This window comes from Streptomyces sp. NPDC006602 (assembly GCF_042870385.1).
GTDB lineage: Bacteria > Actinomycetota > Actinomycetes > Streptomycetales > Streptomycetaceae > Streptomyces.
The window spans coordinates 1-54,855 of sequence record NZ_JBIAHG010000001.1; the positions used below are offsets into that span (position 1 = coordinate 1).

Here is a 54,855-nt window from a genome sequence, read left to right on the forward strand (position 1 = left end):
CTGGCGTTGACTTTTGGCACGCTGTTGAGTTCTCAAGGAACGGACGCTTCCTTCGTACTCACCCTCTCGGGCTTTCCTCCGGGCGCTTCCCTTCGGTCTTGCGTTTCCGACTCTACCAGATCCTTTCGGGCCCGATTCCCTGTCGGCGGGATTTGCCGTGAGGCTTCGGCTTTCGCCTGTCGGCCTTTCGACATTCACTACGTTAGCCGATTCCCGAGCCAACTCATAATCGAGTTCCGCGAGTTCCGAATTCAGGCGTGCGGACACGTCGAACTCACCCTCGCTGGAGGGAGTCGTAGGTAGTGGTTTGGCCGCTCCGGCTGCTGGCGAACGCCGTACCCGGTTCAGCGGCTCGGGCCACGTTACGCGCCTCCCCCTCGGCGCGTCAACTTCGGCGCCGCCTCGGGGCATGAGCCCGATAGGGGCTCACTGTCGGGTCGTTGGCGATCCAGAAGCGCCACGGATGGGCGTCCCCGTCGCCGCCGTCGCCGGCGACCCCGGTGCGGGGACCGTTGCGTACCTGGTCGGAGGCCACCGGCGTTCCGGCGAGGATCCTCAGCGGCGTCTCCCCGGAGGTACACGCGTCCGTGCCGTCCAGCGCGCGGTCCACCGCCAGGGCAGTGGCGAGGCGGGCCGGGCCTTTGGCCAGTTCCTTGTCACTTCGGGCCGAGAGTCGACGTGTGCGGGCCAGTTCGGCCCCTTCGACGATCTCGCCCGCGCGGAGGAGGACGGCGCTCGACTGTCCCTCCGGCCCACACACCAGGTTCATGCAGAACCACATGCCGTAAGTGAAGTAGACATACACATGGCCGGGCGGACCGAACATCACGCCGTTGCGGGCCGTGCGGCCGCGGTAGGCGTGGGAGCCGGGATCGTTCGGGCCGTCGTAGGCCTCGACCTCCGTGAGACGCAGGCAGATCGGACCGTCCGGGGTGGTGCGTACGAGCATGCGGCCCAGGAGGTCGGGGGCGACCTCCAGTACGGGTCGGTCGAAGAACTCTCTGGGCAGAGGCGTACGGTCGGGGGTCGCGATCATGCCGTCCGAGGGTAGTGCAGACGGGTGGGTGCGACGGGGTGGTCAGGGGGCGTTCGCCTTGCCGGGGTGAGACCCGGAACCGGGCGCGGTCGGATCGCGTTTGTACGGGTCAAGGACCCGCGCGCGTGAAGGGGCCGGAAACGCAAGAAGCAGGACGACGGAACCGATGGAAACAGGTTGTGCCCGAAGGGCCTTCCTGGAGAGGGAGAGACATGGCGTTCAAGAAGCTGCTCGCGAGCCTGGGTGCCGGCGGGGCTTCGGTGGAAACGGTGCTGACCGAGGTCAACGTCGTGCCGGGTGGTGTCGTCCAGGGGGAGGTTCGGATCCAGGGCGGGTCCGTCGACCAGCAGATCGAGGCGCTGTCGGTCGGGCTGCAGGCCAAGGTCGAGGTCGAGAGCGGCGACCAGGAGTACAAGCAGGACATCGAGTTCACGAAGCATCGGCTCGGCGGTGCCTTCGAGCTGAAGGCACAGGCCGTGCACGTTGTTCCCTTCGGGCTGGAGATCCCGTGGGAGACACCGATCACGATGATCGACGGGCGTGCGCTGCCCTCGATGCACATCGGTGTGACCACGGAGCTGGAGATCGCGCGTGCGGTGGACTCCGGTGACCTGGACCCGGTCAACGTGCACCCGCTGCCGGCGCAGAAGGCGATCCTGGACGCCTTCCTCCAGCTCGGCTTCCGGTTCAAGAACGCGGACATGGAGCGCGGTCACATCCGGGGTACGCGCCAGAAGCTGCCGTTCTACCAGGAGATCGAGTTCCTGCCGCCGCAGCAGTACCGGGGGCTGAACCAGGTGGAGTTGAGCTTCGTCGCGGACCAGAGCGCGATGGACGTCATCCTGGAGATGGACAAGAAGCCGGGCCTGTTCAGCGAGGGCAGCGACACGTTCCGCTCGTTCCAGGTGGGTCTGAACGACTTTCAGGGCACGGACTGGGCGGCGTACCTCAACCAGTGGCTGTCCGAGGTCGGCAGCAAGCGCAACTGGTTCTAGGCTCGGAACCACTGACTCCAGTAACCGATTCAGGAGGTACCGAGGTGACCGAGCTCAAGCGGCGGCCGCTCCCCCATGACTTCCACCCGCCCGTCCCGTCGTTCACGGTGACGAGCGGGGATGTCGAGGAAGGCGCGACGCTCAAGGACGCTCAGGTCTACGCGGCCGGCAACACCTCGCCGCAGTTGCGGTGGGAGGGCTTTCCGCCCGAGACCAAGAGCTTCGCCGTGACCTGCTACGACCCCGACGCCCCTACGGGCAGCGGCTTCTGGCACTGGGTCGTGTTCGACATCCCGGCCTCGGTCACCGAGTTGCCGGTGGGCGCGGGCAGCGGCAAGTTCGAAGGGCTGCCGGAGGGCGCCGTACAGGTGCGCAACGACTACGGGACGAAGGACTTCGGTGGTGCCGCGCCGCCGCCCGGGGACGGGCCACACCGGTACGTGTTCACGGTGTACGCCGTGGACCAGGAGGAGCTGGGTCCGGACTCGGATGCCACTCCCGCCTTCGTGGGCTTCAATCTGCGGTTCCACACGATCGGGCGTGCGCAGCTGATCGGTGAGTACGAGGTGCCCGCCGAAGCCTGACGTTCATGGAACGTTTGCCCGCCCCTGGTCTTGGAAGTGATCAGGGGCGGGCACTTTTTATTTCGTTGTCCATCTCGGCGTGCCCGGCCAGAGTTGATCCCAGTCCGCCGAGGGGTGGGCGGGTGCACACGGGAGGTGGGCTGGTCATGCGGGACACGTTGGTGCTGAACGCGAGCTTCGAGCCGCTGTCGACGGTGACGTTGAACCGAGCCGTCGTTCTGGTGCTTCAGGACAAGGCCGTCGTCGAGCAGTCCCACCCCGAACTGCGCATGCGCGGAGCCGCGGTCGACATACCGGCGCCCCGGGTGATCAGGCTGTGCAGGTATGTGCGGGTGCCCTTCCGAAGACAAGCCCCGTGGTCGAGGCGGGGTGTCCTGGTGCGGGACCGGCACAGGTGCGCGTACTGCGGCCGGCGGGCGACGACCGTGGACCACGTGGTGCCGCGGTCGCAGGGGGGTCAGGACACCTGGCTGAACACAGTGGCCTCGTGCGCGCAGGACAACCACCGCAAGGCGAACCGGACTCCGGACGAGGCGGGCATGCCGCTGCTACGGCTGCCGTTCGAGCCGAGTCCGGCGGACGCGATGCTGCTGTCACTGGGCAACGAGGACTTCGGGGCGCTGCCGGAGTGGTTGGCCCAGCCCGCGGCCTAGGCCGCGCCCTTACGTGGATCCGGGGTCCACCTCCGTTGGGAGGTGGACCCCGGATCTCGTAGGACAGTCGTCAGTCGATCGACGGCTTCTCGCGGCGTTCCGTGCCCCCACCGCCGTTGCCGGAGTTGCCTCCGCCGCCCGAACCGCCCCCGAAGGGCCCGAAGTTGCCCATGGCGCCGGACAGGCCCTTGAGGGCGTCGCCGATTTCGCTGGGGACGATCCAGAGCTTGTTGGCGTCACCCTCGGCGATCTTCGGGAGCATCTGGAGGTACTGGTAGGAGAGGAGCTTCTGGTCCGGGTCGCCGGCGTGGATGGCCTCGAAGACCGTACGGACGGCCTGGGCCTCGCCCTCGGCGCGCAGCGCGGCTGCCTTGGCCTCACCTTCGGCGCGCAGGATCTGGGACTGCTTCTCACCTTCGGCGGTGAGGATGGCGGCTTGGCGCGTACCTTCGGCGGTGAGGATCGCGGCGCGCTTGTCACGGTCGGCGCGCATCTGCTTCTCCATCGAGTCCTGGATGGAGGTCGGCGGCTCGATGGCCTTCAGTTCCACGCGGTTGACGCGGATGCCCCACTTGCCGGTGGCCTCGTCGAGGACGCCGCGCAGGGCCGCGTTGATCTCCTCGCGGGAGGTCAGGGTCCGCTCCAGGTCCATGCCGCCGATGATGTTGCGGAGCGTGGTGACGGTGAGCTGCTCGATCGCCTGGATGTAGCTGGCGACCTCGTAGGTCGCGGCCCGGGCGTCGGTCACCTGGTAGTAGATGACGGTGTCGATGTTGACGACCAGGTTGTCCTGGGTGATCACCGGCTGGGGCGGGAACGGCACGACCTGTTCACGCAGGTCGATGCGGTTGCGGATGGTGTCGATGAACGGGACGACGATGTTGAGGCCCGCGTTGAGCGTCCGCGTGTAACGGCCGAAGCGCTCCACGATCGCGGCGCTCGCCTGCGGGATGACCTGGATCGTCTTGATGAGGGCGATGAAGACCAACACCACCAGGATGATCAAGACGATGATGACCGGTTCCATCGTGCTCCCCGTGCCCTTCTCTGCCTCGGCGCTTTCGGAAGATCTTATGTCTGTTGAAGATCTTGCTGGTCGAGTGTGACAGACCGTCGTGTGCCTCGTGAGGCGTTCGGTTCAGTTACGTCATGCCCGCGTCCTGCGAGGTCACATGACGATCGCCGTTGCACCTTCGATCTCCACGACGTCCACTTCCTCGCCCACTTCGTAGGCGCGGTCGGTGGCGAGGGAGCGGGCGGACCAGACTTCTCCGGCGAGCTTGATACGGCCGCCGGAGCCGTCGACCCGTTCCAGTACTACGGCCTGTCTTCCCTTCAACGCATCCACGCCGGTGGCGAGTCGGGGTCGCTGTGCGCCCTGCCGGGCGGCGATGGGCCGTACGACGGCGATCAGGGCGACCGATACGGCGGCGAAGACGAGTACTTGGATGGTGACGCCGCCGCCGACTCCGGCCGTGACCGCCGCGGCAGCGGCGCCCACGGCGAGCATGCCGAGCTCCGGCATCGCGGTCACCACGAGCGGGATTCCGAGCGCTACCGCGCCGACGAGCCACCACACCCATGCGTCGATGTCGTTCACATGGTCATGGTAGGTCCGGGAGACCTGCCACCGACAGGGCGCCGGAGCTCGGAACGCCCCCTTCTTGTCCGGGGAGTTCGGAGGGTCAGGCCATCGGGAGGCCCTGTGCGGTCCAGCGCTCGCCGACCTGTTCGACGACAAGCGGAAGGCCGAAGCAGAGGGAGAGGTTGCGGGAGGTGAGTTCGAGCTCCAGCGGTCCGGCGGCGAGGACCTTGCCCTGGCGGATCATCAGGACGTGGGTGAAGCCGGGGGCGATCTCCTCGACATGGTGGGTGACCATGAGCATCGAGGGGGCGATCGGGTCGCGCGCGAGGCGGCCGAGGCGGCGTACGAGGTCCTCGCGGCCGCCGAGGTCGAGGCCCGCGGCGGGCTCGTCGAGGAGCAGCAGCTCGGGGTCGGTCATCAGGGCGCGGGCGATGAGGGTGCGCTTGCGCTCGCCCTCGGAGAGCGTGCCGAACTTGCGCTCCAGGTAGTCGCTCATGCCGAGGCGGTCGAGGAAGGCGCGGGCGCGCTGCTCGTCGATCTCCTCGTACTCCTCCTGCCAGCCGGCGGTCATGCCGTAGGCGGCGGTGAGCACGGTCTGCAGGACGGTCTGGCGCTTGGGCAGCTTGTCTGCCATGGCGATGCCGGCCATGCCGATGCGGGGGCGCAGTTCGAAGACGTCGGTGCCGGGCTTGCCGAGGGTCTCACCGAGGATGGTGGCGGTGCCCTGGCTGGGGTAGAGGTAGCTGGACGCGACGTTCAGGAGGGTGGTCTTGCCGGCGCCGTTCGGACCGAGGATGACCCAGCGCTCGCCCTCCTTCACCGACCAGGAGACCTGGTCCACCAGAGCCCGGCCCTCGCGGACCACGGATACGTCCTGAAGCTCCAGAACATCGCTCATGAGCGCGTTGTCTCCCCTTGCAGTGTGGCCGGTCTCGGCTGTCGCGTTCGCCTGTGGCACGGTCCGCCGCGCCGGTGGGCGCAGCCCTCGAAGAAATCTACGCCACCGGTCGCCCGCTCCATTCCATCGGTCCGGTCCTTAGGGTGGAGGCATGCTTTCGGAACCACGCTCTGGACGCCTTGCCGCTTGGGGAAATGCCCTGTTGGCCGGACTTGTCTCGCCCGATGACGCCGTGCTCTCGATCGTCGGGGAGGACGCGGTCCACCGGGTGGAGGGGCTGCCGGGTGAGTCGGCGCCCGTCGGTCTCACGCTCGCGCTGGGACGGCTGCGGTCGCTCGGCGTGACGGGACTACGGCTCGCTCTGCCCGCGCCCGGGCATCCGTTGGGGCTGAGCGGGCCGCCGGAGTTCAACGCACGGGCGCTGGAGGCCGAGGAGGCCGTCGTCTGTCACGGCGCCGCACTCGGGTTGGTGCCCGAGGTGTACGAGGCGGGGCCCGAGGGTGATGTCCATGTCGAGGTCGTGTGGCACTGCCTTGCCGTCCGGGAGGCGCCGCCGGCCGATGTTCCGTCGCTCGGGGAGGCCGAGCGGGAGCTGGCGGAGGCGCTGCGGGATGCGACCGAGGTGCTGACGCGGCTGGACGTGGCCGGGTCGGGGCCGGTGGCGGAGGCCGCGATCAATGCGTATCGGGCGCGGGCCGAGCGGGGGCGGGAGGTGTTGGCGCCGGGGTATCCGCCGCGGGCGGTGCGGGTGCTGGAGCTGGCGCAGCGGGTGGGGTTGCTGGTGTCGCTGGCGTACGAGAACGGGCACGGGGGTGCGGTGAGCGCGTCCGAGATGACGGCGCGGGGTGTCGCGCTGCGTCCGGTGGAGCGGACGGCTCGGCGGGCGACTGTGGCGGCGTACAACGCGTATGTGGAGGAGCGGGAGCGGGGGGTGCGGTGAGCCGTCGGATGACTGGTGGCCGGGGTTGGTGCGGGGCGAGGGTGGTCCAGCACTGAAGGGGGTGCCGGCCTGCCCGCGGCCTGGCGGCGGCATACGAAAAGCCCCGCGCGTCGTCGTCGACTCGTGGGGCTCCTCGTCGGCCGGGTGGCGTCAGTCGTTCACGCCCTGGCTGCCGAAGGCCGGGTTCAGCAGAGCGATGACGTTGGCGGTGTTGCCGACCGCGTTCACCGGGATGTGGACGGGGGCCTGGACGAGGTTGCCCGAGACGACGCCCGGCGACTCCACGGCCGCGGCATTGGCACCCACGTCGGCGACAGCCGCGCCGGCCGAGGCGCCGGCGGCGATGCCGGCGACGGTCATGGCTACGGCAGCCTTCTTGGCGATGTTCATGAAAAGCGTTCCTCCTGCGTTTGCGTGTCCGACCCGGCCGCGGGTCGTGCGCTGATCAACGCGGAAGAGATCCGGAACGGCACGGGAACGCAAGGCCAACGGCCCGTTCGGATTATTCGAGCGAAAAGCTGACCGGCCTCCCGGGGAAACCCCCGGGAGGCCGAAGTCATGACCTGCTCGGCGACTGGCGTCAGTGGTTGATGCCCAGGTTGCCGAAGGCGGGGTTCAGCACACCGATGACGTTCACGCTGTTGCCGACCGCGTTCACCGGGACGTGCACCGGGGCCTGGACGACGTTGCCCGAGACGACGCCCGGCGAGCCCACGGCCTGGCCGTCGGCGTGCGCGCCGTTAGTGGCGGAGGCCATACCGGCACCGGCGGCCATCAGCCCACCGGCCACCATCGTCACGGCCGCTGCCTTCTTCAGGTTCTTCACTTCTGAGCCCTCCCTAGCGATTGCCGCGGCAGTCGCCGCAGCACGCACTGGAGAACGGCGGAGATCCGCAAAGGATGCGCCATCCGGGGGACATTCCCACGACGGTATGAATCTCAGTCGGGAGCGGAACGCTCCGTATTGCCGTGCGGAGCGCACGCCGGGCGCGTTTCAGCCGGTCACACCATGGCGTACGGCCCACAAAGCGGCCTGTGTGCGGTCCGACAGGTCGAGCTTCATCAGGATGTTCGACACGTGCGTCTTGACTGTCTTCTCGGAGAGCACCAGCGCGCGGGCGATCTCCCGGTTGGAGCGGCCGTCCGCTATCAGCCCGAGCACCTCGCGCTCCCGGTCGGTGAGTGAACCGCCCCTGCCCTGGCCGGAGTTGTTCCCCTCCTGGGACAACAGCGCCCCCGCGACCTCCGGCTGGAGCAGGATGTGTCCCGCGTGGACGGAGCGGATGGCCCCGGCCAGGGCGTCGGGATCGACGTCCTTGTAGACGTACCCCGCGGCGCCCGCGCGCAGGGCCGGGACGACCGTGCGCTGTTCGGTGAAGCTGGTCACGATCAGCACGCGCGCGGGGTTGTTCAGTTCGCGGAGCTTGCGCAGCGCATCGACGCCGTCCATGCCCGGCATCTTGACGTCCATGAGGACGATGTCGGGTTTCAGCTCCTCGGCGCGGGCGACCCCTTCGGCGCCGTCGGCCGCCTCGCCCACGACCTCGATGTCGTCCTGCACTTCGAGAAACGTGCGCAGGCCCCGGCGGACCACTTGGTGGTCGTCGACGAGCAGCACCTTGATTGGGTCAGCCACCGGGGACCTCCAGCTCGATCGTGGTGCCCTTGCCGGGCACCGAATCCACAATCAGTGCGCCGCCGACCCCGCTCGCCCGGTCCCGCATGGAGACGAGGCCCAGGTGGCGACCCGCACGGCGTATCCCCTGGGGGTCGAAACCGCTGCCGTCGTCCGTCACCCGCAGGACGGCTCCGCCGCCGCGCCGGTCCAGGGTCACGTCGACGTGTTCGGCGCCCGAGTGCCGCAGGGCGTTGTGCAGGGCCTCCTGGGCGACGCGCAGCACGGCCTCCTCCTGGGTGGCGGGCAGGGCGCGTACGCCGAGGCTCGTGAAGGTCACCCGCGCGGCGTGGGCGCGGTCCAGGACCTGGATGTGGGTGCGGAGGGTTGCGACCAGGCCGTCCTCGTCCAGTGCCGCGGGGCGCAGCTCGACCACCGCCGCGCGCAGTTCGTCGGCGGCCTCCGCGGCGAGCGCGGCCACCTGGTGCAGCTCGCCCTTGGCGCGGGCCGGGTCCCGGTCGACGAGGGCGGCGGCTGCCTGGGCGGTCAGGCGCAGCGAGAACAGCTTCTGGCTGACCGCGTCGTGCAGTTCGTGGGCGAGCCGCGAGCGCTCCTCGGCGATCGTGAGCTCGCGGCTGCGTTCGTACAGGCGGGCGTTGGTGAGGGCGATCGCGGCGTGCTGGGCGAGGATCGACAGGAGTTCCTCATCCTCCTCGGTGAAGCCGCAGCTGCCTTCCGGCTTCGTACAGTTCTTGTTCGCCAGGAACAGCGCGCCGATGACCTCGTCGCCGTCGCGGATCGGCAGGCCCAGGAAGTCGGACATCTCGGGGTGGGCGGACGGCCAGCCCTCGAAGCGGGGGTCCTTGCGCACGTCGGCGAGGCGCTCGGGCCGCGCCTCGTGCAGCATCGCGGCGAGGATGCCGTGCTGGCGCGGCAGCGGGCCGATGGCCCGCCACTGCTGTTCGCTGACGCCGTCGACCACGAACTGGGCGAAGCCGCCGTGGTCGTCCGGCACACCCAGGGCGGCGTACTGCGCGTCGAGCAGCTCGCGGGCCGAGGCCACGATCGTCTTGAGGACGTCGCGCACCTCGAGGTGCCTGCTCATGGCCAGCAGCGCGGAGCTGACCGCGGCGAGGCCGGACCGGGGGCCTTGACTCATGCCCTCACGGTACCGGCGGGGTGTGACAGTCCGTATCCGACCTGTGGCGGCCGCCTCCTGGGCCGGGAGACCTAGGGCGAAGGGCCTCACCGCTTTGCGGCCCGCGTCCGAGGCGGGTACGACGGCACGGTTCCTACGTTGGGGGCACACCGATCAGAGGCGTCGAGGACGAGGGGACGTGTGTCATGCCTGTAGCGATCATCACGGGGGCCTCGAAGGGACTGGGGCGGGCGCTGGCCGACGCTCTGGCCGCCCGGGGCTGGGATCTGGTGCTCGATGCCAGAGGCGCGGAGGCTCTCACGGAGGCGGCGCAGGCCGTCTCCGGGCACGGGACGCGGGTGACCGCCCTGCCCGGGGACGTCACGGACGCCGGGCACCGGAGCGAGCTGGTGGCAGCCGCGTGGAAGCTGGGCGGGGTGGACCTGCTGGTGAACAACGCGAGCGCGCTGGGCGCCGAGCCGCTGGTACGGCTGGAGAAGCTGCCCCTGGAGGGGCTGCGGCGGGCGTTGGAGGTGAATGTGGTGGCCGCGCTGGGGCTCGTCCAGGAGGCGCTGCCGCTGTTGCGGGCGTCCGAGGCGGGCACGGTGATCGTGGTCAGCTCGGACGCGGCCGCCGAGGCGTACGAGACGTGGGGCGGCTACGGGGCGTCCAAGGCGGCTCTGGACCATCTCGCGGCGGTATTGAGCGAGGAGGAGCCGGAACTGCGGGTGTGGGCGGTCGACCCGGGCGACATGGCGACGGACCTGTACGCGGCCGCCGTACCGGACGACAAGGATCCACGGCCGGAGCCGGTCGGTGTGGTGCCGGCGTTCCTGCGGTTGCTGGACGAGCGGCCCGTGAGCGGGCGCTACGGGGCTGCCGCTCTGCTGGAGGCGCGATGACCCTGGCGGTGCACGTCCCGGAGGAGCTGTCGGCCCGGGTGCCGGTCGAGCAGCGGGGGCCCGGGCTCGACCGGGATGCCGTACGGCTGCTCGTGTCGCGCGGCATCGAGGTGTCGCACCACGCGTTCGTGGAGCTGCCCCGGCTGCTGCGGGCCGGGGACCTGCTCGTCGTGAACACCTCGCCCACACTGGCCGCCGCCGTCGACGGGCGGATCGGGCACGCGCGCGTGGTGGTGCACGTCTCCACCCGCGGGGACGACGGGCGGTGGGCGGTCGAGGTGCGGGATCCCGACGAGAAGGGCACCACACGCGCGCGTGCGGGCGGGCCGGCGGGGACGGAGGTGCGGCTGCCCGGAGGCGGGCGGCTGGTCCTGGAGGAGCCGCTGAGCGCGCACAGCGAGCGGTTGTGGTGGGCGCGGGTGGCAGGGGCGGAGATCCTCGGTTTGCTGCGGGAGCACGGGCGGCCCATTCGCTACTCCTATACGGAGCGGGACCAGCCGCTGTCCGTGTACCAGACGGTGTTCGCGCTGCCGTCGCCCGACGGGGCGGGCAGTGCGGAGATGCCGAGTGCGGCGCGGCCCTTCACCGCGCGGCTGGTGGCGGAGCTGGTGAGCCGGGGGGTGCAGTTCGCGCCGGTCACGCTGCACACCGGGGTGGCTTCGGCTGAGGCGCACGAGCCGCCGTATCCGGAGCGGTTCGCGGTGCCGGAGGCGTCGGCGCGGCTGATCAACGCGGTGAAGGCGGGGGACGGCAGGGTCGTGGCCGTGGGGACGACCGCCGTGCGGGCCGTGGAGTCGGCCGCCGGGTCGGACGGGCTCGTACGCGCGCGTGCGGGGTGGACCGGCCTCGTGGTGACCCCGGAGCGCGGGGTGCGGGTGGTGGACGGGCTGCTGACGGGGCTGCACGAGCCCGAGGCGTCGCATTTGCTGATGCTGGAGGCGGTCGCGGGGCGGGCGGCTGTCGACCGCGGTTACGAGGAGGCGCTGCGCGGGCTCTATCTGTGGCACGAGTTCGGGGACGTGCACCTCGTCCTCCCGGAGGAGGGGCCTCACGCAGAGCATTGCGCCCGCAACTGTTGGTGATACCGCCGCATCGCCGATGTGAGCCCGCACATAGGGCGCAGATCACGTACTAGGTGAAATAGGAGACAAACCCCTCCCTTGTGAACGGGGCAGACGTTCTGGTCTGTCCCGTTTTGCCCCTCCCTGATCCACTACCCGGCTTCGTACGTCACACCTTTGCCTGGGCATTTTGCGGCCGCTAAGAATGGCACTCGTCGCTCAGCGCCGTGGGTCCTGCCCGCGGCGTTTGTGCCGGAAGCACCCCGGTCCGACACCGGACGCCGAGCGACCTCCGCGCTATTCGAAGAGGTCCAACCGCATGCCCATGAACTTCAAGAACATCAAGACTCGCAGTCGTGCCCTGACCCGGACGCACAAGATCGCGATCACCGGTGTCGCCACACTCGGTGCCGCCGCCGTGGCGTTCACCGCGGTTCCCGGCGGGCAGACGACCACGTCCGAGGCGGCCGCCGTCTCGGCTCCGGTGGCCTACAAGTCCGAGCAGCTCAAGGGCCTGCAGTCGGGTGTCACCAAGCAGCTCGCCGGTGACAGCCTGCAGGGCAAGGTCGCCGCCAAGAAGAAGGCCGAGGCGGAAACCAAGGCCGAGGCGGCAGCGGCCGCCAAGAAGAAGGCCGCCGCCGAGGCAGCCGCCAAGAGGACGGCCGCCGCCGAGGCAGCCGCGAAGAAGACGGCCGCCGCCAAGAAGAAGGCCGAGCAGCAGCGCAAGGCGAAGGAGGCCGCGAGCCGGTCCGCCAAGCGCGCCAAGATCAAGGCCGCCGCGACGAAGAGCTACACCAACAACCTCGACGGCTGGATCAAGCACTCCCTGGACATCATGAAGGCCAAGGGCATCCCCGGTTCGTACAACGGTCTGTATCGCAACATCATCCGGGAGTCCTCGGGCAACCCGAACGCGATCAACAACTGGGACATCAACGCCATCAACGGCATCCCGTCGAAGGGACTGCTCCAGGTCATCCCGCCGACCTTCAAGACGTACCACGTCCCGGGCACGTCCTGGAACATCTACGACCCGGTCGCCAACATCACCGCCGCCGCGAACTACGCGGCCGACAGGTACGGCTCGATGGACAACGTCAACAGCGCGTACTGAGGCCGCGCGGACCTCTTCACGCCGAAGGGCGGCACCCCGACCGGGGTGCCGCCCTTCACCGTCGTACAAGAGCGTCGCGTGGTACGACAATGATCACTTGCGCATGACCTCGGGCTCGTGGCGGCGCAGGAAGCGGGCCACGAAGAAGCCGCAGATCACGCCGAGGACGATCAGTGCGGCCATGTCCATGCCCCAGGCGCCGACGGTGTGCTCCCACAGCGGGTCGGTGTCGCCGCCCTCCTTGGGCGGGCTGATCTTGTTGAAGTCCAGCGTGGCGCCCGCGGCGCCGACCGCCCAGCGGGACGGCATCAGGTACGAGAACTCGTTGACGCCGACCGCGCCGTTCAGGGTGAACAGGCAGCCGGTGAAAACGACCTGGATGATCGCGAACATGACCAGCAGCGGCATGGTCTTCTCGGCCGTCTTCACGAGCGAGGAGATGATCAGGCCGAACATCATCGAGGAGAAGCCCAGCGCCATGATCGGGATGGAGAGTTCGACCATGGTGGCGCTGCCGAGGATCAGGCCCTGCTCCGGGATCTCCCGGCTGGCGAAGCCGATGACGCCCACCAGCAGGCCCTGCAGCACGGTGATCACGCCGAGCACGAACACCTTGGACATCAGGTACGCGGAGCGGGACAGGCCGGTGGCGCGCTCCCGCTCGTAGATGACCCGTTCCTTGATCAGCTCACGGACGGAGTTCGCGGCACCCGCGAAGCAGGCGCCGACCGCGAGGATCAGCAGAACCGTGGTGGCCGTGCCGTTCGGGATGATCCGGCCGGTCTTCGGGTTGGCCGGGTTGGGCAGCAGGCTGTTGCCCGAGTCGATGAGCAGGCTCACCGCGCCCAGGACCGCCGGCAGGATCACCATCAGCGCCAGGAAGCCCTTGTCCGAGGCGATCACCGAGGTGTAGCGGCGCACCAGCGTGAGGAACTGGGACATCCAGCCCTGCGGCTTCGGCGGTTTCATCGCCTGCATCGGCGGCATCTGTACGGACTGCGGCGCAACGGCGTCGATGTCCGCGGCGTACATCTGGTAGTGCTGCGAGCCCCTCCAGCGTCCAGCCCAGTCGTAGTCGCGGTAGTTCTCGAAGGCGGAGAAGACATCGGCCCAGGTGTCGTAGCCGAAGAAGTTCAGCGCCTCCTCGGGCGGGCCGAAGTAGGCGACGCTGCCGCCGGGGGCCATCACGAGCAGCTTGTCGCAGATGGCCAGTTCGGCGACGGAGTGCGTGACGACGAGGACCGTACGGCCGTCGTCGGCGAGGCCGCGCAGCAGCTGCATGACGTCGCGGTCCATGCCCGGGTCGAGGCCGGAGGTCGGCTCGTCCAGGAAGATCAGCGACGGCTTGGTCAGCAGCTCCAGGGCCACCGAGACGCGCTTGCGCTGGCCGCCGGAGAGGGAGGTGACCTTCTTCTCCTTGTGGATGTCCAGCTTCAGCTCGCGCAGCACCTCGTCTATGCGCGCCTCGCGCTCCTTCCCCGTGGTGTCCGCGGGAAAGCGCAGCTTGGCGGCGTACTTGAGGGCCTTCTTGACGGTCAGCTCCTTGTGCAGGATGTCGTCCTGCGGGACCAGACCGATGCGCTGGCGCAACTCGGCGAACTGCTTGTACAGGTTCCGGTTGTCGTAGAGGACGTCGCCCTGGTTGGCGGGGCGGTAGCCCGTGAGCGCCTTCAGGAGCGTCGACTTGCCGGAGCCGGACGGGCCGATGACCGCGATCAGCGACTTCTCCGGGACGCCGAAGGAGACGTCCTTCAGGATCTGCTTGCCGCCGTCGACCGTGACGGTCAGGTGGCGGGCCGAGAAGGAGATCTCGCCGGTGTCGACGAACTCCTCGAGGTGGTCGCCGACCAGCCGGAACGTCGAGTGGCCGACGCCGACGATGTCGTTCGGGCCCAGCAGCTGCGTGCCGCCCTTGGCGATCGGCTGGCCGTTGACGTACGTGCCGTTGTGCGAGCCCAGGTCGCGGATCTCGAAGCGGCCGTCCGGTGTGGCGTGGAACTCCGCGTGGTTGCGGGAGACCTGGAGGTCGGAGACCACCAGGTCGTTCTCCAGGGCGCGGCCGATGCGCATGACGCGGCCGAGTGAGAACTGGTGGAACGTGGTCGGGCTGCGGTCGCCGTAGACCGGCGGCGCCCCCGCGCCACCACCGGGGCCCTGCTGCTGCGGGATCTGCGGCGCGACCTGCTGCGGCTGCTGCCAGCCGGCCTGCGGGGCCTGCTGCTGCGGAGCCTGCGGCGGCGCCGCCCAGCCGGGGCTCGCACCCTGGGCAGCGTACGGCTGCTGCTGGGGCTGTGCCTGCGGCGAGGCAACGGCTGCCGTGGTTCCGGAGAGGGCGATCCGCGGACCGTCGGTCGCGTTGCCCAGGTGCACGGCCGCGCCCGGGCCGATCTCCAGCTGGTGGATCCGCTGCCCCTGCACGAACGTGCCGTTGGTGCTGCCGTGGTCTTCGATGACCCAACTACGGCCGTTCCAGCTGATCGTGGCGTGACGCCAGGACACCCTGGCATCGTCGAGCACCACGTCCCCCTGCGGATCACGTCCGAGGATGTATGACCGGGACGGATCGAGCGTCCAGGTCCGTCCATTCAATTCCAGTACGAGTTCCGGCACTCCATGCCCCACCTGAGTAGTCCCCCGATGTACCCCCAACACAGGGAGTCTAGGGATGTCGAACATCGTCGGGAACTATTTCAGGCTCGGCCCCCTGACCGAAAGTCGGGCCTTGCGAAGGAGGCGTACGCCCGCTTCGGCCGTTTCCGTTGACGGGGTTGAAACCGGCCCGGAGAGTGGTAATCCACGCGAGGGGGACATGCGCGGCGACTCGGCCGCGCCGCGGATCGGGGGGTCTGCCATGAGTGCGTCCATGAGCGTCGAGACCAGGAAGCCCACTGACAGGCTGCCCTGGGGGGACATCCTGCTGTCCGCGATCGCCTCCGTGAGCTGGGCGTTGATCGGGATGGCGGGCACGGCGGCGCTCGGTCTGCATCTGCTCGAAGCCGATACGGCGGGTTCGCTCGGACCGATGACCGCGGCGGTGGTGGCTCTTGGGGCGGGTGGTTCGGTCACACCGTCCGGCGATGTGTCCGCGTTCGGCCTGTCGGGCGCGGAAGCGGCGACCGCCATCGAGATCACGCCACTGGGCGTGAGCCTGGTCGGCGCGCTGCTGTTGTCGTGGTTCTTCCTCCGGTCTTTGCGCGGGGCCGGAGTTGTGATCGCGCCCTCCGAACTCCTGGCGCGCGCGGGCTCGGTGGTCGCGCTGTTCGTGGCGATGCTGGGCGGGCTGGCCTGGGCGGGGCACGATGTCATCACGATCGACGGAAGCGCACTGGGGCTCGACGACCTGCCCGGCGGTGGCGGGGGCGGCGGCATCGAGATCCCCGGAGTAGGCGACGTCGGGGACATCGGGGGGCTGCTGCCCGACCAGATCGGCGACCTCATCGACGCGAAGGCGGCCGTCGGCTTCACGGTCGACGCCGCTCCGACACTGCTCGGCGGGCTCGGCTGGTCGGCCGGGATCCTGCTGGTCGCCCTGCTCGCCTCGCGCCGCACACCGCTGCCGCGCGGCTGGGAGGCCGTGCACCGAGTCGTACGGCCGGCCGCGTCGGCCCTGGTCACGGTCCTGCTGGTGGCGGTGGCGGCCGGGGTCGCGGCGGCGGGGTACGCCGCGATCAGTGACGACCATCCGAAGCGGATCGCCGGCGCGGCGCTGCTGGGCGCGCCGAACGGTGTGTGGCTGGGCATCCCGATCGGCCTGTCCGTACCGTTCGACGGCAGGGCGACCGGGGTGCTGACGAATTTCCTGCCGGACCCGCTGGACGAGCTGCTGAACTCCGAGTCCGACCAGTCCGTGACCCTGGGGCGGCTGGCGGACCTCGACGGGCGGGTGTGGCTGCTGGGCGTCGCGGCGGCGCTGATGATGCTGCTCGCGGGGGTGCTGACGGCGGTGCGGACGCCGGTGGCTGTCGGGGGCGGCGGTTCGGCGGCGGTACGGGATCCAGACGGACGGGATCCGGTCCTCCGGGACCCAGTCGTACGGGGTCCGGGTGCCCTCGGTTTCGCCGGGCGGTGTGCGCTGCGGCTGGGCATCGCCACGGCGCTGACCCTGCCGCTGCTCGCCTGGTTGACGGAGGTGTCCGTGGACGCCTCGCTGTCCGTGCTCGGCTTCGACGCGTTCGGCGCGGGAATCACCTTGCGCGGCAACCTTGGCATGGCGCTGCTCCTGGGCGCCGTGTGGGGGGCGGGCGCGGGGGCCGCCGGGGCGCTGCTCGCCCGGGCGACCAGGGCGGCGGGGCAACGGGCGGCGCCGCTGGCACTGGGTTACGGGCGGAGGGGGGCCGCAGCCGGGGGTACCGGGCCTTCTTCGACGGTCGAGGGCGCCTGGCGTGCTCCGACGGTCGAGGGCGCCGGGCGTGCTCCGTACGCAGGGCAACCCACGGGGCCGTACGCAGGTGAGGCCCGTGATCCTCATGAGGAACAGCGGAGGGATCCTTACGCGGGCGAGTCCGGGCCGTACGTTCCCGGCGCGTCGTACCGGCCGCCGAACCCGGCGACCAATCCCTATCTGCGGATGCCGGACGCACCACGGGAACCGGAGGACGCACGTCCGGCGGACGAAGACGAGCCCCCTGGACCGGATGGTCCGCGGTCGTCCGGCGACGACGTGTACGGCGCGCCCACGGTGGCCCGGCCGATCGAGCCGCCGCCGCGGTGGCCCCGCAAGCCGCCCGGAGCGCGGTCCGGGGAGCGGCCGTCGTCCGCCTCGGACAAGGGGCCACCGCCGCCACCTCCCCCACCCCCGCCACCACCCCCGCCACCGCCTCCGGGGCGGCCGAAGGGGCGCCGGTGACCCACCGGGGCGGCAGGGTCGTGTGCGGCGAGGATGTGGCCGGCGCGTAAGGTCGGCGACACCGGTCCGCCACCCATTGTTCCGTGTCCGTCAGGCGGACCTCAGGCGCGGAAGGCACTGGGTGCCGGATACGGTGGGAACACCATGAGCGCTTCGCAGACCTCGTCCTCTGACGTCCCCACCCTTCTCGTCAAGATCTTCGGGAAGGACAGGCCGGGGATCACAGCCGGACTCTTCGACACCCTCGCCGCCTACTCCGTCGACGTGGTCGACATCGAGCAGGTCGTCACCCGGGGCCGGATGGTGCTGTGCGCGCTCGTGACCGCGCCGCCCAGCGGCCTGGAGGGGGATCTGCGGGCGACCGTCCACAGCTGGGCGGAGTCGATCAAGATGCAGGCCGAGATCATCTCCGGCCTCGGCGACAACCGTCCGCGCGGGCTGGGGCGGTCCTTGGTCACCGTGCTCGGGCATCCGCTCACCGCGGAGGCGACGGCGGCGGTCGCGGCGAAGATCACGAAGGTCGGCGGCAACATCGACCGTATCTTCCGGCTGGCCAAGTACCCGGTGACGGCGGTCGAATTCGCGGTGTCCGGCGTGGAGACCGAGCCGCTGCGCACCGCTCTGGTGACCGACGCGGCGGCGCTCGGCGTCGATGTCGCGGTCGTCGCGGCCGGACTGCACCGCCGCGCCCAGCGCCTGATCGTCATGGACGTGGACTCGACGCTGATCCAGGACGAGGTGATCGAGCTCTTCGCCGCGCACGCCGGCTGTGAGGATGAGGTCGCCGAGGTGACGGCGGCCGCGATGCGCGGGGAGCTGGACTTCGAGCAGTCGCTGCACGCGCGCGTCGCGCTTCTGGAGGGGCTGGACGCCTCGGTGGTGGACAAGGTGCGCAGCGAGGTGCGGCTGACGCCGGGCGCGCGCACGCTGATCCGTACGCTCAAGCGCCTCGGCTACCAAGTGGGTGTCGTCTCGGGCGGATTCACCCAGGTCACGGACGATTTGAGGGAGCGGCTCGGGCTCGACTTCGCCCAGGCCAACACGCTGGAGATCGTCGACGGAAAACTGACGGGCAGGGTCACCGGAGAGATCGTGGACCGGGCGGGCAAGGCGCGGCTGCTGCGCCGGTTCGCCGCGGAGGCGGGCGTACCGCTGGCGCAGACCGTGGCGATCGGCGACGGCGCCAACGACCTGGACATGCTCAACGCGGCCGGCCTCGGGGTCGCCTTCAACGCCAAGCCGGTGGTGCGGGAGGCCGCGCACACCGCGGTGAACGTGCCGTTCCTCGACACGGTCCTGTACCTGCTGGGCGTCACCCGCGAAGAGGTCGAGGCCGCGGACATGCACGAGGAGATCTGAGCCCGTCCCCGCACGCGGAGCTGTGAGGGGCCCGGTACCGCCGCGGTCCCGGGCCACTCAGCTCGGAGAACGGTTCAGTCGGTCGGCGCCCAGTAGTCGACCAGCGTGGCCACGCCCGGCTCCAGGGACTTCCAGGAGCCGTCGAAGGACAGGACGGCGAAGGCGGCGGCCGGGAAGCCGCGGCTGTTCATCCGCTCGCGGGCGTCGCCCTCGGCCGAGCCGGCCAGGATGTCGGCCAGGCCCTGGATGCCCGGGTTGTGGCCGATGAGCAGGACGTCCTGCGCGTCGTCGGGAATCTCGTTGAGCAGGGCGATCAGCTCGCCGGGCGAGGCTTCGTAGATCCGCTCCTCGTAGACCGTTTTCGGCCGGTGCGGGAATTCATGGACGGCGAGCTTCCAGGTCTCGCGGGCCCGGGTCGCGGTGGAGCAGAGGGCCAGGTCGAAGGGGAAGCCGGTGTCGGCCAGCTTGCGTCCGGCGACTGCGGCGTCCATGCGACCCCGTTCAGCGAGCGGCCGCTCGTGGTCGGTCACCTGTGGCCAGTCGGCTTTCGCATGCCGGAAGAGGACAATCCTGCGGGGTTCTGCGACGCTCATGGGATCCAGCTTCGCATGAAACAGGCCATGGGGCGCAGGGAGTTGACCAGCGGCTCCGGCCGTGTTCAGCGCGCTATCAGCTGCTGCACTCGCTCGACGAGATGGGTGACGGCGGGGTCGCTGGACGCCGCCTGCGCGTCCGTCGGGTTCAAGATCAGCGCCAGGAGCACGATGAACGCGAGCGTCGGCAGTGCCACGGCCCACCAGGGCAGCCGGCTGTCGACGCCGCCGCGGGTCGCCGGGTGGGGCCTGGTATGCGTAGGAGCCGACATGGGTGCCTCCGCCGTCTTCGAGTGGTCCGTGCCCGCCTTTCGCGGTCACATCTCGAAGCTACGGAATCTCCGGCGTTCGACCCATCCGGTGATCCACCCAGTTGACCCTGACACTTGCCCCCTAGGGGACAGGGGGGTTAGCCCCACCATCGGCCGGCCGGACGATCACTCGGGGCCACGATCACGCGGGCAGGGTCACGGCGAGGCGATGGTCGCGATGATGGCGATGATCACGAAGATGGCGAAGAACGAGCCGAAGACGAGGAGCATCTTCTTCTGGCCGTTCTGGGGGTTCGGATCGAGCACTGGCATACGGCAAGTCTCGCACCCGTCGGCCGCCACGACTCCCCCGGGGTGAGCCCTCGGGCCTGCGCACGGATCAGCGCGCCGCCTCGTCCTCCACCGTGCGGTCGCGCCCGGCCAGGACGCCCACCACCATCTGCGGGATCATCAGGCCGGTCATGAGGGCGATCGGCGCACCCCAGCCGCCGCTGTGCTGGTAGAGCACGCCGACCAGGAGCGGTCCCGGGATGGAGATCAGGTAACCGGTGCTCTGCGCGAAGGCCGACAGCTGGGCGACGCCCGCGCCGGTCCTGGCCCGCATCCCGACCATGGTGAGGGCCAGCGGAAAGGCGCAGTTGGAGACGCCGAGCAGGACGGCCCAGGCCCAGGCGCCGCCGGCCGGCGCGAAGTACAGGCCGGCGTATCCGACGAGGCCGCAGAGGCCCAGGGCGATCACGATCGGCCCCTGGTGCGGCAGCTGGGTGGCGACGCGCGGGATGACGAAGGCCAGCGGCACGCCCATCACCATCGTGACGGCGAGCAGCAGCCCTGCCGTGCCCGCGGTCACGCCCGCGTCCCGGAAGATCTGCGCCATCCAGCCCATGGTGATGTAGGCGGCGGTGGCCTGGAGCCCGAAGAACACAGCGAGCGCCCAGGCGGTACGGCTCCGGGTGATCCGCAGCGGGGCCGACGGCTCCCCGCGCGCGGGGGCCCGCACGGCCGACGCGGTCCCCCGGTCCCGTACGAGCGGAATCCACGGGACCACGGCCGCCGCCGCCAGACCCGCCCACACCGCGAGCCCGGCCTGCCAGCTCCCGCCCAGCGCCTCCGTCATCGGTACGGTCACCGCCGCGGCGGCCGACGTGCCGAGGGCGAGGGCCATCGAGTAGAGGCCGGTCATGGAACCGACCCGGTCGGGGAACCAGCGCTTGACGATGACCGGCATCAGGACGTTGCTGACCGCGATGCCCATGAGGGCGAGGGCGGTGCCGGCCAGGAAGCCGACGGTCCCCACCGCGTCGCCCGCGTACGGCCGTATGAGCAGGCCCGCGGTGATGGCGACCATGCCCGCGCACACCACCGCGCCCGGCCCGAAGCGGCGGGCGAGCCTGGGGGCCATGACGCCGAAGACGGCGAAACAGAGCGGCGGCACGGAGGTGAGGAGCCCGGCCACGCTGCCGCTCATGCCGAGGCCGTCGCGGACCTCTTCGAGGAGGGCGCCGAGGCTGGTGATGGCGGGGCGGAGGTTGAGGGCGGACAGCACGATGCCGACGACGACCAGACGCGTCGCCCACGCGCGCGTGGCGGCTGCGGTGGACCCATCGGCTGCCTGGGGGTCGGGCGCGGCGGAACTGCGTACGGTCGTGGACTTCGTCGTCCGGGTTTCCTCACGTGACATGAGATCCATCATAGAATCATAGGATGATTGGTTGTCCATCCCCGGGTCGCCCGCTCCGGCCCCGCCCGTGCGAAGGTGTGCCATGCCTCTGAGCCATCCCCGTCGGTCGGCACTGTCCGAGCAGGTCATCGCCGCTCTGCGCAACCAGATCACCTCGGGCGAGTGGCCGGTCGGCGCCCGGATCCCGACGGAGCCCGAGCTGGTCGAGCAGCTCGGCGTCGCCCGCAACACCGTCCGTGAGGCCGTTCGCGCGCTCGCGCACAACGGTCTGCTGGACATCCGCCAGGGCTCCGGCACGTACGTCGTGGCGACGAGCGAACTGGCCGGCGTGATGCACCGCCGTTTCGCCGACGCGGACCCGCGGCACATCGCGGAGCTGCGCTCCACGCTGGAGTCGGCCGCCGCGAGCCTCGCCGCCGAGCGGCGCACGGAGAAGGACCTCAAGCAGCTGGACGCGCTCCTCGTACGCCGTGAGGAGGCGTGGGAGTCGGGCGACGCCGAGGCGTTCGTGACGGCGGACGCGACCTTTCACCTGGCGGTGGTGGCCGCCTCGCACAACGACGTGATGACCGCGATGTACGCCGACCTGGGCGAGGTGCTGCGGGACTGGCTGCGCGAGGACGTCGGCGAGGAACTGACGCCGGAGACGCACATGGACCACGCGCGGCTCGTCGACGCGATCCGTACGGGCGACACGGCGGCAGCCGCGCAGGAGGCCGCGAGCTATCCGTTCCTGTGCCGCCCGGGGCGGTTCAACGCCCCTTCCGGTGGCTGATCCACACCGAGCGGACCTCTTTCCAGCAGCGCCCGGTCAGGCGCACGGTCTGCGCGGGCCCGGCCTCGATGGGGGTGCCGTCGCTGTCGAGGTCCCACCAGCGGTCGCACTCGATGTGCAGGCTGACGCTGTCGGTCCGCGGATAGGGGTTGTGGCAGTAAGCGATCACATGGGATCCGATGACTTTGCTGCGGCACGCGGCCCCGAACGGCTCCGGCGCGGCGGACTGCGGTACCTCCACGCGCGCGTGCGGCTTCGCGTCGTACGACAGGGACAGCACGAGGCAGAGGGCTACGGTCGTTGAGGCCAGGCTGCGGGACAGGCGCACAAAGGGACCTCCTCGGCCGTGCTGGGGAGGGACGCGTGAAGTGAACGCGTAATCCAGGGTGCGCAGTTGCGGTCCTCGGCCGCCCGGCCGGGTAGGCCGAACGAGTGATGGGTGTGGGCCCGCCTCAGAAGGGACGCGGGCCCACACCCATCACTGGAACCACAGCAGCAGGGTCACGCACCGATGGCGTGCAGACCGCCGTCCACGTGGATGATCTCGCCCGTGGTCTTCGGGAACCAGTCGCTCAGCAGTGCGACGACACCCTTGCCGGCCGGCTCCGGGTCCTTGAGGTCCCACTCCAGGGGGGCCCGGGTGTCCCACACGGAGGCCAGCTCGCCGAAGCCCGGGATGGACTTGGCGGCCATGGAACCGAGCGGGCCCGCCGAGATGAGGTTGCAGCGGATGTTCTGCTTGCCCAGGTCACGGGCCATGTAGCGGCTGGTCGCCTCCAGGGCGGCCTTGGCCGGGCCCATCCAGTCGTACTGCGGCCAAGCGTACTGGGCGTCGAAGGTGAGACCGACGACCGAGCCGCCGTTCTGCATCAGCGGCAGGCAGGCCATGGTGAGCGACTTCAGGGAGTACGCCGAGACGTGCATGGCCGTGGCGACCGACTCGAACGGCGTGTTGAGGAAGTTGCCGCCGAGGGCGTCCTGCGGGGCGAAGCCGATGGAGTGGACGACGCCGTCCAGGCCGCCGAGCTCCTCGCCGACGATGTCGGCCAGGCGCCCGAGGTGCTCGTCGTTGGTGACGTCGAGCTCGATGACCTTGGTGGGCTTGGGGAGCTTCTTGGCGATGCGCTCGGTGAGCGTGGGCCGCGGGAACGCGGTGAGGATGATCTCGGCGCCCTGCTCCTGGGCCAGCTTCGCGGCGTGGAAGGCGATGGAGGCCTCCGTCAGCACACCGGTGATCAGGACGCGCTTGCCCTCGAGAATTCCGCTCATGGTGATCAGTGACCCATTCCCAGTCCGCCGTCAACGGGGATGACGGCTCCAGTGATGTACGAGGCGTCGTCCGAGGCGAGGAACCGCACCGTCGCGGCGATCTCCTCGGGCTGCGCGTACCGGCCGAGGGGCACCTGCTTCACGATGCCCTCGCGCTGCTCGTCGGTGAGCACCTTGGTCATGTCGGTGTCCACGAACCCGGGCGCCACGACGTTGAACGTGATGTTGCGCGAACCCAGCTCGCGGGCGAGCGAGCGCGCGAAGCCGACCAGGGCGGCCTTCGAGGCGGCGTAGTTCGCCTGACCGGGGCCGCCGTACAGCCCGACGACCGACGAGATCAGTACGACGCGGCCCTTCTTGGCGCGCAGCATGCCGCGGTTGGCGCGCTTGACGACCCGGAAGGTGCCGGTGAGGTTGGTGTCGATGACCGAGGTGAAGTCGTCCTCGGACATGCGCATCAGGAGCTGGTCCTTGGTGATGCCGGCGTTGGCGATCAGCACCTCGACCGGGCCGTGCTCGGCCTCGATCTCCTTGTAGGCCTGCTCCACCTGCTCGGTGTCGGTGATGTCGCACTTGACGGCAAGGAAGCCGGCCGGCGGCTCGCCCGAGCGGTACGTGATGGCAACCTTGTCGCCGGCGTCGGCGAACGCGCGGGCGATGGCGAGGCCGATGCCCCGGTTGCCTCCGGTGACGAGAACCGAGCGGCTCAACGGATCACCCTTTCGATAGCGGTCTGAGACACCCGCCCGAACACCTGGATGACAGGCGGCTTCCTCGAAAACCTATCGGTCCCGGACCGCCCGCGGACAATCGGGCACCCACAGTGGCTTACGGCACGCACTGTCGGGTCCCTACAGAAAGTTGCGGAACTCCGCCGGAAACGTATGGTCCGCGGCCCCGCCCGCGCGACATGATCGGAGCCGACAGGCCACGACACCAGGGAGACCCCCGTGCCTCATACGATCGACGAAGCCTTCACGGCGCTTCCCCTACGCCCCCTGGCCGATGCCGCGTTGGCACGCGCGCGTGCGCTGGGCGCGGAGCACGCGGACTTCCGGTTCGAGCGGGTGCGCAGCGCGTCCTGGCGGCTGCGGGACGCGAAGCCCTCCGGGACGTCGGACACCACCGATCTCGGATACGCGGTGCGGGTCGTGCACGGCGGGACGTGGGGGTTCGCGTCGGGTGTGGATCTGACGCTGGACGCCGCCGCCAAGGTCGCCTCGCAGGCGGTGCAGATGGCGAAGTTGTCCGCCCAGGTGATCAAGGCGGCCGGGTCGGACGAGCGGGTGGAGCTGGCGGACGAGCCCGTCCACGCCGAGAAGACGTGGATCTCGTCGTACGAGATCGATCCGTTCGCCGTGCCCGACGAGGAGAAGTCGGTGCTGCTGGCGGAGTGGAGCGCGCGGCTGCTGGCCGCGGACGGCGTGAATCACGTGGACGCCTCGCTGCTCACCGTCCATGAGAACAAGTTCTACGCCGACACGGCCGGGACCGTCACCACGCAGCAGCGGGTACGGCTGCACCCGCAGCTGACCGCCGTGTCCGTCGACGAGTCGAGCGGCGAGTTCGACTCCATGCGGACCATCGCGCCGCCCGTCGGGCGCGGCTGGGAGTACCTCACCGGCACCGGCTGGGACTGGGACGCGGAGCTGGAGCGGATCCCGGAACTGCTGGCCGAGAAGATGCGGGCGCCCAGCGTCGAGTCTGGCGTCTACGACCTGGTCGTCGATCCCTCCAACCTGTGGCTGACCATCCACGAGTCCATCGGGCACGCCACCGAGCTGGACCGGGCGCTCGGCTACGAGGCCGCCTACGCCGGCACCTCCTTCGCCACCTTCGACCAGTTGGGGAAGCTGAGGTACGGCTCCGAGCTGATGAACGTCACGGGTGACCGCACCGCCGAGCACGGCCTGGCGACCGTCGGGTACGACGACGAGGGCGTCGAGGCACAGTCCTGGGACCTGGTCGGCAACGGCACGCTGGTCGGCTACCAGCTGGACCGGCGCATCGCGCGGCTGACCGGGTTCGAGCGGTCCAACGGGTGCGCCTTCGCCGACTCCCCCGGGCACGTGCCCGTGCAGCGCATGGCGAACGTGTCCCTGCAGCCGGACCCGGCCGGGATGTCCACCGAGGATCTGATCGGCGGGGTGGAGCGCGGGATCTACGTCGTGGGCGACCGCTCCTGGTCGATCGACATGCAGCGCTACAACTTCCAGTTCACCGGGCAGCGGTTCTTCAGAATCGAGAACGGACGGATCGCCGGACAGCTGCGGGACGTCGCCTACCAGGCCACGACCACCGACTTCTGGGGCTCCATGGCCGCGGTGGGCGGTCCGCAGACGTACGTCCTCGGCGGTGCGTTCAACTGCGGCAAGGCCCAACCCGGCCAGGTCGCGGCCGTCTCCCACGGCTGCCCGTCGGCTCTCTTCAGGGGCGTCAACATCCTCAATACGACCCAGGAGGCCGGTCGATGAGCGTCAGGTCCGGAATCGGCCGGGGGTCCGGGGGCCCGCGGCGGCAGCCGCTGAGGCCTCAGTCCCCGGGAAAGCACAGTTTCGACACCACGCAGGAGGCCGGTCGATGAGTCCTCGTACGAACAAGCCGCACGAGATCGTCGAGCGGGCCCTCGCGCTGTCCCGGGCCGACGGCTGTGTGGTCATCGCCGACGAACAGTCGACCGCCAACCTGCGCTGGGCGGGCAACGCCCTCACCACGAACGGCGTCACCCGGGGCCGTACGCTCACCGTCATCGCGACCGTCGACGGCAAGGAGGGCACGGCCTCCGGTGTCGTCTCGCGGTCTGCCGTGACCCCGGACGAGCTGGAGCCCCTGGTGCGGGCCGCCGAGGCCGCCGCGCGCGGCGCCCAGCCCGCCGAGGACGCCCGGCCGCTGGTCACCGGCGTGCCCGAGTCGCCCGACTTCACGGACGCGCCCGCCGAGACCTCCTCCGCCGTGTTCGCCGACTTCGCTCCGGCGCTCGGTGAGGCGTTCGCACGCGCGCGCGGGGGCGGACGCGAGCTGTACGGCTTCGCCAACCACGAGCTGGTCTCCAGCTACCTCGGTACGTCGACGGGGCTGCGGCTGCGCCACGACCAGCCCAACGGGACGCTGGAGCTGAACGCCAAGTCGCCGGACCGTACGCGCTCGGCCTGGGCGGGCCGCTCGACGCGGGACTTCAAGGACGTCGACCCGGCGGCGCTGGACGCCGAGCTGGCCGTACGCCTCGGGTGGGCGGAGCGCCGGATCGACCTGCCCGCCGGGCGGTACGAGACGCTGCTGCCGCCGACCGCCGTGGCGGACCTGCTGATCTACCAGATGTGGTCGGCGTCGGGCCGGGACGCGGCGGAGGGCCGCACGGTGTTCTCCAAGCCGGGCGGCGGCACGCGCGTGGGCGAGAAGCTCACCGACCTGCCACTGACACTGCGCAGCGATCCGAACGAGCCGGGTCTGGAGTCGGCGCCGTTCGTGCTGGCGCACTCCTCCGGGGGCGACTCGTCGGTGTTCGACAACGGGCTGCCGCTGACCTCCACCGAGTGGGTGCGCCGGGGCGAGCTGAGCAACCTGCTCACCAGCCGGCACAGCGCCGAGCTGACCGGGCTGCCGGTCGCGCCGGGCATCGACAACCTGATCCTCGACGGGGGCGAGGACAAGTCCCTGGAGGAGATGGTCGCGAGCACCGAGCGCGGGCTGCTGCTGACCTGCCTGTGGTACATCCGCGAGGTCGATCCGGCGACGCTGCTGCTGACCGGTCTGACCCGGGACGGCGTCTACCTCGTCGAGAACGGCGAGGTGAGCGGCGAGGTCAACAACTTCCGGTTCAACGAGTCGCCGGTCGGCCTGCTGGGCCGGGCCGTCGAGGCCGGGCGCACGGAAAAGACGCTGCCGAGGGAGTGGAGCGACTGGTTCACTAGGGCTGCGATGCCGGCCCTGAGGGTGCCGGACTTCAATATGAGCTCTGTCAGTCGGGGCGTATAACCTCGTAGCCGGTAGTCGTTCGGCTGCCCGAAGATCATCTTAGGAGATACGAGAACCGTGACGGACATCGTCGACGAACTGAAGTGGCGCGGGCTTATCGCCCTCTCCACTGACGAGGACGCATTGCGCAAGGCGTTCGCGGACGGTCCCGTCACGTTCTATTGCGGCTTCGACCCGACCGCGCCCAGCCTGCACCTCGGCAACCTCGTGCAGATCCTCACGATGCGCCGGATCCAGCAGGCGGGCAACCGTCCGCTGGGCCTGGTCGGGGGCGCCACGGGCCTGATCGGCGACCCGAAGCCGAACTCGGAGCGCACGCTGAACGCACCCGAGGTCGTGGCCCAGTGGGTCGAGCGGCTGCGCGCGCAGATCGAGCCCCTGCTCGACTTCGAAGGGCCGAACGCGGCGGTCATGGTCAACAACCTGGACTGGACCCAGGGCCTGTCGGCCATCGAGTTCCTGCGGGACATCGGCAAGCACTTCCGGGTCAACAAGATGATCGCCAAGGAGGCCGTCGCCCGGCGTCTGGAGTCCCAGGAGGGCATCAGCTACACCGAGTTCAGCTACCAGATCCTGCAGGGCATGGACTTCCTGGAGCTGTACCGGAGGTACGGCTGCACGCTGCAGACCGGCGGCAGCGACCAGTGGGGCAACCTCACCTCCGGCACCGACCTGATCCACCGGGTCGAGCCCGACGCCGTGGTGCACGCCGTGGGCACGCCTCTGATCACCAAGGCGGACGGCACCAAGTTCGGCAAGACGGAGTCCGGCACGGTCTGGCTCGACCCCGAGATGACCACGCCGTACGCCTTCTACCAGTTCTGGCTGAACGCGGACGACCGGGATCTCTCCAAGTTCTTGCGGATCTTCAGCTTCCGCTCCCGTGCGGAGATCGAGGAGCTGGAGCGGCAGACCGAGGAGCGTCCGCAGGCGCGTGCCGCGCAGCGTGCGCTCGCCGAGGAGCTGACGACGCTGGTGCACGGCGCCGAGCAGACGGCCGCCGTGATCGCCGCGTCCAAGGCCCTCTTCGGCCAAGGGGAGCTGGCGGACCTCGACGAGAAGACGCTGGCCGCGGCCCTGTCCGAGGTGCCGCACACCCAGGTCGCCGAGCTCGGCCCGGTGGTCGATCTGTTCGCCGAGGTCGGTCTCGTGGCCAGCAAGTCGGCCGCGCGCCGCACGGTCAAGGAGGGCGGCGCCTACGTGAACAACGCGAAGGTCGCCGCGGAGGACGCCGTCCCCGCCAAGGAGGACCTGCTGCACGGGCGCTGGCTGGTGCTGCGCCGGGGCAAGAAGAACCTGGCGGCGGTCGAGGTCACGGGCTCCTAGACAGACCGCGGTTCCTGGACAGACCGAAGGGGGCGGCTTCCCGTGCGGGAGACCGCCCCCTTCGACGTGCCTGTCCTCAGGTTCGCTGTTTGTCGCGGCCGAGCGTCGCCAGGTAGGCCATGTCGCCCAGGGAGACGATGACGACCGCGGCGATGACCTGGAACAGGTGCCGCATCCAGTCGACGCCGGAGGTGGCGTCGACGCCGGCCGCGCGGGCGACGGCGTTGCCGACGATCGCGCCGAGGATGCCGAAGATCGTGGTCAGCCAGAGAGGGCTGTGCTGCTTGCCCGGGATGATCGCCTTCGCGATCAGACCCAGTACGAATCCCACGATGATGGCCCACAACCAGCCCATGGCTGCCTCCTCGTACGGCTCGACTGAGCATTACGCCCAGTGTCGGTCCGGTCGCGGTACGGCGCATGCCGGGTACGGCCGTACGCGTCGCGGCCGAGGACGCCGTACGCGCTGCGGCCGAAGGCGTTCGTCCAGGTTGGCGGTGACCCGGTCTCGTAGGCGGCGCAGGCCCGGCGTAACGTGGGTGCTGTCCGGGTGCCGTTCCCCGACCGGGGGCGGACCGGTACGGGGCGGGAAAAGTCGGATGCGGGCGGATGGTGGAACGTGATGCGGAAGCAGCATGGTGGCGGCAACGTCCAGGTGTTCCGGATCACCGGCGCCCGGGCGAGCCTCCAGGACGATGTGCGCGGACGGCAGCGCCGGTACGTCATCTCGATGACGGTCCGTACGCTGTCGGTGATCCTCGCGGTGTCGCTGTGGAACGTCGAACGGCACGTCGCGATCGTCGCCCTGGTACTCGGGGCGATCCTCCCGTATATCGCCGTGGTGATCGCCAACGCGGGGCGGGAGAACGCGCCGTCGCCCCCGTCGACGTTCGTGGCCGCGCCCACCCGGCCGATGATCACTCCGCCTGGTGCGGAGGACGGTTTCACGGAACCCGTCCCGGAGGACGTGGTGGCCGATCCGGGGTCGGCCGCACGGAACGAGCCGCACGAACGTGCCTGATCATACGTGTCGCCGAGGGTGCGTGACGCGGCGTCGGCGGGTGGGCCACAACCCGAAGTCAGGCCCTCGCCAAGCTCAAGAAAAGCTCAGATCAATCATGTTGTTCCGGTGCCGGGCGACGGGTTACCCGTGACATACTTCGTAGGCGCTCCGCATCCCCCGTCGGAGCGACGGACCGACGCCGGGCAGCTCCCCCCGTGGCTGCTCGGCGTCGCCTTTTTGATCCATCTGTGAGACGAACCGGTGAGTGACGAAACCCCGATCTGTTCCGCCAAGGCCTGCCGTGCCGACGCCGTGTGGGTGCTGGCGTGGAACAACCCGAAGATCCATACGCCGGAGCGGCGCAAGACGTGGCTCGCGTGCGAGGAGCACCGGGAGCACCTGTCACAGTTTCTCGGGGTCCGGGGGTTTTTGCAGGACGTGGTCCTGCTGTCGGAGTGGGAGTCCTCCGAAGCCTCTTAGCAGCCCCCAGCGCGGCCTCTTGACCATGTCCGCAGGAAGGCCGGCTGGGCCCTAGCCGCCGATCGCCGACATCGGCCGGTCCGGCTGGATGAACGACGGATCATCCAGGCCCGCGCCCGCCTTCTTGCCCCACATGGCCAGGCGCCAGATGCGGGCGATCTCCTCGTCGGGGGCGTCGGAGCGCAGGGCGGCGCGCAGGTCGGTCTCCTCCGTGGCGAACAGGCAGGTGCGTATCTGGCCGTCGGCCGTCAGGCGGGTGCGGTCGCAGGCCGCGCAGAACGGGCGGGTGACGGAGGCGATGACGCCGACGCGGTGCGGTCCGCCGTTGACGAGCCAGCGTTCGGCGGGGGCCGAGCCGCGCTCGTCGGAGCCCTCTTCGGTGAGCTCGAAGCGGGTGCGGAGGGACGCCAGGATGTCTCCCGCCGTGATCATGCCGTCGCGCTTCCAGCCGTGCTGGGCGTCCAGGGGCATCTGCTCTATGAAGCGCAGTTCGTAGTCGTGCTCCACCGCCCAGGCCAGCAGGTCCGGGGCCTCGTCCTCGTTCAGCCCCGGCATCAGGACCGAGTTGACCTTGACGGGGGTCAGGTCCGCGTCGCGGGCGGCGTGCAGGCCCTCGATGACGTCCTTGTGGCGGTCCCGTCGGGTGAGGGTCTTGAAGACCTCGGGGCGCAGGGTGTCCAGGGAGACGTTGACCCGGTCCAAGCCCGCCGCCTTCAGGGCCGCCGCGGTGCGCTTGAGGCCGATGCCGTTGGTGGTGAGGGACATCTGGGGGCGCGGCTCGATGGCGGCGACGCGCTCGACGATGCCGACCAGTCCGGGGCGCAGCAGGGGTTCACCGCCGGTGAAGCGGACTTCCCTGATGCCGAGGGAGGTGACGGCGATGTCGATGAGCCGGACGATCTCGTCGTCCGTGAGCAGGTCGGGCTTGGCGAGCCACTGCAGGCCTTCCTCGGGCATGCAGTAGGTGCAGCGCAGATTGCACCGGTCGGTCAGCGAGACCCTCAAGTCGGTGGCCACCCGGCCGTAGGTGTCGATGAGCACGTGGGCCCCCTCCCTCGCGGATCACAAAGTTTCCGACACCTGCGAGCCTACGCGACCCCACTGACAACGACAGGGCCCGATCCCACGACGTAGGACGCGGCCGCGTCGTAGGGATCTACGACGCGGCCGCTCAGGGGGCGAACGCGGGTGGGACTCAGTGCGCGCCGGTACCGGTCATGGACCGGACCTCCAGTTCGGCGAACTTGGCGGTGTCCGGCTCCTCCTTGGACAGGACCGTGCCGAGCCAGCCCATCACGAAGCCGAACGGGATCGAGATGATGCCGGGGTTCTTCAGCGGGAACCAGGCGAAGTCGACGTCGGGGAACATCGCCTTGGGGTCGCCGGAGACCACGGGCGAGAACAGCACCAGGCCGACGGCGACGACGAGACCGCCGTAGATCGACCACAGGGCGCCTTGGGTGGTGAACCGCTTCCAGAACAGGCTGTAGAGGATCGTGGGCAGGTTGGCGGAGGCGGCGACCGCGAAGGCGAGGGCGACAAGGCCGGCCACGTTCAGGTCGCGGGCGAGGGCGCCCAGGAGGATGGAGGCGGCACCGATGCCGATGGTCGCCAGCCGGGCCGCCCTCATCTCCTGCTTCTCGGTGGCTTTGCCCTTCTTGATGACGTTCGCGTAGATGTCGTGGGCGAACGAAGAGGACGAGGCCAGGGTGAGGCCGGCGACCACGGCGAGGATCGTCGCGAAGGCCACCGCCGAGATCGTGGCGAGCAGGATCGCTCCCCAGGCGGAGTCGACGCCGCCGAGGTGGAGGGCGAGCAGGGGTGCCGCCGTGTTGCCGGACGGGTTGGAGGCGATGATCTCGTCCTGGGAGATCAGCGCCGCGGCGCCGAAGCCGAGCGCGATGGTCATCAGGTAGAAGCCGCCGATGATGCCGATCGCCCAGTTCACGGACTTCCGGGCGGCCTTGGCATTGGGCACCGTGTAGAAGCGGATCAGGATGTGCGGCAGCCCGGCGGTGCCGAGCACCAGGGCGATGCCGAGGGAGATGAAGTCCAGCTTGGTGGTGCCGGTCGCGCCGTACTGGAGTCCGGGCTCCAGGAAGGCACTGCCCTTGCCGCTGTTCTCGGCGGCCGTGCCGAGCAGGTCGGAGATGTTGAAGTTGAACTTCAGCAGCACCAGGAAGGTGATCAGGATGGTGCCGCTGATGAGCAGCACGGCCTTGACCATCTGCACCCAGGTAGTGCCCTTCATGCCGCCGATGGAGACGTACACGATCATCAGGACGCCGACGAGGGCGACGATGAGGACCTTGCCGGTGTCGGAGGTGATGCCGAGCAGCAGCGAGACGAGGACGCCCGCGCCCGCCATCTGCGCCAGCAGGTAGAAGATCGAGACGACGATCGTGGAGGTGCCGGCCGCCGTACGGACCGGGCGCTGGCGCATGCGGTACGCCAGGACGTCACCCATGGTGTAGCGGCCGGAGTTGCGCAGGGGCTCCGCCACCAGGAGCAGTGCGACCAGCCAGGCGACCAGGAAGCCGATGGAGTACAGGAAGCCGTCGTAGCCGAACAGGGCGATGGCGCCCGCGATGCCGAGGAACGAGGCGGCCGACATGTAGTCGCCGGAGACCGCGAGGCCGTTCTGGAAGGCGCTGAACTGGCGTCCGCCGGCGTAGAAGTCGGCGGCGTCCTTGGTCTGCCGGCCCGCCCAGACGGTGATGACGAGGGTCGCGAGGACGAACACCGCGAACAGGGAGATGATCAGTGGCCGGTGCTCGCTGGCCTCGCCGGCTGCCAGGGTGATCGCGGGGCTCATGCGCCGCCCTCCATTCGGGACTTGATGGCCTCGGCCTTGGGGTCGAGCTTCGCGGCGGCGTGCCGCGAGTACCACCAGGCGATGAGGAACGTCGTGAGGAACTGGGCGATGCCGAAGACGAAGGCGACGTTGATGTTGCCGAACAGCTTGGTGCCCATGAAGTCGCCCGCGTAGTTCGACAGGAGGACGTACAGCAGGTACCAGGCGATGAAGCCGATGGTCAGCGGAAAGGCGAAGGAGCGGTAGGAGCGGCGCAGTTCACCGAACTCCGCGCTCTGAGCCACCTCGTTGAACTCCTCCGGTGAGGGGAGTTTGTGTTGCTGTTTCGAGGGGGGCGGTGCGTCGGTGGCCACGGAGTCTCCTCGCGTTGCGGATGCGGTTGTGACGGGGATCGGGGGCGAGTGTCCTCGCGGTCCCTGCCCAAGGTCACGGCGGCGCGCAAGGACCGGTTCAACAACGAGGCCTTCTTTCCGAAGTCACCTCCCACAAGTCATTGCTGGCCAGCGACTTCGGAAGATAGCTTCGGGCCTGTACACCCGTCATGTACCTGCCCGAGCACCACCTGTGCCTCGGGCCGGTTTCGTTTCCGGATGATGTGGAGACCCCATGCCTCATCTGCGTTCCAGACGCCGCCTCGCCCTTGCCGTGCCCGTCGTACTGTCGTTGACTGCCTCGCTGGGCTTTCTGCCCACGGCGGCCGCAACGGCCGCCCCGCAGGCGGAGACCTCCGCTCAGGCGGTGGACGCGCCCAACCTGGCGTACGTCGTCAACACCAAGCTGGACCACCGCACCATCGAGGCGGTGAAGAAGGCGGTGACCGCGGCCGGCGGCACCGTCGTGATCACGTACGAGAAGATCGGCGTGATCGTCGCCCACTCGTCGAACCCGGACTTCGGCAAGAAGATACGCGCGGTACGCGGGGCGCAGTCGGCGGGTGCCACCCGCACCACGCCGCTGACCGCCGCGGGCACGACGGACGAGGGCTCTGCGCAGTTCCTGTCGAAGGATCAGGTCGCGAAGGTCGAGCGCGCGTCCGCGGCGACGCCCGACAGCGAGCCACTTGAAGCCGACCAGTGGGACCTCCGCGCGATCGGCGCCGACAAGGCCGCGAAGATCAATCCGGGCAGCAGCAAGGTGACCGTCGCCGTGATCGACACCGGCGTCGACGACACCCACCCGGACCTCGCTCCGAACTTCTCCGCGTCCCAGTCGGCCAACTGCGTCGGCGGTGTCGCGGACACCAGCGAGGGCGCCTGGCGTCCGTACACCGCGGAGGACTACCACGGCACGCACGTGGCGGGGGAGATAGCCGCGGCCCGCAACGGCATCGGCGTCGCCGGTGTGGCTCCGGGCGTCAAGGTCTCCGGCATCAAGGTGAGCGACCCCGACAACGGCCTCTTCTACCCGGAGAGCGTCGTGTGCGCCTTCGTGTTCGCCGCCGACCACGGCGTCGAGATCACGAACAACAGCTACTACGTCGACCCGTGGCTGTACAACTGCATGGACGACCCCGACCAGCGGGCCATCGTCGATGCGGTCAACAGGGCGCAGCTGTACGCACAGCACAAGGGTCTGCTCAACCTCGCGTCGGCGGGCAACTCCAACCACGATCTGGACTCCGACGCGATCGTCGACGACTCCAGCCCCGACGACTCCACGCCGGTCGAGCGGACCATCGACCCGCACGAGTGCTTCGACGTGCCGACGCAGCTGCCGGGTGTCGTCACGGTCAGCGCGACGGGCGTGCAGAACCTCAAGTCGTACTACTCCTCGTACGGCAAGGGTGTCATCGACGTCGCCGCGCCGGGCGGCGACCGGCTCTACCAGATACCCGACACGCCGTCGAAGAACGGCCGCATCCTGTCCACCATGCCGAACGGCCAGTACGCCTTCCTCCAGGGCACGTCGATGGCTTCCCCGCACGCCGCGGGCGTGGCCGCGCTGCTGAAGTCGACGCACCCGCAGGCGACATCGGCCCAGCTCCAGGTGCTGCTCAAGGCGCAGGCGACCGCCACCGCCTGCCCGGAGTCGTACGACCAGGACGGCAACGGCACGCAGGACGCGGTGTGCAAGGGCGGCACGTACGTCAACGGCTTCTACGGGTACGGCATCGTCAACGCCCTGCGCGCGGTGAAGTAACACCCACCCCCTGGGGCACCTCGCCCCTCCGGACTCCCCGCACGGTCCGTCTCATCCGCGAATGAACTGGAGACACTGACACATGACAGCGCCTCACCCGCGCTACCGCCGCGCGGTCGCCATACCCCTCGGCATGGCCCTGACGACGGCTCTGGCGTTCCTGCCGGGCGCCACGGCGTCCGCGGCCGACATACCTGGCACCGTGGCCGGCGTCACCGGCGCGGTGAACGACGTCCTCGCCTCCGCGGCCACGGACGACGCCACCGCCCTCAGCTACGTGGTCAACGTCCGCCCCGGGCACGGCCCTTCCGCGCACCTCAAGAAGGCCATCTCCGAGGCCGGCGGCACGATCGTGACGTCGTACGACCAGATCGGCGTGATCGTCGTCCACTCGTCGAACGCCGACTTCGCCAGGACCATCCGCAAGGTGAAGGGCGTCGAGTCGGCCGGCAACACCCGCAACGCCCCGCTGCCCGCCCAGTCGACGACCGACCTGGGCACGCCGAAGACGCTCAGCGCGACAGAGGTCGCCGCCGCCGAGGCCAAGGCCGCCGCCGGGCAGGACCCGCTGGAGCCCCTGCAGTGGGACCTGCCCGCCATCAAGGCGGACAAGGCGCACGAGAAGTCCCTGGGCAGCAGCAAGGTGACCGTCGCCGTGATCGACACCGGCGTCGACGACACGCACCCCGACATCGCGCCGAACTTCGACCGTGCCGCGTCGGTCAACTGCGTGACGGGCAAGCCCGACACCGCCGACGGGGCGTGGCGGCCGAGCGCGTCGGAGAGCCCGCACGGCACGCATGTGGCCGGTGAGATCGCGGCCGCCAAGAACGACGTCGGCATGACGGGCGTCGCGCCCGGCGTGAAGGTCGCCGGCATCAAGGTGTCGACCACGGCCGGCTACTTCTACACCGAGGCCGTGGTGTGCGGCTTCATGTGGGCGGCCACGCACGACGTCGACGTGACCAACAACAGCTATTACACCGACCCCTGGTACTTCAACTGCACGAACGACCCGGACCAGAAGGCGCTCGTCGACGCGGTCGGCCGGGCCTCGCGGTATGCGGAGAAGAAGGGCACGGTCAACGTCGCCGCGGCCGGCAACGAGAACTACGACCTCGCGGCCGACGAGATCACCGACCCGGTCTCGCCGAACGACGCCACTGCCTCTGACCGGGTGATCGACCCGTCGAAGTGCCTTGACATACCGACCCAGCTGCCGGGTGTCGTGACGGTCGCTGCGACCGGTGCCAAGGGCATCAAGTCGTCCTTCTCCAACCACGGTCTGGGCGTCATCGACATCGCCGCGCCCGGCGGCGACTCGACGGCCTACCAGAAGCCGGAGGCTCCCGCGACCAGCGGTCTGATCCTGGGCACGCTGCCCGGCGGCAAGTGGGGCTACATGGCCGGTACGTCGATGGCGAGCCCGCACGTCGCGGCCGTCGCCGCCCTGATCAAGTCGACGCACCCGCACGCCTCGCCGGCCCTGGTGAAGGCGCTCCTGTACGCCGAGGCCGACGCCACGCCGTGCACGGACCCGTACGACATCAACAGCGACGGAAAGATCGACGCGGTGTGCGAGGGGACGAAGAACTACAACGGCTTCTACGGGTGGGGTACCGCGGACGCGCTGGACGCGGTGACCAAGTAGGCCGACCGTTCAAGTAGCGGGTCGACCAGGTCAATCTGTTGACTCGGTCAATACTGCATAGTGCGGTCATGACTGACATCGAGTCCGCCTGGTCCGCGCTGGGTGGCGATCCCGCCCTTCTCCCGCGTGTGTCGACCGTGGTGCGGGAAGGCGCTCTTCAAGGGCGCCTTCCCGTACGGGAGTTGGCGCGGGCCTGCGTGGGCGCGTGCGCGCTGGCCGCCGCCGAGCTCGGGGCGCGGCGGGCCGGGCTCTCGCAGGTGCCCGGTGTGCGGGTGGACGACGGGGCCGTGGCGACGGCGTTCGTCAGTGAGCGGCATCTGCTGGTCGACGGGCGGGCGCCGGTCACCTTCGCACCGCTGTCACGGTTCTGGCGGACGGCGGACGGATGGGTGCGCACGCACGCGAACTACCCTCACCATCGAGCGCGGCTGCTCGGCGCGTTGGGGGTGCCGGAGAACGTGGCGGCCGTGGCGGCGGCGTTCGCCGAGCGGTCGGCCCCGGAGGTCGAGGAGGCCGTGTACGCGGCCGGCGGCCTCGCTGTCGCCTTGCGCACTCCCGAGGAGTGGGCCGCGCACCCACAGGGTGTCGCGGTGGCCGGACGGCCGCTGATCGAGCGCGAGCGGCTGGACTGCGCGCACGCGCGCGTGCTCGCCCCGATCGGCACGACTCCCCCTCCCCTGCTTCCCGCCGCCGGACTGCGTGTCCTCGACCTGACCCGGGTCATCGCGGGCCCGGTCGCCACCCGCACGCTCGCCCTGCTGGGTGCTGACGTACTGCGCGTCGACGCCCCGCGGCTTCCGGAACTCCGCGACCAGCACACGGACACGGGCTTCGGGAAGCGGTCGGCGACCCTCGACCTCGTGACCGACCGGCGCGCCTTCGAGGAGCTGCTCGAGGCGGCGGACGTGGTCGTCACCGGGTACCGGCCGGGTGCACTGGACCGGTTCGGCCTGTCGGCTCAGGCACTGGCCGAGCGGCGGCCCGGGATGATCGTGGCGCAGTTGTCGGCGTGGGGCGCCTACGGGCCGTGGGGCGGGCGGCGCGGATTCGACAGCCTGGTCCAGGTGGCCACGGGGATCGCCGCGGTCGAGGGCTCGGTGGAGGAGCCTGGCGCGCTGCCGGCACAGGCCCTGGACCACGGGACGGGATACCTGATGGCGGCGGCCGTGCTGCGGGCGCTGACCGAGCAGTCCCACGAGGGCGGAAGTCGGGTCGTACGGCTGGCGCTGGCCCGGACTGCCCGGTGGCTGACGGACGGGGGCGGGAGCGGGAGCGCGACGAGTGGCGTCCAGGGTGCCCCGTACGACGGGCCCCGCGCCTGGCTGGCGGAGACGGACAGTGGACTCGGGCGGTTGCGGTACGCACTGTCGCCCGCCTCCTTCGAGGGCGGCCCGGTGGACTGGGCGCGGCCGCCGGGGCCGTGGGGGGCGGACGCGCCGCGCTGGAACTGAGTCACGGTCCGGCCGCAAACGTACCGATGGGCGCAATGCCGTAGCCCCAGTTGCTTTCCTTGACTTGCCCGGTTCTGTGACGGCCGGTGAGGATTTCGAGGTGACGTTGACAAGACCCACGTCCGGGGTGTCCGACGCGAGCGAGCCCGTATGGCGTACCGGCACCGGCCGGGCCGTCGCCGTGCTGCTCCTGGTGGTGCTGGCCGCCCTGATACCGCTGCTCGGGCCGTCCGCGGCGCTGCAGGACACCGGGGAGGCCGCCGCGCCCGGCGCCGGAGGAGTCGCCCTGCTGCGTACGGCGCTGTTCGCGGCGCTGTGCGTGCCGGTGGGCGAGTTGTTCGTGCGCCGGCTGGTCCGTTTCCTGCCCGGCGCTCCCGAGGCCGCGCCCCGCAGTTGGGCGCCGTACGCGGCAGCCGCCGGTTTCGTCGCCGCGCTGGGGCTCGCGTCGGTCGTGGCGACGGGGAACCTGGTGCCCGACGGCATCGCCGAGATCGACGTCGGCGGCCTCTACGAGTCCCGCGACGGCAAGCTCGCGCTGATCGAGGTCAACGCGTTCCTCGCGGTGGGGCTGTGCGCCCTCGCGGCGCGGCCCGCGACGCAGATGTGGCCGCTGGCCGCGGTGATCGTGGCGGAGGCCCTGCGCGCGCATCCCACGACCGAACAGGGTCCGCTGGTCGGCTCCGGGCTGACGCTGGTGCATCTGACGTGCGCGGCGCTGTGGACGGGCGGCCTGCTGTACGCCATGCGGACGCTGCGGACGTGGGGTCCCTCGGATGCGGGCGTGGCACTACTGGGGCTCTACGCGCGCGTGGCGGCCGTTCTGCTCGCCGCCATCACCGCGACGGGCGTGTGGAGTTCGCTGCGCCGGATGCCGTCGGACACGATCCTGGAACAGCTCACGACGACGGCGTACGGGCGCGTCCTGCTGGCCAAGGTGCTCCTCGTGGCCGCGGTCGCCGTGCTCGCCCTGTGGGCCAGGATCCGGCTCGCCCGGGCCGCCGACCCACTGACCGCCTGTTCGCCCGCGCGCGCGGAGGTCGTCGCGCTGGGCGTGGTGGTCGCGGTGTCGGGGCTGCTGACGGCGCTGCCGGTGCCGATCCGCTGGTGAGGTTCACTCAGGGGATGATCGAGCGCACACCTCCGTACGACGTCGCCGGCGCCGGGCGGTGGTCAAGGACACCGAGTGCGCCGGCGACCAGCAGGAACTGCGCGGCCATGTAAGTGATCATGATCCAGAGCTCGGGTCGCGGCGGCTGGGGCCAGTCGGCCACGCCGGTCGCGATCAGGGTGTCGGACAGCAGGAAGAGCGCGCCGCCCAGGCCGGCGACGAGGCCGAGCCGGGTCGCGGCCGCATAGGCCATGGCCGTGAGCAGGAGGCTGTAGCCGGCGACGGGGACGCGGAGGTCGGCGGGCAGGTCCGGCCAGAGCGAGGCCACGGTGGCGAGCAGGGCGGTGGCGTAGACGGGGACGAGGAGACCGCCACGCGCGCGTGCGTCACCGTAGGCCCTGTAGCCGTACGCCTTGAACAGGACTAGATAGCAGATGTGGCCGGCCGCGAAGGAAGCCATGCCGGCGAGGAAGGCCGACTCGGCGTCGGGGAGGAGCAGTGTGTCGCCGCCCCAGCCGAAGAGGAGGGCGGCGAGCAGAACGCGGGGGGCGCCGCGCAATGCCGCGTACGCGGCCAGGAGGGGCATCAGGAGCGGCTTGCTGACGGTGTGCCCGGTGCCGGACCCCACGGCGAGGCAGACGAGGTCCGTGGTGGCGACCAGGGCGAAAGCGGCGAGGAAGAGGCGGCGGACGCGGCGGACGCTCACGCGACCACGGTCTCCTCGGCCGCTTCCGGCGCGGGTCCGGGCGTCGGCTGCCACCCGGGCCCTCCGAACACCCGCCCCGCGCGCTCGCGCCAACCGGCCGCCGCCCTCACGTCCTTGACGATGGCGACGTACTCATGAGTGGCCACCTTGATGGGGTTGAACGTGTTGATGTTCTTGGTCAACCCGTAGACGGGCCGCACGGTCTCGGCAACGAATGATCCGAAGAGCCGGTCCCAGACGATGAGGATGCCGCCGAAGTTGCGGTCCAGATAGCCGCCCTGGGAGGCGTGATGGACCCGGTGGTGCGACGGCGTGTTGAAGACGTACTCGAACCAGCGGGGCATCCTGTCGATCCGCTCGGTGTGGATCCAGAACTGGTAGACGAGGTTCGCGGAGGAGCAGAACGCGAGGGCGGCCGGGTGCACGCCGGCGGCCACGAGGGGGACGTAGAACGGCCAGACGGTCAGCGAGGTCCAGGGCTGACGCAGTGCGGTGGTGAGGTTGAACCTGCGGCTGGAGTGGTGGACGACGTGGCAGGCCCACAGGATGCGGATGACGTGGTGGCCGCGGTGGGACCAGTAGTAGAAGAAGTCCTGCGCGAGCAGCATCAGGGGGACGGTCCACCACAACACGGGCACCCGCAGCGGGGTGAGTTCGTGGACCGCCGTGTAGACGGCGACGATCGGGATCTTCCACAGGAGGTCGAAGGCCAGGCTCCCGAGCCCCATGCCGACGCTGGTGGCCGCGTCCTTGGCCTCGTAACCGGCCGCGTCCTCGTCGGGATGGAGGCGGACGCTGATCATCTCGACCACGGTGAGCAGTACGAAGGCGGGTATCGACCACAGCACGACATCGGGCAGGTTCGGCATGTGGGCACGGTAGAACCGCTGGTCGGCCGCGGCTAGACGTTGTTACTGACAAGTATTACCGACGGTACGCGCTTGCTTCTTGGCGATCTCCGCCAAGGGACCCGCCGTCCTCAAATCCCTGCCGCTCCCAACAAGGCCCCCGCCGCATACGTAACCCCCATGGCCAGCGCCCCGCCCGCCACGTTCCGCAGGACCGCGCGGCCCGGTCGCGCGGCGCCCAGTCGCGCGCTGCTCCAGCCGGTGAACGCCAGCGCGACCAGCACCGACCCCACCGTCACACCCAGCCGCCAGTCCGCCGGTGGCAGCACGATCGCCAGCAGCGGCAGCAGCGCCCCCACCGTGAAGGCCAGGAAGCTCGCGGCGGCCGCGTGCCAGGGGTTGGTCAGCTCGTCGGGGTCGATACCGAGCTCCACGCGCGCGTGCGTCCTCAGGTCGTCGCGTTCCGTCAGCCGGACGGCGGCCTCGCGGCGCACTTCGGGCGCCTCAGGCGGCGTACCGACCCCGATAACCGGCAGAGGACCGGAGACCGGCAAAGGACCGGCCGAAGGTCAAACCGCCCGCCGGGACGGGAACTTCGGCACGGCCCGGCGCCCGGACCCGCCGCACGGACAAACCGCGGTCGAACAGTCGGACCCAACGACGCACCTGAGGAAGGGAAGTGTCAGTCGCGACCCGTATCCTCAGGGACCATGCTCGAAGACCGCATGAGGGCAGCGTCCTCCCCCAAAGCCTGGCCGGCCGCGTATCCGAAGGGATACGCGGTTGTTGACGTGGAGACCACCGGCCTGGCCCGGGACGACCGGATAATCTCCGCGGGCGTCTACCGTCTGGACGCGCGCGGCGAGGTCGAGGACCACTGGTACACGCTGGTCAATCCGGAGCGGGACCCGGGCCCGGTGTGGATCCACGGTCTGACGAGCGACGTGCTGGAGAGCGCGCCCCTCTTCCAGGAGATCGCCGAGGAGTTCTCGACCCGCCTGGACGGCCGGGTGCTCGTCGCGCACAACGCGGTCTTCGACTGGCAGATGATCGCGCGGGAGTACGCGCGCGCGGAGCGCGAGGCGCCGGTGCGGCAGCGGCTGTGCACCATCGCCCTCTCCAAGGAGCTGGGCCTGCCGCTGCCCAACTACAAGCTGGAAGCCCTGGCGGCGCACTTCGGTGTCGTACAGCAGCGCGCGCACCACGCGCTGGACGACGCGCGCGTCCTTGCGGAGGCGTTCCGGCCGAGCCTGAGGGCCGCGGCGGCGGGCGGCGTACGGCTGCCGCTGCACGAGTGCCGGCCGCTGACCGAATGGACGGACCGGGCCGTGCCCCGGCAGCAGGCGGCGGGCTACGGCGGCTACCGGCAGACCAGTTGGCGCCCCGCCCGCAAGAGGCCCGCATGCCCCTATCCCAACCCGGGTCGGTTCGAAGAGGGCAAGAGGCTCAAGCAGGGCATGCGGATCGCCTTCTCCGGGGACACCTCGATCGAGCGCGACCTGCTGGAGGACCGCGCGACCGAGGCCGGGCTGCATGTCGCGACCAGCCTGTCCCGGCTGACCAGCCTGCTCGTCACCAACGACCCGGACTCGGGCACGTCCAAGGTGGTCAAGGCCAAGCAGTTCGGGACGCCGGTGGTGGACGAGGCCGCGTTCGGGCAACTCCTCGGGGACGTCGAACCGGCGTCGGAGGGATGACCGTACGGACCCCTGGGCGCCGCCCCCGGAAGCCGCCTCGCCGACCGCGCGGCCACCCCGCAGCGACCGTACGGACGGGTGATTGCCGTGCGACTCGCCCGGTGCCGGCTCGCCCGGGCCGCGCCGAGCGCTCACCCTGTGGCGCATGGCGACTTGCGAAGTTTGCGGCAATAACTACGGGATGACCTTCGAGGTGCACGCGCAGGGCGCCGTGCATGTCTTCGACTGCTTCTCCTGTGCGATCCACCGTATGGCACCCATCTGCGAGCACTGCCGGGTGCAGATCATCGGCCAGGGCGTCGAGGTCGAGGGCCACTGGTTCTGCGGCGCCCACTGCGCCCGTGCGGAGGGGAAGGTGGGCATCGTCGACAAGGTCTGAAGCCGCCCTCGGAAGCCCTGCTTCCGGTACCCGCCTCGAGACACCCCACGACCGAGTTGTACGGTCGTGGGGTGTACCGCTTCCTGTTGTCCCGGCAGTGGGCGATCCTCACGCTGGTCGCCCTCCTGCTGATCCCCACGATGATCAGGCTGGGTATCTGGCAGATGCACCGTTACGAGGAGCGCACCGCCCGGAACCAGCTGGTCTCCAACGCGCTCAACGCCGACCCGGTGCCCGTGGAGCGGCTGACCTCCCCCGGACACACCGTCACCACCGACGAGCGGTACCGGCGCGTGACCGCGAAGGGCCGCTTCGACACCGACGAAGAGGTCGTCGTCCGCCGCCGCACCAACTCGGACGACGAGGTCGGCTACCACGTCCTGACCCCGTTCGTCCTCACGGACGGCAAGGTGATGCTCGTCAACCGCGGCTGGATCCCCGCGAACGAACCGAGCCAGACCGCGTTCCCCAAGATCCCCGCCCCGCCCGGCGGCCAGGTCACCGTCACCGGACGGCTGATGCCCGACGAGACGACCGCGGCGAGCGGGATCAAAAACCTCAAGGGGCTGCCGGACCGGCAGATCATGCTCATCAACAGCGAGCAGGAGGCCCAGCGCCTCGACGCCCAGGTGCTCGGCGGCTACATCGCCCAGACGGCGCCCGAGCCGAAGGGCGACACCCCGGAGCTGATCGGCCGGCCCGGTGACGAGGACGCGGCCCTGAACTACGCGTACGCCATCCAGTGGTGGCTGTTCTCCGCGGGCGTGCCGATCGGCTGGGTCGTCCTGGTCCGACGGGAACTGCGCGAACGGCGGGAGGCGGAGGCCGAGCAGGCCGCGGCGGAGTCGGAACCGGCGCCGGTGTAGCCGCCCCACCGGTACCGCCCCACCGGTACCGCCCCGCTTCACCCACCCGGCCCCCGCCCCGGATTGCCACCCCGGGGCGCCGGGAACCCGCACTGAGTGCACCCCCGTATCGAGGACTACGCCCTCATCGGCGACGAACAGACCGCCGCTCTGGTCGGTCTGGACGGCTCCGTCGACTGGCTGTGCCTGCCCCGCTTCGACTCGGCCGCCTGCTTCGCCAAGCTCCTGGGCGACGAGGACAACGGCCACTGGCGGATCGCGCCCAAGGGCGCGGACCGGTGCACGCGGCGCGCCTACCGTCCCGGCACCCTCGTCCTCGACACCGAGTGGGATACCGACGAGGGCAGCGTGCGCGTCACCGACCTGATGCCGCAGCGCCACCACGCCCCCGACCTCGTACGCGTGGTGGAGGGCCTCGGCGGCCGGGTCACCGTGCGCAGCACACTGCGGCTGCGCTTCGACTACGGCTCGATCGTGCCGTGGATGCGCCGGGCCGACGGGCATCGGGTGGCCGTCGCGGGACCGGACTCGACGTGGCTGCGCAGCGAGCCCGCGGTGCGCACCTGGGGCGAGGACTTCGGTACGCACTCGGAGTTCTCCGTCGGGGAGGGCGAGAAGGTCGCGTTCGTCCTCACCTGGCACCCGTCGCACGAGCCGCGCCCGCCGCTGGTCGACCCGTACGAGGCACTGGAGTCCAGCGTCGCCGACTGGCAGGCGTGGGCTGCCCGCTGCCGTTACGAGGGACCGTACCGGGACGCCGTGGTCCGCTCCCTGATCACCCTCAAGGCGCTCACCTACGGGCCGACCGGCGGCATCGTGGCCGCGGCCACGACCTCGCTGCCGGAGGAGTTGGGCGGGGTGCGCAACTGGGACTACCGCTACTGCTGGCTGCGCGACTCCACCCTCACCCTGAGCGCCCTGCTGGCCTGCGGCTACCAGAACGAGGCCGAGGCCTGGCGGGACTGGCTGCTGCGCGCGGTCGCCGGCGACCCGGCGGACCTCCAGATCATGTACGGCCTCGCGGGCGAGCGTCGGCTGCCCGAGTTCGAGCTGCCCTGGTTGTCCGGTTTCGCCGGCTCGAGGCCCGTACGGATCGGCAACGAGGCCGTGAAGCAGCTTCAGCTGGATGTGTACGGCGAGGTCATGGACACGCTGTCGCTGGCACGACGGGCGGGTCTGCCCGCGAAGCCGCACATGTGGTCCATGCAGAGCGTCCTGCTGGAGTTCCTCCGGTCGTCGTGGCGGCAGCCGGACGAGGGGCTGTGGGAGGTGCGCGGCGGCCGCCGCCACTTCGTGCACTCGAAGGTGATGGTGTGGGTGGCCGCCGACCGCGCCGTGCGCGCCATGGAGTACTTCCCGAAGCTGCGCGGCGACCTGGACGGCTGGCGCGCGCTGCGCGACGAGGTGCACCGCCAGGTGTGCGAGAAGGGCTACGACCCCGAGCGGAACACCTTCACGCAGTTCTACGGCTCGCGCGAACTCGACGCCGCGCTGCTGCTCATCCCGCGCGTGGGCTTCCTGCCGCCCGACGACCCGCGCGTGGTCGGCACCATCGACGCGGTCCGCGACGAACTGGGCCACGGCGGGCTCGTACACCGCTACAGCGCCGAGGGGTCGCCCGTCGACGGGCTGCCTGGCGGCGAGGGCACCTTCCTGGCGTGCTCCTTCTGGCTCGCGGACGCGCTGCACATGACGGGCCGTACGAAGGAGGCGCGGGAGCTGTTCGAACGGCTGGTGGGTCTCGCCAACGACGTGGGGCTGCTGTCCGAGGAGTACGACCCGGTGGCGGATATGCAGCTCGGCAACTTCCCGCAGGCGTTCAGTCACATCGGTCTGGTGAACACGGCACTCGCCCTGTTCGGGGACGAGCGGGCAGGATAGGGGCCATGGATCTTGGACTGAAGGACCGGGTGTACGTAGTCACCGGGGCCACCCGCGGCCTCGGCAACGCCGCCGCGCGCGAGCTGGTCGCCGACGGCGCGAAGGTGGTCATCACCGGCCGGAACGAGAAGAGCGTCGCCGACGCGACGTCCTCCCTGGGGCCGAACGCGGTCGGGGTGGCCGCGGACAACGCCGAGCCGGAGGCGGCCGCACGGCTGATCGCCGCCGCGCGCGAGCACTTCGGCGGCTTCGACGGCATCCTCGTCAGCGTCGGGGGGCCGGCGCCGGGGTTCGTCGCCGACAACACGGACGAGCAGTGGCAGTCGGCGTTCGAGTCGGTGTTCCTCGGCGCGGTGCGGCTCGCGCGGGCGGCGGCGGGTGAGCTGGATGCGGGCGGCGTCATCGGGTTCGTGCTGTCCGGGTCCGTGCACGAGCCGATTCCGGGGCTGACGATCTCGAACGGGCTGCGGCCGGGGCTGGCCGGGTTCGCCAAGTCCCTCGCCGATGAGCTGGGGCCGCGGGGCATTCGGGTGGTGGGGTTGCTTCCCGCGCGCATCGACACGGATCGCGTGCGCGAGCTGGACGGTCTGTCCGCCGACCCCGAGGCGACGCGGGCGGCGAACGAGTCGCGGATTCCGTTGCGGCGGTACGGGAGGCCGGAGGAGTTCGGGCGTACGGCCGCGTTTTTGCTCTCGCCCGCCGCGTCCTATCTGACGGGGGTCATGGTGCCGGTGGACGGGGGGATGCGGCACGGGTTCTGAGCCGCTCAACTGACCCTTTCCGCACGGTGCTTGACCCCTTTCAGCCTTACCTCGGCCGGGAGTGACGCCAGTCCCGCCGAGTCGCGGGCGCGAGCCAACGCCCCTGATGTGAGGTCGTCGAGGGCCGCCCCCGGGTCCACATGCGGTTCCAGCCGGAGGCGTACGCGGGTCTCCGGGGCGCTGGGGCGGCCCGTGAGCAGGACGTGGGCGTCGGCGACGCCGTCCAGCTCGCCCGCATGGCCTGCCAGTACGCCCTCCAGGGCGCGTCCCCGCAGCAGCGCGCCCTCGCCGTCGCCGGTGTCGACGAGGACCTCGCTGAGCCGGTGCCTGCGCAGGACCGCGGTCAGCCACCACAGGCCGAGCAGGACCAGGACGGCGAGCACGGCCAGGACGGTCGGCCACCACCAGTCGGCGTCCCGCCACCGGGTGCGCTCGGCGTCACTGAGCAGTACGTCGTGCCGGCTGTCGTGGATCCACCAGGAGGGTGCCGGGGCGCCCAGTCCGACGGCGAGCACGGAACCCCCGACGACGACCAGGACGAGGCCGACGACGCCGAGCAGTACCCGGTTGACGGTCCTGAGCACCGTACTCACCCCTTCCTTCCGGGCCGCGCCACGTGCACCGACAACGTGGGGGGCCTGCTCAGCCCCAGCCCCCGCACGGCTTCGGTGAGCGTGGCCTCCAAGTCCGCGTGTACGTCGTCCGGTTCGCGGAAGTGGGAGACCGCGCGGACGTCGGCGCGGGCGCGGCGCATCCGCACCCGGACCGACTGCACCCCGGAGACCTCCATGGCCCGGTCGCGCAGCACCATGGCCGCCGCCTCCCGGTGCAGTCCGGCGCGTACGTCGGCGTGCGTGCGCCGCATCGGCAGCACCGCGCGCAGGCCGGGCGTCACCGCCATGACGATCAGCCACAGGCCGACGGCGGCGGCGACGCCCGCGCCGACGAGCACCCAGGTGTCGTCGAGGGGCCGTGCGGCGAGCTGCCGGGCCAGTTCCCGGCGCCAGGCCAGGGCGTCCCGGTCGGCCCGCACGGCGGCCACGTCGTACAGGAAGGCACCCGCGACGACCAGGAGCAGCAGCGCCACGATGCCGGCCGGCACCCGGCGCGCCGACCAGAACCGGCCGCTGCCACCTGCCTCGTCCCGTTCGCCGGCCGGCACGGGTGGAGCCTCGTACTCCCCGCCCGTGTCGGCCGCCTTCTCCATGACCGGCAGTCGTTGTGTGGTGCCTTCGGAGCCCTGGGGCTCGCTCATCGCGTCCTCCCCTGTGCCGCGCCGTACGCCGTCACCGGATGCAGCCGTTCCACCTGGACGGCGACCTCCGGCACCTCCATGCCCACCAACGCGCTTACCCGCTCCACGACACGACGACGCACCCGACCGCAGCGGGCGCCGATGTCGCAGGGGTAGGCGAGTTCGAGGTGCACGCGGATCCGGGCGGAACCGTGGCGGACGACCACGGTGGCGTGCGGCGGCGAGGCGTCCTCGGCCAGCTCGCCCAGCGCCTCCCGGGCCGCCTGCCCGGCGACCTTGGCGACGACCCGGTCAGCGATCCTGGTCGCGCCGCGCTCGCCCAGCGGGACGACGGTCGGGGGTCTGCGGAGCTCTGCGGCCCCGCCGCTCACGGACGTCACCGCCGCCCGTCACGCCGGTCACGGGTGCGGAAGAAGTCGGCGAGATCCATGTCCCCGTCGAGGAACCGGCCCACGACGAAGCCAACGGCTCCGAGGGCCGCCACCAGCAGGAAGGCACCGAACCCGCCGAAGTACCCGGCGAAGCCCAGCGCCATGCCGGCGATCATGCCGACCACGGCCATGCTCATGGTGCCTCCGTTCGGTTGCCGGGTCCCGGTCCGTCACTGGAGCCGCGACTCCGGCTCCTCGTCCTCTTCGTCCGGCAGCTTCACGTCGCTCACCGCGATGTTGACCTCGACGACTTCGAGGCCGGTCATCCTCTCCACCGCCGCGATCACGTTCTCCCGCACCGCCTGGGCCACATCGACGATCGCCACGCCGTACTCGACGACGATCTCCAGGTCGAGCGCGGTCTGCACCTCGCCGACCTCCACCTTGACCCCGCGCGTCACGGCCTTGGTCCCGCCGGGCACCCGGTCCCGCACGGCCCCGAAGGTGCGGCTCAGCCCACTGCCCATCGCATGTACGCCGACCACGTCCCGGGCGGCCATGCCGGCGATCTTCTCCACGACTCCGTCGGCAATGGTGGTCCGCCCCCGGGTGGCCGGGTCCCCGCCGCCGCGCTTGACGGCCTTGCGGGTCTGCACCGGCGGCTCGATCTCGCCCTCGGGGCTCCGTGTCCGGTTCCGCTCCGTCATCTCGCTCATCGCCGTACGTCCCTTCCGGTCGTAGCTCTTCGACCACGGTAAGCCGGGTTGCGGGATCGCGCGCCAGGGATGCGGCAGGCTGGAGTAATGACGGCGGACCGGTTGACACAGGCGGTACGACAGCGACTACGGCTGGGCAGACTCCTGCCCCTGGGCGGCCCGCGCGACGGCGCGTGGATCTCGGAGGAGGCGGTGGAAGCGGTGCTCCTGCTCGCGGCTCAGGAGCTGCCCGGCGTACTTCTGGGCCCGCTGCGGATCGGGCTCGCCGACCCGCAGGACGCGCACGAGCCCGCCGTACCGCCGCCACCGAGCGCTCTGCCGCCCGGCCCGCTGCGGGTCGCGGCGGAGTTCGCGGCCACGGCGTCCGAGCCGCTGCCGACGACGGCGGACCGCCTGCGCGCGCTTCTGGCGGCCGCGGCGGAGGGGCTCGGCCTGGCGGTGGCGGAGGTGGACCTGCGGGTGACGGACCTGCTGGACGAGGAGACCGAACCCTCTCCGGTACGGCGGTCCGATGCGGCGCGTCCCGCGGAGGCAGGGGGCGGTGACGAAGGCCGCGTGGCTGCCGCCGTACTGGCGGTCCCGGGCGTGGCCCGGCTGACGGACCTGCTGGGGCGGCCGGTGCGCGTCGAGGAAGGGCAGGGCGAGATCGCCCTCCCACGCCGCCATGTCCGGGTCGAACTGGCGCTGCGCGCGGACCGCCGGGCTCTGGACGTGGCCCGGGAGGTTCGCGTGCAGGCGGAGCAGGCGCTACCGGATCATCCGACGGTGGCGGTGCTGGTGACCGCGGTCGGCTGAGGGGTCATTCACCGACGCCGGCCAGGTCCCGCAGCCGACGTGCCTGGGCGGCCCGTTCGGCGGCGCGCTGGGCTTCGTAGTCCCGGTCCTGGGCGCCGTGCAGCAGCGCCTTGGTCTCGATGACCGCGTCGCGGGGCGCGGCCAGCAGTGCCGCCGCCAGGTCGCGCACCGCGCCGTCGAGCTGGTCCAAGGGCACGGCGACGTTCGCCAGGCCGGTACTCACGGCCTCCTCGGCGTGCACGAACCGTCCGGTCGCGCAGATCTCCAACGCCCGGGCATAGCCGAGCAGGTTCACGAGCGGGTGCGTACCGGTCAGGTCCGGGACCAGGCCCAGGCTGGTCTCGCGCATGGCGAACTGCACGTCGTCGGCGACGACGCGCAGGTCACAGGCGAGCGCGAGCTGGAAGCCCGCGCCGATGGCGTGGCCCTGGACGGCGGCGATGGACACGATGTCGTTGCGCCGCCACCAGGTGAAGCCCTCCTGGAACTCGGCGATGGCGCCGTCGAGTTCGGCGTCGCCACTGCGCGCGAGATCGATGAAGGAGGGCTCGCCCTCGATCCCCTCGGGCGTGAACATCTGCCGGTCGAGGCCGGCGGAGAAGGACTTGCCCTCACCGCGCAGCACGACCACTCGGACGGAGCCCGGCAGCAACCTCCCGGCCTCGGCCAACGCCCGCCACAGAGCGGGATTTTGGGCGTTGCGTTTGGTCGGGTTGGTCAGCGTCACCGTGGCGAGCGCGTCGTCCACGGCGAGCCGTACGCCGTCCTTGTCGAGCAGGGGAACGAGTTCGTGGTCGGGCGAAGCCATGGGGCGCCTCCGATGAGTGCGGTCAGCAGAGCGATGCTAAGTGACTGCACAGTAACCACCCGGCCGATCTGAGGTTCCCCCCGGGCCCCTCAAGGACCCAGGAGGACGACCGACCGGGTGGTCACCATCGAAGCCGATGATCCGCCGGGTTCAGGACGAGGCGGCCTTCTTGCCCCGCGTCGCCCCGCCACGCCCACGAAGCGTGACACCCGACTCGCTGAGCATCCGATGCACGAAGCCATACGAGCGGCCGGTTTCCTCGGCCAGCGCTCGAATGCTCGCACCGGAGTCGTACTTTTTCTTCAGGTCTGCCGCGAGCTTGTCGCGCGCGGCGCCGGTTACCCGGCTGCCCTTCTTCAGAGTCTCGGCCACCCGTGCCTCCTCATGGGAAGTGCGCTCTGGTCTCCTCATGATCACCCCTCCGGGCCGTCATGGCCACCCATTCGGCAAGGTCCGTGAGACACGGTTTTGACGACAGGAGCGCGTCCCCACAAGCGGAATCCGATATTCCGCACGATGGCGTTCGTACCGCCGAACGGGTTCTTTCGTGAAGTACCAGGTCAGGGACGTACGACGGCCGAGCCCTTGTCGATAAAGGGCTCGGCCGAGAAATCGATGTAGGACACACCTCGGTACGAGGAGATCTCACACAGATGATGGATCACCGATGGGCCGAATGATCCAGACGCAGTGGATCACGTCTTCGATCAAGCGTTCCCGACCCGTCACGGTCCGCGGGCGAGGGTTTGGACGGGGGGCCGGGCGGGAGCTCAGGCGAGGGCCACGAGGTCCGCGTAGTCCGCGCCCCACAGGTCCTCGACGCCGTCGGGCAGCAGGATGATCCGCTCCGGCTGAAGCGCCTCGACGGCGCCCTCGTCGTGGGTGACGAGAACGACCGCGCCCTTGTAGGTGCGCAGCGCGCCGAGGATCTCCTCGCGGCTGGCAGGGTCGAGGTTGTTGGTCGGCTCGTCCAGGAGCAGCACGTTCGCCGACGACACGACCAGGGTCGCGAGCGCCAGGCGGGTCTTCTCGCCGCCGGAGAGGACACCGGCGGGCTTGTCGACGTCGTCGCCGGAGAACAGGAAGGAGCCGAGCGTCTTGCGGACCTCGACCAGGTCCAGGTCGGGGTTGGCGGAGCGCATGTTCTCCAGGACCGAGCGCTCCGGGTCGAGGGTCTCGTGCTCCTGCGCGTAGTAGCCGAGCTTGAGGCCGTGGCCCTCGATGACCTGGCCGGTGTCGGGCTTCTCGGCACCACCGAGCAGCCGCAGGAGGGTCGTCTTGCCGGCGCCGTTCAGGCCCAGGATGACCACGCGCGAGCCTTTGTCGATGGCCAGGTCGACGTCGGTGAAGATCTCCAGCGATCCGTACGACTTGGACAGGCCCTCGGCCATCAGCGGGGTCTTGCCGCAGGGCGCGGGCTCCGGGAAACGGAGCTTGGCTACCTTGTCCGACTTCCGCTCGGCCTCGAGTCCGGCGAGCAGCTTGTCGGCGCGCCGGGCCATGTTCTGCGCGGCGACGGTCTTGGTGGCCTTGGCGCGCATCTTGTCGGCCTGTGAGTGCAGCGCGGAGGCCTTCTTCTCCGCGTTCTGCCGCTCGCGCTTGCGGCGCTTCTCGTCGGCCTCGCGCTGCTGCTGGTAGAGCTTCCAGCCCATGTTGTAGACGTCGATCTGGGCGCGGTTGGCGTCCAGGTAGAAGACCTTGTTGACGACCGTCTCGACCAGGTCGACGTCGTGGGAGATCACGATGAAGCCGCCGCGGTAGGTCTTCAGGTAGTCGCGCAGCCAGACGATCGAGTCGGCGTCGAGGTGGTTCGTCGGCTCGTCGAGGAGCAGGGTGTCCGCGTCGGAGAACAGGATGCGGGCCAGCTCGATACGGCGGCGCTGACCGCCGGAGAGCGTATGGAGGGGCTGACCGAGCACGCGGTCGGGCAGGTTGAGCGCGGCGGCGATGGTGGCGGCCTCGGCCTCGGCGGAGTACCCGCCCTTGGTGAGGAACTCGGTCTCCTGGCGCTCGTACTGCCGCAGCGCCTTCTCGCGGGTGGCGCCCGAGCCGTTCGCGATGCGCTGCTCGTTCTCCCGCATCTTGCGGATCAGGGTGTCCAGGCCGCGCGCGGAGAGGATGCGGTCACCGGCGAGTGTGTCGAGGTCGCCGGTGCGGGGGTCCTGCGGGAGGTAGCCGACCTCACCGGAGCGGGTGACGGTGCCCGCGGCGGGGATGCCCTGACCTGCGAGGACCTTGGTGAGCGTGGTCTTGCCGGCGCCGTTGCGACCGACCAGGCCGATGCGGTCGCCCTTGGCGATGCGGAAGGTGGCGGACTCGATGAGGATGCGGGAACCGGCGCGCAGCTCGATACCGGAGGCGGAGATCACGGACAGACTCCAGGGCGGATGGGGTGACGGGAAGGGCGGCTGAGGACGTTCCCGCCGTCTAATGCGCGAGGAGAATGGCCATGGGGTCATTCTAACGGGGCCGTGCAACCACTTTTTCTGCGTGCGGGTGTTCGGGCCGCGTCCGCCGGGGCCGGGGCGGCGGCGGGCGCTGCTCGTGGGGCGTTGTCAGTGGTCGCTGCCACACTGGGCAGCAGGTGACATTTCCGGCGTGGATCACGGGGGAGTGATCGGCATGGCAGGACCGAACGGAGGGCGGCCCAGCATCTGTCCGACCCTGCTGTACGCGAACGCCAAGGCGGCGATCCGGCAGCTCACGGAGGCCCTGGGCTTCACGGAACTGTCGGTGTACGAGGGTGAGGACGGCTCGGTGCTGCACGCCGAGCTGGTACAGGGCAACGGCGGGCTGATGATCGGCTCCAAGGGCCGTGGCGGGGTGTTCGACACGGCGATGAAGGGCGCGGGCCCCTGCGGGGTGTACGTCGTCGTGGACGACGTCGACGCGCATCACCGGCGGGCCGTGGACCACGGCACGGAGATCCTGATGCCCCCGACGGACCAGGACTACGGCTCGCGGGACTACATGGCCCGGGACGCCGAGGGCAACATCTGGAGTTTCGGCACGTACGCCCCAGAGATGGAGGACTGAGGGCAGCCGGAGCGCTGACAGTCCCGCGTCAGCTTCCTCCGGTGTGCACCTGGAAGGCCGCCCGGCGTACCGCCTTCGCCAGCGCCGGGTCGGGGTGCGCGGCGGCGAGCGCGACCAGGACCTGCACGGTGCGGGGGTGACCGACGGCACGCACCTCGTCGAGCAGCATGGGGACGGTCGGCTGCACCGCGGACTCCAGGTGCCGCACCAGCATCGGGGCCTCGCCGTGGTCGGCGACGGCGGCGGCGGTGTCGACCCACAGCCAGGTGGCCTCTTCCCGGGTGAGGACCTCATGGGCGTCCTCCGGGTCGATCCCGTCGTGCTCGGCCAGCCACAGCAGGGCGTACGGCCGCAGCGTGGGCTCCTCGGCCACGGAGCGGACGTCGGGCTCGGCGGGGGCGCCGACGACCCGCAGCGCCTCGAAGGCGAGGCCGCGCAGCAGGGCGTCCTCGCCGCGGGCGGCACCGAGCAGCTCGGTGACGGCGCTGCCGACGGGGCGGGCGGCGAGCCAGGCGCGGTACTCGGCGCGGGCCGCGTTGGGGCGCAGCTGGGCGCAGCCGCGGAGCATGTCCTCGGCCGCCTGCTCGATGTTTCCGGCGGGGCTCTGGGCGGCGACGCAGATCTGCTCCAGCTTGACCCAGACCGCCCAGTTGCCGAGCGGGGTGAGCGTGGCCTGTCCGTCGCCGTAGGTGAGCGCGCCGACGGAGGCGAGGGCGCGCAGGGCCCAGTCGAGCAGGGGGGAGAGCGATGCGTCGGCGAGCTCCGGCGGCGGTACCGGCGCCGGCGCCGGTACCGGCTGCGGGCCGTACGGGATCTCGCAGCGCTCGGTGCGCAGTTCGGTGACCCGCTGCTCGAGGAGGTCGAGGAGCTGCTCCATGGGAACGGGGCCGGCGGACAGCTGGAGGAAGGAGAGCACTTGGGGCATCGCCGAGACGACCTCGGCGACGGCGGCCGGCTCGTGGTCGGCGGGTTCCGGGCAGGCGAGCGACCAGGCGTCGAAGAGGGCGACCCAGCCGCGCAGTACGGCGCTGTCGTCGCGGTCCCAGGCGCGCAGTCGCCAGCCGGGGCGGGCGCTGTCGCCGTGCACCTCGACGAGACCGGCGAGACGGGCGGTGTCCCAGTCCGCGCGGACCTGAGTCACCGTCAGACACAGGTCGGCGGCGGCCCGTTCGGCGGTCTCGTCGGAGAGAGTGCCCTTGATGTCGGGATTCGCGCCGTTCCGGCCGGGGCGCAGCGCGGCGTCCGCCCAGTGGGCGACGCGGGCCGCCGCGGCCAGGCCGGAGCGCGCCATTCTGGCCAGCTCCGCGGGGGCCGGTGTGCCCTCCGGAGGGCGGGGTGCGGGGCGGCGCGGGCGCCGCTGGTTCACGGCTCGGGGGGCGGCGGCCAGGGGTCGCGGGCGGACGAGTCGAAGCCTGGAGTCGCGCGGGATACGGGACGTCACGGGTGCAGTCTTCCGGTTGACGGTCCGAAAA

General features: G+C 70.5%; 57 protein-coding genes and 1 pseudogene. 26 read left to right on the forward strand and 32 right to left on the reverse strand.

Annotated elements, in window-relative coordinates; all coding sequences use genetic code 11:
• Positions 1–385: 385 nt before the first annotated feature.
• Complete coding sequence (locus ACFYO2_RS00005) at positions 386–1,036, reverse strand: DNA-3-methyladenine glycosylase (RefSeq protein WP_388341818.1); 651 nt, start codon at positions 1,034–1,036, stop codon at positions 386–388.
• 212 nt (positions 1,037–1,248) lie between these two features.
• Between ACFYO2_RS00005 and ACFYO2_RS00010 the strand changes: the two genes are divergently transcribed.
• The 3 genes from ACFYO2_RS00010 to ACFYO2_RS00020 all read left to right on the forward strand — a co-directional run bounded on the left by ACFYO2_RS00010 (position 1,249) and on the right by ACFYO2_RS00020 (position 3,268).
• Entirely contained in the window at positions 1,249–2,031 is a 783-nt protein-coding gene (locus tag ACFYO2_RS00010) for a sporulation protein (protein WP_388341820.1), read from the forward strand.
• Positions 2,032–2,075: 44 nt separating this feature from the next.
• Complete coding sequence (locus ACFYO2_RS00015) at positions 2,076–2,615, forward strand: YbhB/YbcL family Raf kinase inhibitor-like protein (protein ID WP_388341822.1); 540 nt, start codon at positions 2,076–2,078, stop codon at positions 2,613–2,615.
• Positions 2,616–2,761: 146 nt separating this feature from the next.
• Positions 2,762–3,268 carry an HNH endonuclease gene (locus ACFYO2_RS00020; protein WP_266442016.1) on the forward strand — a complete coding sequence of 169 codons (507 nt, stop codon included), beginning with the start codon at positions 2,762–2,764 and terminating at the stop codon, positions 3,266–3,268.
• A 70-nt stretch (positions 3,269–3,338) separates the two neighbouring features.
• Here ACFYO2_RS00020 and ACFYO2_RS00025 read toward each other — a convergent pair whose 3' ends face one another.
• The 3 genes from ACFYO2_RS00025 to ACFYO2_RS00035 all read right to left on the reverse strand — a co-directional run bounded on the left by ACFYO2_RS00025 (position 3,339) and on the right by ACFYO2_RS00035 (position 5,751).
• Complete coding sequence (locus ACFYO2_RS00025) at positions 3,339–4,295, reverse strand: SPFH domain-containing protein (protein WP_388341824.1); 957 nt, start codon at positions 4,293–4,295, stop codon at positions 3,339–3,341.
• 141 nt (positions 4,296–4,436) lie between these two features.
• The gene (locus ACFYO2_RS00030) at positions 4,437–4,868 is read right to left on the reverse strand and encodes an NfeD family protein (RefSeq protein WP_388341827.1); all 432 of its coding nucleotides are present in this window, start codon (positions 4,866–4,868) and stop codon (positions 4,437–4,439) included.
• Positions 4,869–4,953: 85 nt separating this feature from the next.
• The gene (locus ACFYO2_RS00035) at positions 4,954–5,751 is read right to left on the reverse strand and encodes an ABC transporter ATP-binding protein (RefSeq protein ID WP_388341829.1); all 798 of its coding nucleotides are present in this window, start codon (positions 5,749–5,751) and stop codon (positions 4,954–4,956) included.
• Between the two features lie 151 nt (positions 5,752–5,902).
• On the opposite strand from ACFYO2_RS00035, the gene ACFYO2_RS00040 reads away from it, so the two are divergent.
• The gene (locus ACFYO2_RS00040; RefSeq protein ID WP_388341831.1) at positions 5,903–6,691 is read left to right on the forward strand and encodes a hypothetical protein; all 789 of its coding nucleotides are present in this window, start codon (positions 5,903–5,905) and stop codon (positions 6,689–6,691) included.
• 150 nt (positions 6,692–6,841) lie between these two features.
• Here ACFYO2_RS00040 and ACFYO2_RS00045 read toward each other — a convergent pair whose 3' ends face one another.
• The 4 genes from ACFYO2_RS00045 to ACFYO2_RS00060 all read right to left on the reverse strand — a co-directional run bounded on the left by ACFYO2_RS00045 (position 6,842) and on the right by ACFYO2_RS00060 (position 9,465).
• Positions 6,842–7,081: a chaplin gene (locus ACFYO2_RS00045; RefSeq protein WP_388341834.1), complete on the reverse strand. Its 240-nt coding sequence runs from the start codon at positions 7,079–7,081 to the stop codon at positions 6,842–6,844.
• 190 nt (positions 7,082–7,271) lie between these two features.
• Entirely contained in the window at positions 7,272–7,517 is a 246-nt protein-coding gene (gene chpE / locus ACFYO2_RS00050; RefSeq protein ID WP_388341836.1) for a chaplin ChpE, read from the reverse strand.
• Positions 7,518–7,685: 168 nt separating this feature from the next.
• Complete coding sequence (locus ACFYO2_RS00055) at positions 7,686–8,327, reverse strand: response regulator (protein ID WP_388341838.1); 642 nt, start codon at positions 8,325–8,327, stop codon at positions 7,686–7,688.
• The gene (locus ACFYO2_RS00060) at positions 8,320–9,465 is read right to left on the reverse strand and encodes a GAF domain-containing sensor histidine kinase (RefSeq protein ID WP_388341841.1); all 1,146 of its coding nucleotides are present in this window, start codon (positions 9,463–9,465) and stop codon (positions 8,320–8,322) included. Before ACFYO2_RS00060 ends, ACFYO2_RS00055 begins: the two co-directional genes overlap by 8 nt.
• A 185-nt stretch (positions 9,466–9,650) precedes the next feature.
• Here ACFYO2_RS00060 and ACFYO2_RS00065 point away from each other — a divergent pair, with 185 nt between their 5' ends.
• The 3 genes from ACFYO2_RS00065 (at position 9,651) to ACFYO2_RS00075 (ending at position 12,521) form a co-directional block, all read left to right on the forward strand.
• A complete protein-coding gene (locus ACFYO2_RS00065) occupies positions 9,651–10,346 on the forward strand; it encodes an SDR family NAD(P)-dependent oxidoreductase (RefSeq protein WP_388341844.1) in 696 nt (231 codons plus the stop codon).
• Positions 10,343–11,428, forward strand: a complete 1,086-nt coding sequence (locus tag ACFYO2_RS00070; RefSeq protein ID WP_388341847.1) for an S-adenosylmethionine:tRNA ribosyltransferase-isomerase — start codon at positions 10,343–10,345, stop codon at positions 11,426–11,428. The genes ACFYO2_RS00065 and ACFYO2_RS00070 overlap by 4 nt, the downstream gene beginning before the upstream one ends.
• A 298-nt stretch (positions 11,429–11,726) precedes the next feature.
• Positions 11,727–12,521: a transglycosylase SLT domain-containing protein gene (locus tag ACFYO2_RS00075; protein ID WP_388341850.1), complete on the forward strand. Its 795-nt coding sequence runs from the start codon at positions 11,727–11,729 to the stop codon at positions 12,519–12,521.
• Positions 12,522–12,614: 93 nt separating this feature from the next.
• Here the strand turns inward: ACFYO2_RS00075 and ACFYO2_RS00080 are convergent, their stop codons facing one another.
• Positions 12,615–15,131, reverse strand: coding sequence for an FHA domain-containing protein (locus ACFYO2_RS00080; protein WP_388341853.1), 2,517 nt, complete (start codon positions 15,129–15,131; stop codon positions 12,615–12,617).
• Positions 15,132–15,384: 253 nt separating this feature from the next.
• Here ACFYO2_RS00080 and ACFYO2_RS00085 point away from each other — a divergent pair, with 253 nt between their 5' ends.
• Positions 15,385–17,367, forward strand: coding sequence for a streptophobe family protein (locus ACFYO2_RS00085; protein ID WP_388341855.1), 1,983 nt, complete (start codon positions 15,385–15,387; stop codon positions 17,365–17,367).
• A 144-nt stretch (positions 17,368–17,511) separates the two neighbouring features.
• Positions 17,512–18,726, forward strand: coding sequence for a phosphoserine phosphatase SerB (serB, locus tag ACFYO2_RS00090; protein ID WP_388341857.1), 1,215 nt, complete (start codon positions 17,512–17,514; stop codon positions 18,724–18,726).
• Positions 18,727–18,800: 74 nt separating this feature from the next.
• Here serB and ACFYO2_RS00095 read toward each other — a convergent pair whose 3' ends face one another.
• From ACFYO2_RS00095 to ACFYO2_RS00110, 4 genes are all read right to left on the reverse strand, one after another.
• Positions 18,801–19,319 carry a SixA phosphatase family protein gene (locus ACFYO2_RS00095; RefSeq protein WP_388341859.1) on the reverse strand — a complete coding sequence of 173 codons (519 nt, stop codon included), beginning with the start codon at positions 19,317–19,319 and terminating at the stop codon, positions 18,801–18,803.
• A gap of 65 nt (positions 19,320–19,384) precedes the next feature.
• The gene (locus ACFYO2_RS00100; RefSeq protein WP_388341860.1) at positions 19,385–19,591 is read right to left on the reverse strand and encodes a hypothetical protein; all 207 of its coding nucleotides are present in this window, start codon (positions 19,589–19,591) and stop codon (positions 19,385–19,387) included.
• A 195-nt stretch (positions 19,592–19,786) separates the two neighbouring features.
• Positions 19,787–19,903 carry an SGM_5486 family transporter-associated protein gene (locus tag ACFYO2_RS00105; RefSeq protein ID WP_086023195.1) on the reverse strand — a complete coding sequence of 39 codons (117 nt, stop codon included), beginning with the start codon at positions 19,901–19,903 and terminating at the stop codon, positions 19,787–19,789.
• A 67-nt stretch (positions 19,904–19,970) separates the two neighbouring features.
• Positions 19,971–21,272 (reverse strand): CynX/NimT family MFS transporter, encoded by a 1,302-nt coding sequence (locus ACFYO2_RS00110; protein ID WP_388341864.1) that lies wholly within the window; start codon positions 21,270–21,272, stop codon positions 19,971–19,973.
• A gap of 82 nt (positions 21,273–21,354) precedes the next feature.
• Between ACFYO2_RS00110 and ACFYO2_RS00115 the strand changes: the two genes are divergently transcribed.
• Complete coding sequence (locus ACFYO2_RS00115) at positions 21,355–22,047, forward strand: FadR/GntR family transcriptional regulator (protein ID WP_388341866.1); 693 nt, start codon at positions 21,355–21,357, stop codon at positions 22,045–22,047.
• Here the strand turns inward: ACFYO2_RS00115 and ACFYO2_RS00120 are convergent.
• From ACFYO2_RS00120 to fabG, 3 genes are all read right to left on the reverse strand, one after another.
• Positions 22,025–22,375 (reverse strand): hypothetical protein, encoded by a 351-nt coding sequence (locus tag ACFYO2_RS00120; RefSeq protein WP_388341869.1) that lies wholly within the window; start codon positions 22,373–22,375, stop codon positions 22,025–22,027. The genes ACFYO2_RS00115 and ACFYO2_RS00120 overlap by 23 nt on opposite strands.
• Before the next feature lie 173 nt (positions 22,376–22,548).
• On the reverse strand, positions 22,549–23,316 hold the full coding sequence (gene fabI, locus ACFYO2_RS00125; RefSeq protein WP_388341872.1) for an enoyl-ACP reductase FabI: 768 nt from the start codon (positions 23,314–23,316) through the stop codon (positions 22,549–22,551).
• Between the two features lie 5 nt (positions 23,317–23,321).
• Positions 23,322–24,026, reverse strand: coding sequence for a 3-oxoacyl-[acyl-carrier-protein] reductase (gene fabG, locus ACFYO2_RS00130; RefSeq protein ID WP_388341874.1), 705 nt, complete (start codon positions 24,024–24,026; stop codon positions 23,322–23,324).
• 240 nt (positions 24,027–24,266) lie between these two features.
• Here fabG and ACFYO2_RS00135 point away from each other — a divergent pair, with 240 nt between their 5' ends.
• The 3 genes from ACFYO2_RS00135 to tyrS all read left to right on the forward strand — a co-directional run bounded on the left by ACFYO2_RS00135 (position 24,267) and on the right by tyrS (position 28,617).
• Complete coding sequence (locus tag ACFYO2_RS00135) at positions 24,267–25,790, forward strand: TldD/PmbA family protein (protein ID WP_388341877.1); 1,524 nt, start codon at positions 24,267–24,269, stop codon at positions 25,788–25,790.
• 106 nt (positions 25,791–25,896) lie between these two features.
• Positions 25,897–27,291, forward strand: a complete 1,395-nt coding sequence (locus ACFYO2_RS00140; protein WP_388341879.1) for a metallopeptidase TldD-related protein — start codon at positions 25,897–25,899, stop codon at positions 27,289–27,291.
• Between the two features lie 57 nt (positions 27,292–27,348).
• A complete protein-coding gene (tyrS, locus tag ACFYO2_RS00145) occupies positions 27,349–28,617 on the forward strand; it encodes a tyrosine--tRNA ligase (protein WP_388341881.1) in 1,269 nt (422 codons plus the stop codon).
• A 76-nt stretch (positions 28,618–28,693) separates the two neighbouring features.
• Here tyrS and ACFYO2_RS00150 read toward each other — a convergent pair whose 3' ends face one another.
• Positions 28,694–28,972, reverse strand: coding sequence for a GlsB/YeaQ/YmgE family stress response membrane protein (locus tag ACFYO2_RS00150; protein ID WP_388341883.1), 279 nt, complete (start codon positions 28,970–28,972; stop codon positions 28,694–28,696).
• Positions 28,973–29,239: 267 nt separating this feature from the next.
• Here ACFYO2_RS00150 and ACFYO2_RS00155 point away from each other — a divergent pair, with 267 nt between their 5' ends.
• Both ACFYO2_RS00155 and ACFYO2_RS00160 read left to right on the forward strand, forming a co-directional pair.
• Positions 29,240–29,638 carry a DUF3099 domain-containing protein gene (locus ACFYO2_RS00155; RefSeq protein ID WP_388341885.1) on the forward strand — a complete coding sequence of 133 codons (399 nt, stop codon included), beginning with the start codon at positions 29,240–29,242 and terminating at the stop codon, positions 29,636–29,638.
• Between the two features lie 243 nt (positions 29,639–29,881).
• Complete coding sequence (locus ACFYO2_RS00160; protein WP_388341887.1) at positions 29,882–30,100, forward strand: hypothetical protein; 219 nt, start codon at positions 29,882–29,884, stop codon at positions 30,098–30,100.
• A gap of 51 nt (positions 30,101–30,151) precedes the next feature.
• On the opposite strand, the gene moaA is transcribed toward ACFYO2_RS00160, so the two are convergent.
• From moaA to ACFYO2_RS00175, 3 genes are all read right to left on the reverse strand, one after another.
• Positions 30,152–31,141, reverse strand: coding sequence for a GTP 3',8-cyclase MoaA (moaA, locus tag ACFYO2_RS00165; protein ID WP_388341889.1), 990 nt, complete (start codon positions 31,139–31,141; stop codon positions 30,152–30,154).
• 154 nt (positions 31,142–31,295) lie between these two features.
• Positions 31,296–32,915: a cation acetate symporter gene (locus ACFYO2_RS00170; protein WP_388341891.1), complete on the reverse strand. Its 1,620-nt coding sequence runs from the start codon at positions 32,913–32,915 to the stop codon at positions 31,296–31,298.
• Positions 32,912–33,268, reverse strand: coding sequence for a DUF485 domain-containing protein (locus ACFYO2_RS00175; RefSeq protein ID WP_388341894.1), 357 nt, complete (start codon positions 33,266–33,268; stop codon positions 32,912–32,914). The genes ACFYO2_RS00170 and ACFYO2_RS00175 overlap by 4 nt, the downstream gene beginning before the upstream one ends.
• 253 nt (positions 33,269–33,521) lie before the next feature.
• On the opposite strand from ACFYO2_RS00175, the gene ACFYO2_RS00180 reads away from it, so the two are divergent.
• The 4 genes from ACFYO2_RS00180 (at position 33,522) to ACFYO2_RS00195 (ending at position 39,264) form a co-directional block, all read left to right on the forward strand.
• Positions 33,522–35,054, forward strand: a complete 1,533-nt coding sequence (locus tag ACFYO2_RS00180; RefSeq protein ID WP_388341897.1) for a S8 family serine peptidase — start codon at positions 33,522–33,524, stop codon at positions 35,052–35,054.
• A gap of 82 nt (positions 35,055–35,136) precedes the next feature.
• Positions 35,137–36,705 (forward strand): S8 family serine peptidase, encoded by a 1,569-nt coding sequence (locus ACFYO2_RS00185; RefSeq protein WP_388341900.1) that lies wholly within the window; start codon positions 35,137–35,139, stop codon positions 36,703–36,705.
• Between the two features lie 68 nt (positions 36,706–36,773).
• A complete protein-coding gene (locus tag ACFYO2_RS00190; RefSeq protein WP_388341902.1) occupies positions 36,774–38,156 on the forward strand; it encodes a CoA transferase in 1,383 nt (460 codons plus the stop codon).
• 100 nt (positions 38,157–38,256) lie between these two features.
• Positions 38,257–39,264, forward strand: coding sequence for a CopD family protein (locus ACFYO2_RS00195; protein WP_388341904.1), 1,008 nt, complete (start codon positions 38,257–38,259; stop codon positions 39,262–39,264).
• Between the two features lie 7 nt (positions 39,265–39,271).
• Here ACFYO2_RS00195 and ACFYO2_RS00200 read toward each other — a convergent pair whose 3' ends face one another.
• The 3 genes and pseudogenes from ACFYO2_RS00200 to ACFYO2_RS00210 all read right to left on the reverse strand — a co-directional run.
• Entirely contained in the window at positions 39,272–39,970 is a 699-nt protein-coding gene (locus ACFYO2_RS00200) for a lysoplasmalogenase (RefSeq protein WP_388341906.1), read from the reverse strand.
• A complete protein-coding gene (locus ACFYO2_RS00205; RefSeq protein WP_388341909.1) occupies positions 39,967–40,839 on the reverse strand; it encodes a sterol desaturase family protein in 873 nt (290 codons plus the stop codon). The genes ACFYO2_RS00200 and ACFYO2_RS00205 overlap by 4 nt, the downstream gene beginning before the upstream one ends.
• Before the next feature lie 110 nt (positions 40,840–40,949).
• Positions 40,950–41,315, reverse strand: a pseudogene (locus ACFYO2_RS00210) (VIT1/CCC1 transporter family protein); the annotation flags it as partial.
• Between the two features lie 213 nt (positions 41,316–41,528).
• Here ACFYO2_RS00210 and ACFYO2_RS00215 point away from each other — a divergent pair.
• From ACFYO2_RS00215 to ACFYO2_RS00235, 5 genes are all read left to right on the forward strand, one after another.
• Positions 41,529–42,515 (forward strand): DEDDh family exonuclease, encoded by a 987-nt coding sequence (locus ACFYO2_RS00215; RefSeq protein WP_388341912.1) that lies wholly within the window; start codon positions 41,529–41,531, stop codon positions 42,513–42,515.
• A gap of 145 nt (positions 42,516–42,660) precedes the next feature.
• Positions 42,661–42,894: a hypothetical protein gene (locus ACFYO2_RS00220; protein WP_388341914.1), complete on the forward strand. Its 234-nt coding sequence runs from the start codon at positions 42,661–42,663 to the stop codon at positions 42,892–42,894.
• A gap of 71 nt (positions 42,895–42,965) precedes the next feature.
• On the forward strand, positions 42,966–43,760 hold the full coding sequence (locus tag ACFYO2_RS00225) for an SURF1 family protein (RefSeq protein WP_388341917.1): 795 nt from the start codon (positions 42,966–42,968) through the stop codon (positions 43,758–43,760).
• Positions 43,761–43,856: 96 nt separating this feature from the next.
• Positions 43,857–45,641: a glycoside hydrolase family 15 protein gene (locus ACFYO2_RS00230; protein WP_388341919.1), complete on the forward strand. Its 1,785-nt coding sequence runs from the start codon at positions 43,857–43,859 to the stop codon at positions 45,639–45,641.
• A gap of 5 nt (positions 45,642–45,646) precedes the next feature.
• Positions 45,647–46,402, forward strand: a complete 756-nt coding sequence (locus tag ACFYO2_RS00235; protein ID WP_388341920.1) for an SDR family oxidoreductase — start codon at positions 45,647–45,649, stop codon at positions 46,400–46,402.
• Positions 46,403–46,407: 5 nt separating this feature from the next.
• Here ACFYO2_RS00235 and amaP read toward each other — a convergent pair whose 3' ends face one another.
• From amaP to ACFYO2_RS00260, 5 genes are read right to left on the reverse strand one after another with little or no spacing between them, the layout of a single operon-like run.
• Positions 46,408–46,986 (reverse strand): alkaline shock response membrane anchor protein AmaP, encoded by a 579-nt coding sequence (amaP, locus tag ACFYO2_RS00240; protein WP_388343868.1) that lies wholly within the window; start codon positions 46,984–46,986, stop codon positions 46,408–46,410.
• A gap of 5 nt (positions 46,987–46,991) precedes the next feature.
• A complete protein-coding gene (locus ACFYO2_RS00245) occupies positions 46,992–47,657 on the reverse strand; it encodes a DUF6286 domain-containing protein (protein WP_388341923.1) in 666 nt (221 codons plus the stop codon).
• Positions 47,654–48,037 carry a hypothetical protein gene (locus ACFYO2_RS00250; RefSeq protein ID WP_388341925.1) on the reverse strand — a complete coding sequence of 128 codons (384 nt, stop codon included), beginning with the start codon at positions 48,035–48,037 and terminating at the stop codon, positions 47,654–47,656. Before ACFYO2_RS00250 ends, ACFYO2_RS00245 begins: the two co-directional genes overlap by 4 nt.
• Entirely contained in the window at positions 48,034–48,225 is a 192-nt protein-coding gene (locus ACFYO2_RS00255; RefSeq protein WP_388341927.1) for a hypothetical protein, read from the reverse strand. The genes ACFYO2_RS00250 and ACFYO2_RS00255 overlap by 4 nt, the downstream gene beginning before the upstream one ends.
• A 33-nt stretch (positions 48,226–48,258) precedes the next feature.
• Complete coding sequence (locus ACFYO2_RS00260; RefSeq protein ID WP_388341930.1) at positions 48,259–48,744, reverse strand: Asp23/Gls24 family envelope stress response protein; 486 nt, start codon at positions 48,742–48,744, stop codon at positions 48,259–48,261.
• Between the two features lie 87 nt (positions 48,745–48,831).
• Between ACFYO2_RS00260 and ACFYO2_RS00265 the strand changes: the two genes are divergently transcribed.
• Positions 48,832–49,539: a nucleopolyhedrovirus P10 family protein gene (locus tag ACFYO2_RS00265; RefSeq protein WP_388341932.1), complete on the forward strand. Its 708-nt coding sequence runs from the start codon at positions 48,832–48,834 to the stop codon at positions 49,537–49,539.
• Between the two features lie 4 nt (positions 49,540–49,543).
• On the opposite strand, the gene ACFYO2_RS00270 is transcribed toward ACFYO2_RS00265, so the two are convergent.
• The 3 genes from ACFYO2_RS00270 to ACFYO2_RS00280 form a co-directional block, all read right to left on the reverse strand.
• Positions 49,544–50,347 (reverse strand): enoyl-CoA hydratase/isomerase family protein, encoded by an 804-nt coding sequence (locus ACFYO2_RS00270; RefSeq protein ID WP_388341934.1) that lies wholly within the window; start codon positions 50,345–50,347, stop codon positions 49,544–49,546.
• Positions 50,348–50,497: 150 nt separating this feature from the next.
• Positions 50,498–50,719 (reverse strand): helix-turn-helix domain-containing protein, encoded by a 222-nt coding sequence (locus ACFYO2_RS00275; RefSeq protein ID WP_004002281.1) that lies wholly within the window; start codon positions 50,717–50,719, stop codon positions 50,498–50,500.
• Between the two features lie 398 nt (positions 50,720–51,117).
• Positions 51,118–52,716: an ABC-F family ATP-binding cassette domain-containing protein gene (locus ACFYO2_RS00280; RefSeq protein WP_388341936.1), complete on the reverse strand. Its 1,599-nt coding sequence runs from the start codon at positions 52,714–52,716 to the stop codon at positions 51,118–51,120.
• Between the two features lie 253 nt (positions 52,717–52,969).
• On the opposite strand from ACFYO2_RS00280, the gene ACFYO2_RS00285 reads away from it, so the two are divergent.
• A complete protein-coding gene (locus tag ACFYO2_RS00285; protein ID WP_388341938.1) occupies positions 52,970–53,383 on the forward strand; it encodes a VOC family protein in 414 nt (137 codons plus the stop codon).
• A 28-nt stretch (positions 53,384–53,411) separates the two neighbouring features.
• Here the strand turns inward: ACFYO2_RS00285 and ACFYO2_RS00290 are convergent, their stop codons facing one another.
• Positions 53,412–54,824 carry a hypothetical protein gene (locus ACFYO2_RS00290; protein WP_388341941.1) on the reverse strand — a complete coding sequence of 471 codons (1,413 nt, stop codon included), beginning with the start codon at positions 54,822–54,824 and terminating at the stop codon, positions 53,412–53,414.
• Between the last annotated feature and the right edge of the window lie 31 nt (positions 54,825–54,855).

Excerpts from the sequence above, each read along its gene's own strand:
- ACFYO2_RS00005 (WP_388341818.1), bottom strand. The coding sequence starts at position 1,036 with ATGATCGCGACCCCCGACCGTACGCCTCTGCCCAGAGAGTTCTTCGAC.
- ACFYO2_RS00010 (WP_388341820.1), top strand. The coding sequence starts at position 1,249 with ATGGCGTTCAAGAAGCTGCTCGCGAGCCTGGGTGCCGGCGGGGCTTCG.
- ACFYO2_RS00020 (WP_266442016.1), top strand. The coding sequence starts at position 2,762 with ATGCGGGACACGTTGGTGCTGAACGCGAGCTTCGAGCCGCTGTCGACG.
- ACFYO2_RS00025 (WP_388341824.1), bottom strand. The coding sequence starts at position 4,295 with ATGGAACCGGTCATCATCGTCTTGATCATCCTGGTGGTGTTGGTCTTC.
- ACFYO2_RS00035 (WP_388341829.1), bottom strand. The coding sequence starts at position 5,751 with ATGAGCGATGTTCTGGAGCTTCAGGACGTATCCGTGGTCCGCGAGGGC.
- ACFYO2_RS00040 (WP_388341831.1), top strand. The coding sequence starts at position 5,903 with ATGCTTTCGGAACCACGCTCTGGACGCCTTGCCGCTTGGGGAAATGCC.
- ACFYO2_RS00045 (WP_388341834.1), bottom strand. The coding sequence starts at position 7,081 with ATGAACATCGCCAAGAAGGCTGCCGTAGCCATGACCGTCGCCGGCATC.
- ACFYO2_RS00060 (WP_388341841.1), bottom strand. The coding sequence starts at position 9,465 with ATGAGTCAAGGCCCCCGGTCCGGCCTCGCCGCGGTCAGCTCCGCGCTG.
- ACFYO2_RS00065 (WP_388341844.1), top strand. The coding sequence starts at position 9,651 with ATGCCTGTAGCGATCATCACGGGGGCCTCGAAGGGACTGGGGCGGGCG.
- ACFYO2_RS00070 (WP_388341847.1), top strand. The coding sequence starts at position 10,343 with ATGACCCTGGCGGTGCACGTCCCGGAGGAGCTGTCGGCCCGGGTGCCG.
- ACFYO2_RS00075 (WP_388341850.1), top strand. The coding sequence starts at position 11,727 with ATGCCCATGAACTTCAAGAACATCAAGACTCGCAGTCGTGCCCTGACC.
- ACFYO2_RS00085 (WP_388341855.1), top strand. The coding sequence starts at position 15,385 with ATGAGCGTCGAGACCAGGAAGCCCACTGACAGGCTGCCCTGGGGGGAC.
- serB (WP_388341857.1), top strand. The coding sequence starts at position 17,512 with ATGAGCGCTTCGCAGACCTCGTCCTCTGACGTCCCCACCCTTCTCGTC.
- ACFYO2_RS00095 (WP_388341859.1), bottom strand. The coding sequence starts at position 19,319 with ATGAGCGTCGCAGAACCCCGCAGGATTGTCCTCTTCCGGCATGCGAAA.
- ACFYO2_RS00100 (WP_388341860.1), bottom strand. The coding sequence starts at position 19,591 with ATGTCGGCTCCTACGCATACCAGGCCCCACCCGGCGACCCGCGGCGGC.
- ACFYO2_RS00105 (WP_086023195.1), bottom strand. The coding sequence starts at position 19,903 with ATGCCAGTGCTCGATCCGAACCCCCAGAACGGCCAGAAGAAGATGCTC.
- ACFYO2_RS00110 (WP_388341864.1), bottom strand. The coding sequence starts at position 21,272 with ATGTCACGTGAGGAAACCCGGACGACGAAGTCCACGACCGTACGCAGT.
- ACFYO2_RS00115 (WP_388341866.1), top strand. The coding sequence starts at position 21,355 with ATGCCTCTGAGCCATCCCCGTCGGTCGGCACTGTCCGAGCAGGTCATC.
- fabI (WP_388341872.1), bottom strand. The coding sequence starts at position 23,316 with ATGAGCGGAATTCTCGAGGGCAAGCGCGTCCTGATCACCGGTGTGCTG.
- ACFYO2_RS00140 (WP_388341879.1), top strand. The coding sequence starts at position 25,897 with ATGAGTCCTCGTACGAACAAGCCGCACGAGATCGTCGAGCGGGCCCTC.
- ACFYO2_RS00150 (WP_388341883.1), bottom strand. The coding sequence starts at position 28,972 with ATGGGCTGGTTGTGGGCCATCATCGTGGGATTCGTACTGGGTCTGATC.
- ACFYO2_RS00155 (WP_388341885.1), top strand. The coding sequence starts at position 29,240 with ATGCGGAAGCAGCATGGTGGCGGCAACGTCCAGGTGTTCCGGATCACC.
- ACFYO2_RS00170 (WP_388341891.1), bottom strand. The coding sequence starts at position 32,915 with ATGAGCCCCGCGATCACCCTGGCAGCCGGCGAGGCCAGCGAGCACCGG.
- ACFYO2_RS00180 (WP_388341897.1), top strand. The coding sequence starts at position 33,522 with ATGCCTCATCTGCGTTCCAGACGCCGCCTCGCCCTTGCCGTGCCCGTC.
- ACFYO2_RS00185 (WP_388341900.1), top strand. The coding sequence starts at position 35,137 with ATGACAGCGCCTCACCCGCGCTACCGCCGCGCGGTCGCCATACCCCTC.
- ACFYO2_RS00190 (WP_388341902.1), top strand. The coding sequence starts at position 36,774 with ATGACTGACATCGAGTCCGCCTGGTCCGCGCTGGGTGGCGATCCCGCC.
- ACFYO2_RS00205 (WP_388341909.1), bottom strand. The coding sequence starts at position 40,839 with ATGCCGAACCTGCCCGATGTCGTGCTGTGGTCGATACCCGCCTTCGTA.
- ACFYO2_RS00215 (WP_388341912.1), top strand. The coding sequence starts at position 41,529 with ATGCTCGAAGACCGCATGAGGGCAGCGTCCTCCCCCAAAGCCTGGCCG.
- ACFYO2_RS00220 (WP_388341914.1), top strand. The coding sequence starts at position 42,661 with ATGGCGACTTGCGAAGTTTGCGGCAATAACTACGGGATGACCTTCGAG.
- ACFYO2_RS00235 (WP_388341920.1), top strand. The coding sequence starts at position 45,647 with ATGGATCTTGGACTGAAGGACCGGGTGTACGTAGTCACCGGGGCCACC.
- ACFYO2_RS00245 (WP_388341923.1), bottom strand. The coding sequence starts at position 47,657 with ATGAGCGAGCCCCAGGGCTCCGAAGGCACCACACAACGACTGCCGGTC.
- ACFYO2_RS00255 (WP_388341927.1), bottom strand. The coding sequence starts at position 48,225 with ATGAGCATGGCCGTGGTCGGCATGATCGCCGGCATGGCGCTGGGCTTC.
- ACFYO2_RS00260 (WP_388341930.1), bottom strand. The coding sequence starts at position 48,744 with ATGAGCGAGATGACGGAGCGGAACCGGACACGGAGCCCCGAGGGCGAG.
- ACFYO2_RS00265 (WP_388341932.1), top strand. The coding sequence starts at position 48,832 with ATGACGGCGGACCGGTTGACACAGGCGGTACGACAGCGACTACGGCTG.
- ACFYO2_RS00270 (WP_388341934.1), bottom strand. The coding sequence starts at position 50,347 with ATGGCTTCGCCCGACCACGAACTCGTTCCCCTGCTCGACAAGGACGGC.
- ACFYO2_RS00285 (WP_388341938.1), top strand. The coding sequence starts at position 52,970 with ATGGCAGGACCGAACGGAGGGCGGCCCAGCATCTGTCCGACCCTGCTG.